General features: G+C 60.6%; 42 protein-coding genes (1 of these 42 running past the window's edge). 23 read left to right on the top strand and 19 right to left on the bottom strand.

What is annotated here, in order from left to right; all coding sequences use genetic code 11:
* The coding region (locus ABD837_RS21720; protein ID WP_345058802.1) for a hypothetical protein at positions 1-343 on the top strand (343 nt) is incomplete at its 5' end.
* 205 nt (positions 344-548) lie between these two features.
* Here the strand turns inward: ABD837_RS21720 and ABD837_RS21725 are convergent.
* The 8 genes from ABD837_RS21725 to ABD837_RS21760 all read right to left on the bottom strand — a co-directional run bounded on the left by ABD837_RS21725 (position 549) and on the right by ABD837_RS21760 (position 8,139).
* The gene (locus ABD837_RS21725) at positions 549-854 is read right to left on the bottom strand and encodes a hypothetical protein (RefSeq protein ID WP_345058805.1); all 306 of its coding nucleotides are present in this window, start codon (positions 852-854) and stop codon (positions 549-551) included.
* Between the two features lie 64 nt (positions 855-918).
* Complete coding sequence (locus ABD837_RS21730) at positions 919-1,749, bottom strand: ATP-binding cassette domain-containing protein (protein ID WP_345058807.1); 831 nt, start codon at positions 1,747-1,749, stop codon at positions 919-921.
* 160 nt (positions 1,750-1,909) lie between these two features.
* Positions 1,910-2,686, bottom strand: coding sequence for an ABC transporter permease (locus tag ABD837_RS21735; protein WP_345058809.1), 777 nt, complete (start codon positions 2,684-2,686; stop codon positions 1,910-1,912).
* A 175-nt stretch (positions 2,687-2,861) separates the two neighbouring features.
* A complete protein-coding gene (locus ABD837_RS21740; RefSeq protein ID WP_345058812.1) occupies positions 2,862-4,640 on the bottom strand; it encodes an OmpA family protein in 1,779 nt (592 codons plus the stop codon).
* Positions 4,641-4,738: 98 nt separating this feature from the next.
* Positions 4,739-4,912 (bottom strand): hypothetical protein, encoded by a 174-nt coding sequence (locus ABD837_RS21745; RefSeq protein WP_345058814.1) that lies wholly within the window; start codon positions 4,910-4,912, stop codon positions 4,739-4,741.
* Entirely contained in the window at positions 4,905-5,897 is a 993-nt protein-coding gene (locus ABD837_RS21750) for a PspA/IM30 family protein (RefSeq protein ID WP_345058815.1), read from the bottom strand. The genes ABD837_RS21745 and ABD837_RS21750 overlap by 8 nt, the downstream gene beginning before the upstream one ends.
* Positions 5,898-5,919: 22 nt before the next feature.
* On the bottom strand, positions 5,920-6,597 hold the full coding sequence (locus tag ABD837_RS21755; protein WP_345058817.1) for a hypothetical protein: 678 nt from the start codon (positions 6,595-6,597) through the stop codon (positions 5,920-5,922).
* Between the two features lie 363 nt (positions 6,598-6,960).
* The gene (locus ABD837_RS21760; protein WP_345058819.1) at positions 6,961-8,139 is read right to left on the bottom strand and encodes a LacI family DNA-binding transcriptional regulator; all 1,179 of its coding nucleotides are present in this window, start codon (positions 8,137-8,139) and stop codon (positions 6,961-6,963) included.
* 323 nt (positions 8,140-8,462) lie between these two features.
* Between ABD837_RS21760 and uxuA the strand changes: the two genes are divergently transcribed.
* The 11 genes from uxuA to ABD837_RS21815 all read left to right on the top strand — a co-directional run bounded on the left by uxuA (position 8,463) and on the right by ABD837_RS21815 (position 29,570).
* Positions 8,463-9,704, top strand: coding sequence for a mannonate dehydratase (gene uxuA / locus ABD837_RS21765; protein WP_345058821.1), 1,242 nt, complete (start codon positions 8,463-8,465; stop codon positions 9,702-9,704).
* A 25-nt stretch (positions 9,705-9,729) separates the two neighbouring features.
* Entirely contained in the window at positions 9,730-11,850 is a 2,121-nt protein-coding gene (locus tag ABD837_RS21770) for an alpha-glucuronidase family glycosyl hydrolase (protein ID WP_345058823.1), read from the top strand.
* Between the two features lie 18 nt (positions 11,851-11,868).
* The gene (locus ABD837_RS21775) at positions 11,869-12,699 is read left to right on the top strand and encodes an SDR family NAD(P)-dependent oxidoreductase (protein WP_345058825.1); all 831 of its coding nucleotides are present in this window, start codon (positions 11,869-11,871) and stop codon (positions 12,697-12,699) included.
* A gap of 146 nt (positions 12,700-12,845) precedes the next feature.
* Positions 12,846-15,998 (top strand): SusC/RagA family TonB-linked outer membrane protein, encoded by a 3,153-nt coding sequence (locus tag ABD837_RS21780; protein ID WP_345058827.1) that lies wholly within the window; start codon positions 12,846-12,848, stop codon positions 15,996-15,998.
* Positions 15,999-16,103: 105 nt separating this feature from the next.
* Positions 16,104-17,849, top strand: a complete 1,746-nt coding sequence (locus tag ABD837_RS21785) for a RagB/SusD family nutrient uptake outer membrane protein (RefSeq protein ID WP_345058829.1) — start codon at positions 16,104-16,106, stop codon at positions 17,847-17,849.
* A 111-nt stretch (positions 17,850-17,960) separates the two neighbouring features.
* Positions 17,961-19,907, top strand: a complete 1,947-nt coding sequence (locus tag ABD837_RS21790) for a sialate O-acetylesterase (RefSeq protein ID WP_345058831.1) — start codon at positions 17,961-17,963, stop codon at positions 19,905-19,907.
* 24 nt (positions 19,908-19,931) lie between these two features.
* On the top strand, positions 19,932-21,443 hold the full coding sequence (locus ABD837_RS21795) for a xylulokinase (RefSeq protein WP_345058833.1): 1,512 nt from the start codon (positions 19,932-19,934) through the stop codon (positions 21,441-21,443).
* The gene (gene xylA, locus ABD837_RS21800) at positions 21,436-22,767 is read left to right on the top strand and encodes a xylose isomerase (protein ID WP_345058835.1); all 1,332 of its coding nucleotides are present in this window, start codon (positions 21,436-21,438) and stop codon (positions 22,765-22,767) included. The genes ABD837_RS21795 and xylA overlap by 8 nt, the downstream gene beginning before the upstream one ends.
* 395 nt (positions 22,768-23,162) lie before the next feature.
* Positions 23,163-24,239 (top strand): endo-1,4-beta-xylanase, encoded by a 1,077-nt coding sequence (locus ABD837_RS21805; RefSeq protein ID WP_345058837.1) that lies wholly within the window; start codon positions 23,163-23,165, stop codon positions 24,237-24,239.
* Positions 24,240-24,375: 136 nt separating this feature from the next.
* Positions 24,376-26,973, top strand: coding sequence for a glycosyl hydrolase 115 family protein (locus tag ABD837_RS21810; protein ID WP_345058839.1), 2,598 nt, complete (start codon positions 24,376-24,378; stop codon positions 26,971-26,973).
* Between the two features lie 83 nt (positions 26,974-27,056).
* Complete coding sequence (locus ABD837_RS21815) at positions 27,057-29,570, top strand: zinc-dependent metalloprotease (protein ID WP_345058841.1); 2,514 nt, start codon at positions 27,057-27,059, stop codon at positions 29,568-29,570.
* A 343-nt stretch (positions 29,571-29,913) separates the two neighbouring features.
* Here the strand turns inward: ABD837_RS21815 and pulA are convergent, their stop codons facing one another.
* Complete coding sequence (pulA, locus tag ABD837_RS21820; RefSeq protein WP_345058843.1) at positions 29,914-31,908, bottom strand: type I pullulanase; 1,995 nt, start codon at positions 31,906-31,908, stop codon at positions 29,914-29,916.
* A gap of 417 nt (positions 31,909-32,325) precedes the next feature.
* Between pulA and ABD837_RS21825 the strand changes: the two genes are divergently transcribed.
* The 3 genes from ABD837_RS21825 to ABD837_RS21835 all read left to right on the top strand — a co-directional run bounded on the left by ABD837_RS21825 (position 32,326) and on the right by ABD837_RS21835 (position 35,264).
* Positions 32,326-33,402, top strand: a complete 1,077-nt coding sequence (locus tag ABD837_RS21825; protein WP_345058845.1) for a sensor histidine kinase — start codon at positions 32,326-32,328, stop codon at positions 33,400-33,402.
* Positions 33,399-34,142, top strand: a complete 744-nt coding sequence (locus ABD837_RS21830) for a LytR/AlgR family response regulator transcription factor (protein ID WP_345058847.1) — start codon at positions 33,399-33,401, stop codon at positions 34,140-34,142. Before ABD837_RS21825 ends, ABD837_RS21830 begins: the two co-directional genes overlap by 4 nt.
* 669 nt (positions 34,143-34,811) lie before the next feature.
* Positions 34,812-35,264 (top strand): hypothetical protein, encoded by a 453-nt coding sequence (locus ABD837_RS21835; protein WP_345058849.1) that lies wholly within the window; start codon positions 34,812-34,814, stop codon positions 35,262-35,264.
* A gap of 76 nt (positions 35,265-35,340) precedes the next feature.
* Here ABD837_RS21835 and ABD837_RS21840 read toward each other — a convergent pair whose 3' ends face one another.
* The 4 genes from ABD837_RS21840 to ABD837_RS21855 all read right to left on the bottom strand — a co-directional run bounded on the left by ABD837_RS21840 (position 35,341) and on the right by ABD837_RS21855 (position 38,033).
* Positions 35,341-35,667 (bottom strand): HesB/IscA family protein, encoded by a 327-nt coding sequence (locus ABD837_RS21840; RefSeq protein ID WP_345058851.1) that lies wholly within the window; start codon positions 35,665-35,667, stop codon positions 35,341-35,343.
* A 123-nt stretch (positions 35,668-35,790) separates the two neighbouring features.
* A complete protein-coding gene (locus ABD837_RS21845; protein WP_345058853.1) occupies positions 35,791-36,183 on the bottom strand; it encodes a hypothetical protein in 393 nt (130 codons plus the stop codon).
* Positions 36,184-36,306: 123 nt separating this feature from the next.
* Positions 36,307-36,717: a Fe-S cluster assembly scaffold IscU gene (gene iscU, locus ABD837_RS21850; RefSeq protein ID WP_168673962.1), complete on the bottom strand. Its 411-nt coding sequence runs from the start codon at positions 36,715-36,717 to the stop codon at positions 36,307-36,309.
* A gap of 101 nt (positions 36,718-36,818) precedes the next feature.
* Positions 36,819-38,033 (bottom strand): IscS subfamily cysteine desulfurase, encoded by a 1,215-nt coding sequence (locus ABD837_RS21855; protein WP_425554375.1) that lies wholly within the window; start codon positions 38,031-38,033, stop codon positions 36,819-36,821.
* 210 nt (positions 38,034-38,243) lie between these two features.
* Here ABD837_RS21855 and mce point away from each other — a divergent pair, with 210 nt between their 5' ends.
* The 3 genes from mce to ABD837_RS21870 all read left to right on the top strand — a co-directional run bounded on the left by mce (position 38,244) and on the right by ABD837_RS21870 (position 40,809).
* On the top strand, positions 38,244-38,648 hold the full coding sequence (gene mce / locus ABD837_RS21860) for a methylmalonyl-CoA epimerase (RefSeq protein ID WP_345058858.1): 405 nt from the start codon (positions 38,244-38,246) through the stop codon (positions 38,646-38,648).
* A 78-nt stretch (positions 38,649-38,726) separates the two neighbouring features.
* The gene (locus ABD837_RS21865; protein ID WP_345058860.1) at positions 38,727-39,299 is read left to right on the top strand and encodes an L-threonylcarbamoyladenylate synthase; all 573 of its coding nucleotides are present in this window, start codon (positions 38,727-38,729) and stop codon (positions 39,297-39,299) included.
* Between the two features lie 70 nt (positions 39,300-39,369).
* Positions 39,370-40,809: a CCA tRNA nucleotidyltransferase gene (locus tag ABD837_RS21870; RefSeq protein WP_345058862.1), complete on the top strand. Its 1,440-nt coding sequence runs from the start codon at positions 39,370-39,372 to the stop codon at positions 40,807-40,809.
* Between the two features lie 93 nt (positions 40,810-40,902).
* Here the strand turns inward: ABD837_RS21870 and ABD837_RS21875 are convergent, their stop codons facing one another.
* Both ABD837_RS21875 and ABD837_RS21880 read right to left on the bottom strand, forming a co-directional pair.
* Positions 40,903-43,566 (bottom strand): PspC domain-containing protein, encoded by a 2,664-nt coding sequence (locus ABD837_RS21875; RefSeq protein ID WP_345058864.1) that lies wholly within the window; start codon positions 43,564-43,566, stop codon positions 40,903-40,905.
* A 61-nt stretch (positions 43,567-43,627) separates the two neighbouring features.
* Positions 43,628-43,975: a PadR family transcriptional regulator gene (locus tag ABD837_RS21880; RefSeq protein ID WP_345058866.1), complete on the bottom strand. Its 348-nt coding sequence runs from the start codon at positions 43,973-43,975 to the stop codon at positions 43,628-43,630.
* Positions 43,976-44,439: 464 nt separating this feature from the next.
* On the opposite strand from ABD837_RS21880, the gene ABD837_RS21885 reads away from it, so the two are divergent.
* Positions 44,440-45,558: a putative type IX sorting system protein PorV2 gene (locus ABD837_RS21885; protein ID WP_345058868.1), complete on the top strand. Its 1,119-nt coding sequence runs from the start codon at positions 44,440-44,442 to the stop codon at positions 45,556-45,558.
* 45 nt (positions 45,559-45,603) lie between these two features.
* On the top strand, positions 45,604-50,814 hold the full coding sequence (porU2, locus tag ABD837_RS21890) for a putative type IX secretion system sortase PorU2 (protein ID WP_345058870.1): 5,211 nt from the start codon (positions 45,604-45,606) through the stop codon (positions 50,812-50,814).
* Positions 50,815-50,888: 74 nt separating this feature from the next.
* Here porU2 and ABD837_RS21895 read toward each other — a convergent pair whose 3' ends face one another.
* The 3 genes from ABD837_RS21895 to ABD837_RS21905 form a co-directional block, all read right to left on the bottom strand.
* Positions 50,889-51,380 (bottom strand): dihydrofolate reductase, encoded by a 492-nt coding sequence (locus ABD837_RS21895; RefSeq protein ID WP_345058872.1) that lies wholly within the window; start codon positions 51,378-51,380, stop codon positions 50,889-50,891.
* A 1-nt stretch (position 51,381) separates the two neighbouring features.
* Positions 51,382-52,314 (bottom strand): methionyl-tRNA formyltransferase, encoded by a 933-nt coding sequence (gene fmt, locus ABD837_RS21900; protein ID WP_345058874.1) that lies wholly within the window; start codon positions 52,312-52,314, stop codon positions 51,382-51,384.
* 92 nt (positions 52,315-52,406) lie between these two features.
* Complete coding sequence (locus ABD837_RS21905; protein ID WP_345058876.1) at positions 52,407-53,657, bottom strand: exo-beta-N-acetylmuramidase NamZ family protein; 1,251 nt, start codon at positions 53,655-53,657, stop codon at positions 52,407-52,409.
* A gap of 108 nt (positions 53,658-53,765) precedes the next feature.
* On the opposite strand from ABD837_RS21905, the gene ABD837_RS21910 reads away from it, so the two are divergent.
* The gene (locus tag ABD837_RS21910; RefSeq protein WP_345058878.1) at positions 53,766-54,989 is read left to right on the top strand and encodes an ABC transporter permease; all 1,224 of its coding nucleotides are present in this window, start codon (positions 53,766-53,768) and stop codon (positions 54,987-54,989) included.
* A 99-nt stretch (positions 54,990-55,088) separates the two neighbouring features.
* On the opposite strand, the gene ABD837_RS21915 is transcribed toward ABD837_RS21910, so the two are convergent.
* Entirely contained in the window at positions 55,089-55,778 is a 690-nt protein-coding gene (locus ABD837_RS21915) for a peptidoglycan DD-metalloendopeptidase family protein (RefSeq protein WP_345058880.1), read from the bottom strand.
* Between the two features lie 211 nt (positions 55,779-55,989).
* On the opposite strand from ABD837_RS21915, the gene ABD837_RS21920 reads away from it, so the two are divergent.
* Both ABD837_RS21920 and ABD837_RS21925 read left to right on the top strand, forming a co-directional pair.
* Entirely contained in the window at positions 55,990-57,093 is a 1,104-nt protein-coding gene (locus ABD837_RS21920; RefSeq protein ID WP_345058882.1) for a 2Fe-2S iron-sulfur cluster-binding protein, read from the top strand.
* A 252-nt stretch (positions 57,094-57,345) separates the two neighbouring features.
* Positions 57,346-57,671, top strand: partial view of a M3 family oligoendopeptidase gene (locus ABD837_RS21925; protein ID WP_345058884.1) — the 5' portion only. Its footprint extends 1,417 nt past the window's final position; only the first 326 of its 1,743 coding nucleotides appear in the window; the start codon lies at positions 57,346-57,348; the stop codon falls past the right edge of the window.

A 57,671-nucleotide genomic window follows, 5' to 3' on the forward strand; every position in this document is an offset into this window, starting at 1 on the left:
TTTATTTGCGCGGACTCAAAGCCATGCACTACACTTTGACCAAACTGGCTGCGTAACATCAGTTATTAGGTCGATTTCGGAAGTGAAAGCGCTTGCACATCATAAATCTCACTTCTCAATTCGCAAGGATAGACTGAATCACAGTCATATTCGAAGCATTGGAATCTCATTTTCAAACAAGCTTGCAATTCCTTGCTGGTCACATATTACATCATTTATGGTGCCTGACGCGCCAATTGTAGCCATTCAGAACATCATCAATCGCAAGAGTAAAAATCTGCAAGGCTATTTGACCGGATGTGATGAAGTGTGGTTGCTAATGCTTGAAACAGGGAGCCCATAATCTTATTATGATGGATTCGAAAAGCTAGAAAACCACACTTTTAGTAGCGGTTTTACTCGAACTTTAATTGGGCGAGTTCCAAATGGGGAGCTGGTCGTACTGCAAACTTATTTGCATTAGGGTACCTAAGTTACTCGGCTATTATCAAGTGGGATAATTGCGATTTGTCTTTAGAGATTTTTATCCATTGCAGATTAGCGCTTAATTATTTTGATACCTCAAATTCGAATTCCTTGTGCCGTTTTCCCTGCTCTATTCGAATACGTGCTAGTTCTTGAGTAGCGGTTGCCCAATAAACTCCAGCATAAAAGTATCGGTACTTGCCAGCCTCAATACTTTCGAAAGGTTGAAAGGATAACAGCTTCTTCAGTTGCATAAACTCTCTTTCATTCATGCCGAGTTTGACGAGTATATCTTCACTATCCAAGGTGATTCTGACTTTACAACCATGGAAGCCATTCTCTCTTAATGCATCGAGAATTTGCACCATCCCTTCGTTTGTTTCTCTCATTGCTGTTTTGATTTGAGCCAGATATTCGGATAAATCTACTGCAGCTAATAGTTTCAGTTGATGCCTAACTCCCCCGGATCTCCTGCTTGATATGCTCCACGAACTGGGCGAATTCGGGTTCAGCTTCGACGTTTTCGTGCCAGGCGAGGCCCATTTCGGCCAGGTTGTATTGGTGCTGGGGGCTGATGGTGGCGCCCGGCACGAGGGCCCCGGCCGCGTCGTGCTCGTAGCCGAGCAGCCAGAGGCGGTCGGCCAGGGCGGTGGTAGTCACGATGTCGTGCGAGACGATGATGACGGTGTTCAGCTCGTCCATGGTGGTGACTTCGACGATGATTTTCTTCACTTCATCAATCATGGCCACGTCGAGGCCGGAGAAGGGCTCATCGAGCAGGATGAGGTGGTCGGAGCAGAGCAGCTGCTGGGCGATGGCTGCCCGCTGGCGCTGCCCGCCCGAGAGCAAGGCCGGGTACTTGCGCCGGTGCGGGGCCAGGCCGAAGCGTTCGAGGTAGGTGTCGACGTGCTGGCGGGCGTCGGCGGGGGCGTGCTTGCGCTGGGCGGCCACCAGCAGGTTGTCGTGCAGGGTGCGGTGGTCGAAGAGGGGGTAGCGCTGCTGCACGAAGCCCACGAGGCCGGGCTCCACGGGCTGCTGGGCGAGGCCAACTTCCACGGTGCCGGTGCTGGGGGCGATGAGGCCCGCCATGATGCGGCACAGCACCGACTTGCCGATGCCCGAGCGGCCGTAGAAGCCCACGACCTGTCCCTGGCTCATGTTGGGCCGCGTCACGTCGAGGACCTGGGCGTTGATGTCGCGCAGGACTTTTTCTCCGTTGAAGGAGATGGAGACGTTGTTGAGGGTGAGGATGGGGTCGCGGTAGGCGTAGGTGTGGGCGGTCATGGGTTTCGTGCGCTCGTCGACCCCACCCCCCGGCCCCCTCCCCGGTGGGGAGGGGGAGCCGAGGCGGCGTAGGTCGGGTTGGGCCTTTTTTTAGTTTCGAATGATTGAAGTTTTCGCCGTGACACCCCCTCCCCACCGGGGAGGGGGCCGGGGGGTGGGGTTAGACCGTCGCGCCCAGCGCCGAGTAGGGGAAAAACACCCGCCGCAGCAGAACAAACACGTAGTCCTGCGCAGCACCGGTAGCCAGAATCACCAGTTGAATAGCCAGCACTCCATCGAGGTGCAGGTAGCGGTTCTGCTTGTAGAGGAGCAGGCCGATACCGCCTTCCGATTGGTAGAGGGTTTCGACGAGCGTAATCATGGTCCAGATGATGGCAAAGTTCTGGCGCACGACTTCGAGCATCTCGTCGAGCTTGCCCAGTACCACGACTTCGTAGAAGCTGCGCCACTCGCTCATGCCCAGGGTGCGGGCGTGGTCCATTTCCTCTTGGGTGGTGGTCAGGATTACGCTCGTCATGCCCGTCACCAGGTACACCGTAGCCCCGAAGATGAGCACTGAGAGCTTGACCTGGTGGCCCGAGTTGAGCATCAGGGCCATGAAGAAGGTCAGGCCCGTGAGGGTGAGGTAGCGCATCTTGCTGGCCGCGTAGGCGATGGGCCGAAAGAAGGGCAGTGCCGTGAGGTAGGATATCACCAGCGCCAGTACCGTGGCCACGGCCAGCGCCTCAATGGCCGTAGTCATGCTGGCCCACAGCTCCTGTATCAGGCCCTGCGTGGTGATGAGGTCGCCGAGCGAGCGGATGACTTCGCCCAGGCTGGGGAAGAGTTGCATGGGGTAAAACAGCCACAATAGTAGCAACAGGGCCACTTGTCCTACTGCCATCGTGGTGAACACGAGGCGGGCCGGCTGGGCGTTGGGGGCGAAAAGGGATTTCATTTTTAAATAGAGAAAATCAGAACGTCATGCTCATCTGGCGTCCGCGTAGTCGAAGCATCTCGCGTGCATTGCTAATTCAATCGTTGCAAAGGGATTGATTACTTCCACACGCGAGATGCTTCGGCTGCGCGGACGCCAGATGAGCATGACGTTCTTTTTCGCTTTCTACTACTGGTTAATTCCCTAGCACTACCTCCACGCGGCGGTTTTTGGCTTTGCCATCCGGCGTTCCGTTGCTGGCGACTGGCTCGGAGGCACCGTGGGCGTACACCTGCACGCGGCCGTCGGGGAAGGCGCTGCGGCTTTTGGCTTCCAGCCAGTGCTGCACGGCCATGGCCCGGTCTTCCGAGAGCTGCTGGTTTTTGCCAGGGTCGCCGGCGTTGTCGGTGTGGCCGTGCACGGCCACTTTCAGGCGGCCAGCCACCACGAGGTCGTTGAAGAGCTGGTTCAGGTCACGCTCGGCAGCGGGGGTGAAGCTGCTCTGGCCCGAGTTGAAGGCGATGTTCCAGGCGCGCTTGCTCACGCTCTGGCGGATTTCCTCACCAGCGGCAAACTGCTGGGTTTCGGCCGGCGCCACGGCTTTGCCTTTGTATTGCTGCTGCAGTTTCTTTAGGGGCGTCAGGTCCAGCATTTCGGTGAGGGGCACGTAACTGGGCAGTTCCTTGGGGTAGAGCTTGCTCTGCACGTCGCCGAAAGTTTTGTACACGGCCGCGTAAATGTTGGTACCGCCTTCGTCGAGGCCAAACAGGCTCAGGTTGTCGCTGAAGTTGAAGGCTTTGCTGCCCCCCAGCTCCACCACGTCGCCGTTACGGTCGGCCTCGCTCACGCCTTTGTAATACTTCAGCCAGTAGGCGCCGGGCTTGTCCTGGTCGCCATACACAGTGGCCGAGATGTCGGCAGCGCGGGTCAGGGCTTCGGGGTGGCTTTTCACCTGGTCGCCGGCTACGGCGAAGGCCGTCATCAGACCCAGCACTTCTTTGGGGTGAGCATCGTACCAGCGCTTGGTGGTCACCATGATGTTGGGCATCTGGTTCGAGTAGTCTTTCGTGCTCACGATGTTGACAAGGCCGCCGCGCTGCTTGGCGATGTTCACGTCGCCGGGCGTCCAGGTGGCCACGGCGTCGGCCACCACGTCGATTTTTACGCCGGTGTTCTTGCCGTTTACCACTTTGGTGCGGGCTTCCGGCTTGCCGAGGATATACTTCTCGGCAGCTACGAGGAAGTCGCTGGCCGACATGAAGTTCACGGCTTCGGGGTCGTAGGTGGTTTCGTCGGGGTTCACCTTCAGGCCGTTGTCGGCGCACCACTTCAGGGCGATGTTCTGGTCGCCGTCGCGCAGGTAGCAAGCCACGGTTTTGCCCAAGGCCAGTTTGGGGTTATCCAGCCATTCTTTCGGGCCCATCAGCTTGTCTTCGCCGAAGGATTTGCCCACCGAGTAGGGAATAACCTGCAGCTGCGTGCCGGCCTTCTTCAGCTCATTCTGCACGGCCGAGAAGCCGGGCAGGCCGTCGCCCATGATGCTCACAATCAGGCCCGGCGTTTCGGGCTTGTTTTGCAGGTCGAGGGCGTTTTTGACTAGGTCAGCCTGCATCTTGCTCACGTCGTCCTGGCGCACAATCTGCATATCCAGGCCGTTGGCTGCTGCCACCGAGCCCATTGTAGAGCGGGGGCCACCGTTGGCCAGCATGCCAGCCATCTGGCTGTTCCAGGCCATCACCTCCCAGGTGATGGGCGTGCCCTTGTCGGCCGGGGCAGTGCCGGGCAGCTGCGCCAGCGGCACCACGATATTGGCCCGATTACCGCCGGTGGCCGTGGGCAGCTCAATCGAGTTCAGCAGCACCGATTGCGTTTCAGCCTTTTTAAAGACGGCCCCGCTGGAAACCAGCTTGTTGATGCCGAAGTACAGGACGGCCACCAGAATGAGGCCGATTAAAAATTTACCGCGAGTGGTCATGGTTTTGGTTGGTTATAGCGCGGTCGTACCCGGAGGGACATTTCGACCGCGCCCGCGCCACGAGGCGCGTGTTGTGTTTAGAATGGAATGGGGGAAGCTTAGCGGCTGGCGCTCTGGTGCGTGTGGGCCAGGAGCGGAGCGGCTGGTTTGCTGGGGGCCCGCTGCCAGGCAACGGGCCGGGCCACGTGAGCCTGTGGAGCCTGGGCCGACGATTCGCGGACTACAAAGTCCACGCTACCGAGGCAGGCGCAGGCCAGCAAAAAGCTAGTCAAGCAGGCTAGAATAGGCATCATCGGAGGCTTTTTTGGTAGTGGAAATACTCTGGGGTTGCTGCGGCTTTTCGTTCAGCACGGCGTTGAAATCGCCTTTCTGATACTTCTCCAGCAGGCGCTGGCCCTTCTCGCTCATCACGCCGTTCTGGATGTCCATCTCTTTCACGAACTCCTGCGAGTAGCGCATGGCCTGCTTAATCTGGCCGAGCTGCTGGGCCATGTCCTGGGCCACGCGGTCGGTGGCCAGATCAAAGAAGTACTTCTTGTCGGGGTCGCCGCGCAGGATGTTCATCGCCGCGCGCATGCCCGAGCTGGTGCGCTTCACCAGGGCGTACTCGTCTTTCAAGAGGCCAACTTTGAACTTGCTGCCGTCAATCTGGCGCAGAGCTGCCTTCAGAATCTGGCGCATCACCACCGTCACGTTGGCTGTCGTCGTGGCCATTGGCTGCAGGCGCTGGTTATAATCCAGAATCTGGGCAGCGCGGGAGGCGTAGCTCTCGGCCATGTCTTTTTCGCCCTGGCGGGTGGCGGCGTCGGCCAGGCCCAGGTACTCCTGCATCTGGGCGGAGTTGGCAGCCAGCTTGCGCTTCACCAGCTCGTGCGCGCCTTCAATGTTGGTGACTTCGGCGTCCATTTTCCGCGCTTCCTTTTCGGTGTTGCGGATGTAGTCTTCCATGATGCCGATGGGGTCGGTGTTCACGAAAATGCCGGCCGCCGTGCGCAGAATGCGCTGCCCGGCATACCACAGCCCGGCGTGAATGCGCTTGTTCGTGGCCAGCAGAAACAGCACGAACAGCACGCCCAGGCCAATGCCCAGCTTCACGGTGTCGAACACCATATCGACCAGGAAGGGCAGAATCACGCCCCAGTAGTACACGGCCGCACCGGCCAGGCCCACCATCAGCACGCGGCCGGCCATTTTCTCCGGCTGTTGCCACTTGGGCAGCTCGGACGAATCAGAATTTAAAGAAGGGAGCGTATTCATAGGAGTAAGGGTTTGGAAATGGTTAGCGGGAAGGGGTTGATGTCAGGAAGGATAGTGTAGCCTGGCGGTGGGCCTGGAGCTCGGCCGCCGCTGCAGCGTGGGCCAGCTCGTAAGAGGCCAGCGCGGCCTGGGTTTTCTGGCGTTCGGCCTGCGCCTGCTGCCGCGTATCGGTCAGTTGCAGGTTTTTGGCGGCGAGCTGCTCGGTGAGGGCGGCTACTTCGCTTTGCAGCTGGCTTTCCTGCTTCTGCAGCTGCGTCAGCGGGCTGGGCGGGCCTGGCGGGTTGGCGCTTTCGCCCAGCTTTTCGCGGTGGCGCTGCTGTACCCGGGCCCGGTCGTCGGTAAGCTTCTGGCTGAGCGTGTCGGCTGAGGCCAGCAGCGTAGGCAGGTCGGTGTTGGTGAGAGCGGCGAAGGCGTTGAAGGCCGTTTGGTAGAGCAGCGGGCCGCTGAGGCCGCTGCCGCCCATGCTGTTCACCATTTTGGTGTAGGTGCCGAAATCCTTGCCGTCGCTGGCCAGCAGGCTGGCGATGTGGTCGCGGTGGCGCTGCTCGGCCTGGGTTGACTGCGGGCCAGCGCTGGCTATAAGCAGCGGAGCAGGAGCCGGCGCAACGAACGGGACCGGCGCGGTCGCTTTGGAGGGCGCGCCGTCTTCTTCAACGAAGAAGCCTTTGGCGGCTTTGGTGAGGTTTTCGAGAATGGCCATGGCAGCAGGTGTTTGGTGACTGCCACTCAATGCCAATACCAGTGCCGATTCAATGATATTTCAATCGAAAATATATTGGTAACTGACAATTAGATGGTTAACGAAAAATCCCCGCTACGCAATTCGCGCAGCGGGGATAAATTTTTTCAAAATGGAAAGGCTATTTTTTCAAATCAATAACAGAAATGGGCTTCCAGCTACCTCTGCGCCTAGAGGGTTTACAAGGTTCTTGTGCGATGTAGAGGGCGGGGTCGTACCCTATAGGGCTTCCCCCCGCCCGTCGTTGAAGGGAGTCGTAGGCTTGGCGCGAACGTCCGGGCGGGGGCGAGCCCCGCCCCTACAATAACCGACTTCGAAACTGCTCTAGATACTCAGCCGAAACAATTCGCCCTGGCCTTTCAGCGAGGACTGCCGGATAATGAGGTCGCCGGCAATGACGAAGGTGCGGGGTTGGAACTGCTCCTTCTGCTCCACCTGTTCCAGAAAAAGGCGGGCGGCCTGCTGGCCGATGCGGTAGGGGTGCAAGTCGACGGTGGTAAGGCCGGGCTCAATCATGGCCGCCATAAACTCATCACCAAAACCCACCACGGCCACATCCTGCGGCACGCGAATGCGGCGCTTTTTCAGGGCCACCAGTAGGTCAAAGGCATTGGTGTAGTTGATGGCGAAAATGGCATCGGGCGGCTGCGGCAGGGCCAGCCAGGCGTCGAGGGCCGCTTCGGCCTCCTCCGTCTGAAACCCAATGTGCACCTCATACTCTGGGCGCAGCGGCAACTCGTAGTGGCGCAGGGCACTCTGGTAGCCAGCCAGGCGGTTGCGGCTGATGAGCAGCGACTCGGGCCCGGCCAGAATAGCTATGCGCCGTGCCCCCTGCTGAATAAGGTGCTCGGTTACCTTGAAAGCGCCATTCCAGTCGTCGAGAATGACTTTGGCGCTGTCCACTTCGTTGCTCACGCGGTCGAAATGCACCACCGGAATGCCCCGGCAGGCCCCCGGCTTCACGTGGTCGAAGTTCTCGGTTTCCCGCGAGTGGCAGATGAGCAGGCCGTCGACTTGGCTGGCCACCAGCGCCTGCACGTTGCTCACCTCCGTGCGGTACGACTCCTTTGACTGGCAAATCATCACCCGGTAGCCCGCCTCAGTGGCTACCGACTGAATACCGCTCACCACCGTCGCAAAAAACGGCCGCTCAATGTCTGGTATCAGCACGCCTACCGTGTGGGTTTCGCGGCTTTTCAGACTTTGGGCTAGCAGGTTGGGCTGGTAGTCGAGCTGGCGCGCGGCATCGAGAATGGCCTGGCGGGTGACGGGGCTGATGTCGGTGTGCCCGTTCAAGGCCCGCGATACGGTGGATGAAGCTACACCCACCGCTTTCGCTACATCGCCGATAGTCGTCTGGGCCCGGCGGCGGGGCTGCGTGGGGCCGGTTTTTTCTTCGGTGAAGTGGTAGTCGCAGGTCTTGCAGAGGTAGCGCTGGCGGCCACGCACAAAGCCGGCTCTCAGGACGGCATCGGGCAGTTTGCACTTCGGGCAGGCAATCATCTGAAATAGGATTTAGTTAATAGGAGCCAGTGGGTTTTGGCTACTATACGGCGCCAAGGTGAGTACTTACTCAAATGTAATAAAGAAAAATATTTTTGGCTAATAGATAGATAAAATTTTCTATCGGCAACGTTTCCGGAAACGTTGCCGATAGTTTTTATTTGATTTTGTTGAATTTGAGCAGATTTTGGGTGTCGCAAGCGTTTGTCTTTCTATCTATCTTCGAAAAGAAGTTAACCAGATAGCTTCCCAGGGTATTTTGAATGAACTGCTGCCGGGGTCGCCGGATGTCGATTTGAAAATTGGACTTTTGTTGATAAACCATGTTGCATACCATGCGTTGGTTCGGGCCGCACGACCCGGTTTCTCTCTCCGATATCCGGCAAGCTGGCTGCACGGGCGTGGTAACCGCTCTGCACCAGCTGCCGGTGGGAGAGGAGTGGCCGGTTGCCGACATTCGGGCCCGCCAGCAACTGGTAGAAGCTGACAATGCTGCCCATACGTCCCTGCACTGGGCCGTGGCGGAAAGCCTGCCGGTGCACGAGTCCATTAAAAAGGGCCTGCCCGCGCGCGATACTTACATAGCCAACTACCAGGCTTCGCTGCGCAACCTGGCGGCCTGCGGCATCCGCACGGTGTGCTACAACTTCATGCCGGTGCTGGATTGGTCGCGCACCAACGTGCGCTACGAAATGCCTGACGGCTCGCGCGCCCTGCGCTTTGTGTGGCAGGACTTCGCGGTGTTCGACCTGTGCATTCTAAAGCGCACCGGCGCGCTGGCCGACTATGAGCCCGCCGTGGCTGAGGCCGCCCGCCAGCAGTTTGCCGCCATAAGCGCGGCCGAAATCGCCGACCTCACCAACACCGTGTTGCTGGGTTTGCCGGGTTCGGAAGAAGCGTTTGAGTTGGCCAGCTTCCAGCAATTGCTTGATGAGTACGCCGACATTGACGCGGCCGCGCTGCGCGCCAACCTGCACTACTTCATTCAGCAGGTAGCTCCGGTGGCGCAGGAAGTGGGGGTAAACCTCTGCATTCACCCCGACGACCCGCCCTATCCGCTGCTGGGCCTGCCCCGGGTGATGAGCACGGCTAATGACGTTGCGGCGCTGTTTGCTGCCTGCGACGTGCCAGCCAACGGCCTCACATTCTGCACGGGCTCGCTGGGCGTGCGGGCTGATAATGACCTGCCGGCCATGGTCCGGCAATTTGGGCCCCGCATCCATTTCATTCACCTACGGGCTACCAAGCGCGAGGAGAACCCACGCAACTTCCACGAAGCCGACCACCTGGCCGGCGACGTGGACATGTACGCCGTGGTGAGCGAGCTGGTGCTGGAAGAGCAACGCCGCGCCGAGCAAGGTGCGCTCGACAGCGCCATTCCCATGCGCCCCGACCACGGCCACCAGATGCTCGACGACCTGAAGAAGGAAACTTACCCCGGCTACTCCGCCATTGGCCGCCTGCGTGGGCTGGCCGAGCTGCGCGGCCTGGAATACGGCATCCGCCGCAGCTTGGCCGCTGCCGGGCCAACAATAGCTGCGCCTGCTGCCCGCATCACCTACTAACTAGCCTCCTCTCCAAATCCCACCCATGTTGCTCCGGACTTTGCTGCTTTTGCTGGTACTCGCCGCTGCCGCGCCCCTTTGCCGGGCCGACGACGGATATCGGCTGTGGCTGAAGTACGACCAGCTGGGCGACTCCCCGCAACGGACGCAGTACCGCGCCGCCGCGCAGTTTATTGCCGCTACAGGCAACGCTGAGGTGCTTAAAACGGCCGCTGCCGAGCTGCAGCGTGGCTTGCAGGGACTGTTGGGCCAGCCGGTGCCGGTGGTAGCCAGTGCGGCGGGTGATACCCGGCGCGGCATTGTACTTGCCATAGTCCCTGCTGCAAAGGTTTTCGGTAGCCCGGCCAGTCTGGAAGGTTACCGCATTTCGACCCAAGGCCGTAACCTGACTGTGATGGGTAGGAGTGGGGCCGGGGTGCTCTATGGCGTGTATGCGCTCCTGCGCCAGCTGCAAACGAGCCAGCCGATTGCCGGCCTCAACCTGAGCAGCAGTCCGCGCATTCAGTACCGTTTGCTCAATCATTGGGATAACCCGAACGGCACCGTGGAGCGCGGCTACGCGGGCTCCAGCATCTGGAAATGGTACGAGCTCCCGCAGCGCCTCGACCCGCGCTACACCGACTACGCCCGCGCCAACGCCTCGATTGGCCTCAATGGCGTGGCCATCAACAACGTGAATGCCAGCGCCCGCTACCTCACACCCGAGTATCTGCAGAAAGTGAAAGCGCTGGCGGGAGTGTTCCGTCCTTATGGAATCAGGGTGTATCTGTCGGTGTTCTGGGCCGCGCCCAAGGTAATTGGCGGCCTGAAAACGGCCGACCCGCTCGACCCGCAGGTGAAGCAGTGGTGGGCAGCCAAAAGTGAGGAGATTTACAACGCTATTCCCGATTTCGGCGGCTTTCTGGTGAAGGCCAACTCGGAGGGGGAGCCCGGCCCGCAGGACTACGGCCGTACCCACGCCGACGGGGCCAACATGCTGGCTGCGGCCCTGGGCACGCACGACGGCATCGTGATGTGGCGCGCCTTCGTGTACAAGGCTGGCAGCTCCGACCGGTTTAAGCAGGCCTACGAAGACTTTAAGCCGCTTGATGGGCAGTTTGCGCCTAAGGTGCTGGTGCAGGTGAAAAACGGACCGATTGATTTTCAGTCCCGCGAGCCCTTCCATCCACTATTTGGGGCCATGCCCAAAACCCCGCTGGTGCTGGAGGTGCAGCTCACGCAGGAGTACCTGGGCTTTGCCTCGCACCTGGTGTATGTGGCTCCCCTCATCAAGGAGTGCCTCGATGCCGACACGCAAACCAAAGGTCCCGGCTCGACGGCGACCAAAGTGGTGGACGGCAGCCTCGACCAGCACCGCATCAGCGGCATCGCGGGCGTGGCCAACATCGGCACCGACCGCAACTGGACCGGCCACCCCGTGGGCCAGGCGAACTGGTACGCCTTCGGCCGCTTGGCCTGGGACTACACCCTAACTTCGGCCGCCATTGCGGCGGAGTGGACGAAAATGACGCTTACCCGTGAGCCCCAGGCCGTGGCGACCATTGTGGATGTGATGGCCAAATCGCGCGACATCTACGTGCGCTACACCACGCCGCTGGGCCTGCACCACATCATGGGCCAGAGCATTCACTACGGCCCCGAGCCCTGGCTGGCCGAGGCCGGCCGCCCCGACTGGACGGCCGTGTACTACCACAAAGCTGACTCGCTGGGCCTGGGTTTCGACCGCACCGCTGCCGGCTCCAACGCGCTGGCGCTGTACGCACCGGGCGTGCAAAAGCAGTGGGGCGATGCCAAAACCTGCCCGCTAAACTACCTGCTCTGGTTCCACCACGTGGGTTGGAAGCAGCCGCTTTCCACCGGCCGCACGCTCTGGAACGAGTTGGTGACGCGCTACTACACCGGCACCGACTCGGTGGCCTGGATGCAGCGGCGCTGGGCCACCGTGAAGCCTCAGGTAGATGCGGCCCTTTTTGCCGACGTGGCGGCCCGCCTGCAAATCCAGCAGCGCGAGGCCCGGTGGTGGCGCGATGCCTGCGTGCTCTACTTCCAGACCTTTTCGAAGCAGCCCATTCCAGCGCCCTTTGTGCCGCCCACCCGCACGCTGGCCGAAGTGAAAAGCCTGGTCGACCTCTATCAACTCAAATAATTCATTTTCTATGCCGCTATGGATAACTACATACACACCAACGGATTGACCAAGCACGCTCCCGGCGTGGTAACCGAGGCGCAGCAGCGCCACGCCGACGTGTTTTCGCTCGATGGCCAGCTGGCGCTCGTGACGGGCGGCGGCACCGGTATTGGGCTCGAAATTGCCCGTTGTATGGCGCAGGCCGGGGCCACGGTGGTTATTACGGGGCGGCGCGAGGCGGTGCTGCGCGAGGCCGCCGAAGAACTTGGCGAGTCGGTAGAATACCTCGTGAACGATGTGACGGACCTGGGCTCAATTGATGGGCTGGTGGCGCAGGTGGAGGCCACGTATGGCCCACTCGATATTCTGGTGAACAACGCTGGCATTAACCTCAAGAAGCCCGCGCTGGAAGTAACCGATGAGGAATTCAGCCGCATTCTGCACACCAACCTGCACTCGGTTTTTGCCCTCACGCGGGCCTGCGCCGCCCGCATGGTGGCCCGCCGTAAGGGTGTTATCCTCATGATTTCGTCGATGGCCGCCTACTACGGCATCGACCGCGTGGTCGCCTACGCGGCCTCCAAATCGGCCGTGGAGGGCATGGTGAAGGTGCTGGCCTCGGAGTTTTCGGCCCACGGCGTGCGGGTGAATGCCATCGCGCCGGGCTTCATTGAAACCGATATGAGCCGCACGGCCATGAACTCGGACCCCGAGCGCCGCGACCGTGCCATGCGCCGCACGCCCATGGGCAGGTTCGGCCAGCCCGCCGACATCGGCCACGCGGCCGTGTTCCTGGCCTCCGAGGCTGCCCGCTACGTCACCGGCGTGTCGCTGCCCGTGGATGGTGGCAACTCTATTGGCTTTTAAATCAACGGTTAATGGTTAATGGTCAACGGTTAATTGCTGGTAGTGCTTCCTTAAAGAAAGGCCGCCTCCACGAATAACGAACTATTAACTATTGACCACTAACAACTAACCACTAAACCAAACCACTTCCAAACCCACTCATTACCATGCGAGTACCTTTATCTGTCATTGCGCCCCTGCCGTTGCGGCCTTGGGCGCCTGTTCTGGGGGCCGTGCTGCTGCTGGTGAGCCTAACGCCGCAGGCGGCGCTGGCTCAGACTGGCCGCACGGTGTCCGGCACCGTCACGTCGGATACCGGCGAAGGCTTGCCGGGTGTCACAATTATTGTAAAAGGCACCACCGTGGGGGCTACCACCAACGTGAACGGCGAGTACTCGCTGGCCGTGCCCGAGGGCGCAAGCACGCTGGTTATCAGTTCGATTGGTTACGAAAAGAAGGAGGTGCCGGTGGGCACCGGTGGCCGCGTGGATGTACGTCTGGCCACCGAGGCCCAGGCCCTGAACGAGGTGCAGGTGGTGGGCTATGGCGTGCAGAAGAAGAGCCAGGTTACGGGCGCCATTTCCTCGGTAAGCGAGGAGCAGCTGCGCGACGTGCCGGTGTCGAACGTGGGCCAGGCCCTGCAGGGCCGCGCGGCGGGCATCACCATTTCGAGCGCCAGCAGCTCGCCGGGCCAGAACCCGGTGATTCGCATCCGCGGCAACCGCTCGTTTGCCGGCAGCAACGACCCGCTGCTGGTGGTAGACAACGTGCCTTATGATGGCAACCTCAACGACCTGAACCCCGACGACCTGCAATCGGTGGAAGTGCTGAAAGACGCTTCCTCGACGGCCATTTATGGGGCACGCGGGGCCAACGGGGTCATTCTCATCACCACGAAGCGCGGCAAGGTGGGTGCGCCCAAGGCTACTTACAGCGGCTATTACGGCATGAAGCAGGCTTACGGCAAGTTCGACTTGCAGAACGGCCAGCAGTATTACGACTTCCGCTACCAGGCCTACAGGGCTAACGGCGCGGTCGACCCCAACACCGTGGCCGGTTTCCTGACGCCCGACGAGCGCGCCAACCTGAACGCCGGCAATACCACCGATTACCAAAGCCTCCTGTTTCGGAAGGGCCACATCCAGAACCACGCGCTGGGCGTGAGCGGCGGCACCGAGCAAACGCAATACTCGGCCTCGCTGGGCTACTACGACGAAACCGGCATTGTGCCCGTGCAGCGCCTGCAGCGCTACTCGCTGCGCGCCACGCTCGACCAGAAAATCGGCAGCCGCGTCAAAATCGGCCTGAACACCCTCAACAGCTACACCAACCAGAACGACCCTTCGCTGAACGTCATCAACGCCATTCTGACGGGCAGCCCGCTGGCTTCGGCCTATGATGCGAACGGGATTCCGGTGCTGTTTCCGAACACCGATACCGCGCTGGGCAACCCGCTCACGTATTACACCACCGATGCGCACCTCGACCAGCGCCGCCGTATCCGCACCTTCAACAGCCTGTACGGGCAGGTGAACATCCTGAAAGGGCTGGACTACCGCTTGAACATTGGCCTCGACGGCCGCTCGGAGAACAACGACTCGTTCTACGCCTCGAGCACGGCGGCGCGGGGCGGCGGGCAGAACGCGGCTTCGCGCTCGCAAAGCCTGGCCTTCAACCTGCTGGCCGAGAATATTCTGACGTACAACCGCAGCTTCGGGAAGCACGATGTGGGCTTCACCGGCTTGTACAGCGCCCAGGAGTACCGCACCGACGGCTTCGGGGCCGGCGCCCAGAACTTCCCGACCAACTACCAGCTCGACAACAACCTCGGTGCGGGCACCCCCACGGCCCCGTTCAGCTACCAGAGCCAGTTCGACATCATTTCTTACATGGCGCGGGTGAACTACTCGTACGACAACCGCTACTCGGCCACCCTCACGGTGCGCGCCGACGGCTCGTCGCGCCTCGCGCCCGGCAACAAGTACAAGTCGTTTCCCTCGGCCGCCGTGGCCTGGAACATTGCCAATGAGCCCTTTGTGCGCGACCAGTCCTGGATAAGCGCCCTGAAGCTGCGCGCCAGCCTGGGCCGCGTGGGCAGCACCGCCGTCAACCCGTACCAGACGCTCGGCTCGCTGCAGTCGGCGCTGGGCAATGGCTACTATAACTTTGGCAGCACCGGCGCCATTGGCGTGGTGCCGGCCACCATTCCGAACCCTAACCTGGGCTGGGAATACACCACCACCAGTAACGTAGGCCTGGATTTCGGCTTCTTTAACAACCGGGTAACAGGCTCGGTGGAAGTGTACCAGCAGCGCACCAGCGACCTGCTGCTGCCCGACGCGCTGCCGACCTCGACGGGCTACAGCTCCTTCACGCGCAACATTGGCCAGACCCAAAACCGCGGCCTCGAAATCAGCCTGACCACGGTGAACGTGCGCTCAGCCAGCAGCTTCGAGTGGAGCACCGACTGGAACTTCACCGTGAACCGCGAGAAGATTCTGGACCTGGGCCTGGGCAACGACGAAGCTGGCAACCCCAAAAGCGACCTGAGCAACCAGCGCTTCATCGGCTCGCCGCTGTATGTGATTTACGACTACAAAAAAGTGGGCATCTGGCAGACGGGTGAGGAATCTGCCGCCGCCAAAGCCGGCAGCAAAGTAGGCCAGATTAAGCTCGACGACCCCAACGGTAACGGCCTCGTGGACCCGGGCGACCGCCAGATTATCGGTTCGCGCCAGCCCAAGTTTGAAGCCGGCATGACCCAACGCATCCGCTTCAAGGGCTTCGATTTGACGGCCGTGGCCCTCACCCGCGTGGGCGCTACCATCGTCGACCCGCTGCTGTTCGGCAACTCCTACTTCACCACTTTCGAAGGCCGCCGCAACCAGGTGAACCTCGATTACTGGACGCCCACCAACCCCACCAATGCTTTCCCCCAGCCCCGCCAGGGCAACGGCGACTTCCCGCCCTACAGCCAGACGCTGGCATACGTGGACGGTACGTTCATCAAGGTGCGTAGCATCGACCTGGGCTACACCATTCCGGCCGCCTGGGCCCAGAAGGCCCTGATGGGCAGCGCCCGCATTTATGTGCAGGTGCAGAACCCGCTCATCTGGTCGCCCAATGGCTTCTACAAGAAGAACAGGGCCATTGACCCCGACGCGTTGTCTTACTCGTCGCGCTTCAACGCCAGCAGCCCCAGCGGCATCGCCTTCGCCGAGGGCGACCTCAACGGCGCGGTGAACACCAACCAGGCCGGCCGCGGCGTGAACTACCCAGTCACACGCGCCGTCATCGTGGGCGTCAACCTGGGCTTTTAATGTTTTAGTTGTCAGGTGCTTGCTGTCAGTTGTTCGGCTTCGCTTTAAGCTGAAACCAACCGCACAAGTGCCTGATAACAAACAACTAACAACGAATAGATAATCATGAAAAAGTCATTTATAACCGTCTCCGCGCTGGCTGTGCTCCTCATGGCCAGCAGCTGCAGCAAAGACCTACTGGACGAAAACCCCCGCTCGATTCTGGTGCCCTCGTTTCTGGGCACGCCCGAGGGCGTGCAGGCCGGCCTGACCGGTGTGTACTCGGGCCTGCGCAACGTGTTTGGCAACGAGGAAGCCGAATACCTGAGCGTACAAGGGACCGACGAGTGGATGCGCGGCTTCGCGGCCACGCAGGGCTACGAAGACTACAACCCCTCGCTGATAAACTCGACGAGCTCGGCGGTGAACAATCAGTGGGCCATCATCTACCGCTACATCAACGATGCCAACGGCGTGATTCAGTATGCGGCCTCGGTGCAGGGGCTTTCGCCCGCCGTGCTCAAGCAAACGGTGGCCGAGGCCAAGCTGCTGCGCGCCAACTACTACTTCTTCCTGGTGCAGCAGTTCGGCGATATTCCGCTGTCGCTCAGGTTCGTGGATGCGCCCACTAAGGACGTGGTGCGGGCCCCCACGGCCGACGTGTACACCGCCATCATCGCCGACCTGACCGACACGATGAACAACATCGCCGACAAGCCCGCGCAGCCCGGCCGCGTGACGCGGGCCACCGCCCTGCACCTGCTCGCAAAAGTGTACCTCACCCGGGCCACTTCGAAGGCCAAGCAGGGCGACGACTACGTCAATGCCCTGAAGTACTCCAGCGAGCTGATTACCAATAAGTCGCGCTACGGCGTAGACCTGGAGGCCGACGCCGCCACAGTGTTTGCCGAGGGCAACGAGAACGGCAAGGAGGTGCTGATGAACGTGCAGTTCAACCAAGACGCGGTGTTTTCGGGCCAGAACGCCTTCGACCCCACCGGCGCCAACCAGACCAACTTCTTCTTCCGGAGCCGTTACGACCTGCTACCCAACATGGTGCGCGACGTGGCCAATGGCCGCCCCTACGGCCGCTTCTGCCCCACGCCCTTTCTGCTCGATTCGTACATTCTGCCCGGCGAAACCGACAAGCAGCTGCGCACCACCGACACGCGCTACAACAAGTGGTTCACCACGGTGTGGCGCGTGAACTCGCCCGGCAACAACGGCGGCACGGCCTTCAACCCCAAGGCCACCGTGGGCGATACCGCCGCCTGGTACCCCGGCCGCGAGCTCTCGGCCGTCGAGCTGGCCCGCATTGCCGCACGGCCGGGTGGGCGGTTCGTGGTGGGCCCGCCCAGCAAGTACACGCCCAACTTCTCGCCCGTGCTCAACAAGTACGACGACATGACGCGCACCGCCGTGAACAACCCGTCGGACCGGCCCCTGATTGTGTACCGCTTGGCCGAAACCTACCTCATCGCCGCCGAGGCCAGCATGTACACCAGCAACCTGGCGCAGGCCGTCATCTACCTCAACGCGGTGCGCGAGCGCGCCGGCGCCCCCGGCAAAAAAGCCCTGATGGACGTGAGCCCCACGCAGGTAACCATCGATTTCATCCTTGACGAGCGCAGCCGCGAGCTGGCCGGCGAGCAAATGCGCTGGTTCGACTTGGCGCGCACCGGCAAGCTCGTGGAGCGCGTGAAGAAGTACGTGCCCGCGTTCGTGGCCTCCAAGCCCTCGCCGATTGGCACCGACAACTACGGTTCCAACGCAGCGGTGAATATCAAGGATTTCCACGTGCTGCGGCCCATTCCGCAGTCGGAAATTGACCGCACCAGCGGCAAGGTGACGCAGAACCCCGGCTACAACTAACCGCCTCTGTATCAACAATAAATAAGCCCCGGTTTCACTTCGAAACCGGGGCTTATTTATGAAGGGGTACTACAATGGGCAATTAAGCTGGTGTTTTCCTTTTTTAATGACATGAAAATCAACACGTTTGCTATTTGGCTGCTCCTGAGCCTGCCCGCCGCCCGCGAGGCCGCCGCCACCGTGCGCCTGCCGCGCCTGGTGAGCGACGGCATGGTGCTGCAACGTGATGTGCCGGTCCGTATCTGGGGCTGGGGCGCGGCAGGGGAGGAGGTTACCGTAGCCTTTCAGGGGAAAACTTATGCCGCCACCACGGGCACCGACGGCCAGTGGCGCGTGACGCTGCCGGCCCAGCCCGCCGGTGGCCCTTATACTCTCGATATCTCGGCCAGCAACCAGATTGCGCTGAAGGATATTCTGGTGGGCGATGTGTGGTTTTGCGCGGGCCAGTCGAACATGGAGCTGCCCATGCGCCGTGTGCGCGACAAGTACCCCACCGAAATTGCCCAGGCCGCCAACCCCCGCATCCGGCAGTTCGATGTGCCCATGCGCTACGACTTCAACGGCCCCAACGCCGACGTGACGGGCGGCCGCTGGGTGGCTGCTACGCCCGAAACCGTGCTCAGCTTCACGGCCGTGGGCTACTTCTTCGCCAAGGAAATCAACGCCAAATACCAGGTGCCCGTTGGCCTGATAAAAGTGGCCGTGGGCGGCTCGCCCGCCGAAGCTTGGCTAAGCGCCGACGCCTTAAAGCAGTTCCCGAAATACATAGCCCAAAGCGCGCCCTACAAAGACAGCGCCTTGGTAGCCAACACCAAGCAGCGCGAAGGTGCGGCCAGCGCTGCCTGGTTCCAACAGCTGCATCGCGCCGACTTGGGCGAAGCGCCTAGCCAGATGAAATGGTCGGCTCCCGACTACGATGCCAGCCATTGGCCCACCATGCAGGTGCCCGGCGAGTGGGCCAGCCAAACCCCGCTCGGCCCGGTGAACGGTGTGCTCTGGTTCCGCAAGGAAGTGCAGGTGCCTGCTGCGATGGCTGGCCAGCCCGGCCGCCTGGAGCTCGGCACGCTGGTCGATGCCGACTCTACCTACCTCAACGGGCAACTGGTGGGCAGCACCGGCTACCGCTACCCGCCGCGCAAGTACGACTTCGGCCCTGGACTACTGAAGGCCGGCAAAAACGTCATCACCGTGCGCCTCATCAGCACCGGCGGCCCGGGCGGGTTTACCCTGGATAAGAAATTCCAGCTCGCGGCTGGTGGCCAGACGCTGGATCTGCGCGGGCCCTGGCAATACCAGCTGGGCGCCACGATGCCGCCCGCGCCCGGCTCCACCACGTTCCAGTACCAGCCCGGCGGGCTTTATAATGGCTTGGTGGCGCCGGTGCTGCCCTACGCCATTCGCGGCGTGCTGTGGTACCAGGGCGAAAGCAACACGGGCCGGCCCGAAGATTATTACGCCCTGACGTCGACGCTGGTGCAGGACTGGCGTACGCATTTCCAGCACGCCAACCTGCCGTTTCTCTACGTGCAGCTGGCCAATATCAACGCCGCCAAAAAGGCGCCCGGCGAGAGCAACCAGGCGCGGGTGCGCGACGCCCAGCGCCGCCTGCTGGCCCTGCCCCGCACCGGCATGGCCGTGATTACCGACGTGGGCGAGTGGAACGACATCCACCCGCTCGACAAGCAGACCGTGGGCCACCGCCTGGCCCTGGCCGCCGAAAAAGTAGCCTACGGCGACGCCAAAGTAGTTTCGCCTGGCCCACTGTATCAAACCATGAAAACCGCGGGCAACAAGGTCACGCTGAGTTTCGCCAGCGTCGGCAGTGGCTTGGTGGTGAAAGGTGGGGGGGCGCTGATGGGTTTCGCCATGGCCGGAACCGACAAGAAGTTCGTGTGGGCGCAGGCCAAAATCGAAGGCAGTAAAGTGGTGGTGTGGAGCGACCAGGTGCCCAAGCCTGCTGTGGTGCGCTACGCCTGGGCCGACAACCCCGAAGGTGCCAACCTCTACAACAAGGAAGGGCTGCCGGCCTCCACTTTTACCACTGAATCCGTTAAATAAGTGTGCTTGCTAGCTCATTTCCATATGAAATACCTCATTGGCTACGACATTGGTAGCTCTTCCATTAAGGCTTCGCTGCTCGACATTGCGACCGGCCAGGCCGTGGCCTCGGCTACCTCGCCCCGGCAGGAGATGGAAATCAGCGTGCCCCGGGCGGGTTGGGCCGAGCAGGACCCCACGCGCTGGTGGCAGGAAGTGGTGAACGCCACCGCCGAGCTGCGGGCCACGCCGGGCTTCGACCCCGGGCTGGTGGCCGGCATCGGCATCACCTACCAGATGCACGGGCTGGTGCTGGTGGGCCACGACGGCGCGGTGCTGCGCCCGGCCATCATCTGGTGCGACAGCCGGGCCGTGGAGATAGGCAACCAGGCGTTTGCTGATTTGGGCGAAGCGCATTGCCTGGAGAATTTCCTGAATTCGCCCGGCAACTTCACGGCCTCGAAGCTGAAGTGGGTGCGGGAAAATGAGCCCGAGGTTTACGCCCGGATACACAAGATTCAGCTGCCCGGCGACTACATCGCCTACAAGTTGAGCGGCGAGCTGCAAACCACGGTTTCGGGCTTGTCGGAAGGTGTGTTCTGGAATTTCCGGCAGCAGGCCGTGGCGCAGGAGCTGCTCGACTACTACGGCATCAGCGCCGACTTGCTGCCCGAGGTGGTGGAAACCTTCGCGGTGCAGGGGCGCCTGCACGCTGCGGCGGCGGCCGAGCTGGGCCTCACGGCCGGCACACCCATCAGCTACCGGGCCGGCGACCAGCCCAACAACGCCTTCTCCCTCAACGTACTGGAGCCCGGCGAAATCGCGGCCACCGGCGGTACCTCGGGCGTGGTGTACGGCGTAACCGACGCGGCCGCCTCCGACCCGGCCTCGCGGGTGAACGCCTTCGTGCACGTGAACAGCACCGCCGCCCAGCCCCGCAACGGCGTGCTGATGTGCATGAACGGCACCGGCATTCTGAACAGCTGGCTGCGCAAAATGGTGGGTGAATTGCCCTATGACGAGATGAACCAGCTGGCCGCTACCGCGCCCATCGGGGCCGAGGGCCTGCAGTTCCTGCCCTTTGGCAACGGGGCCGAGCGCATCCTCGAAAACCGCGCGACCGACGCCGTGCTGCTCGGCCTCAACTTCAACATCCACACCCGCGCCCACCTGCTGCGCGCCGGCCAGGAAGGCATTGTGTTCGCCCTGATTTACGGCATGGACATCATGCGGCAGATGGGCGTGCCGATGCACACCGTGCGCGCCGGCAACGCCAACATGTTCCTTAGCCCCGTATTCCGGGAGGCGTTTGTGAACACCGGCAACGTGACGCTGGAGCTTTACAACACCGATGCGGCCCAAGGGGCGGCCCGCGGCGCGGGCGTCGGGGCCGGCGTGTACGCCACGCCCGCCGACGCCTTCGGCAACCTCGAGTGCATCCTCACCCTGAAACCCGACCCTGAGCTACAGGCCCAATACCAAGCCGCCTACGGCCGCTGGCACGCGGCCCTCACCCAACAGATGCTTAACCCTCATATCACTCCCGCTTATGTCTAGCAACACGCTCTTGAAGACTGAATTTTTTACGGGCATTAACACGATTCGCTACGAAGGTCGCGAGTCGGATAACCCGTTGGCTTTTAAATGGTACGATGAAAAACGCATTGTGGCCGGCAAGACTATGAAGGAGTACCTGCGCTTCGCCACGGCCTACTGGCACACGTTTGTGGGCACCGGCGGCGACCCGTTCGGGCCCGGCACCAAGACCTTTGCCTGGGACTCGCACCACGAAATTGTGGGCCGCGCCAAGGACAAAGCCGATGCGGCGTTTGAGTTCTTCACCAAGCTTGGTACGCCCTACTACTGCTTCCACGACATCGACCTGGTGGACGAAGGCGCGTCGCTAGCCGAGTACGAGCGCAACCTCGCTACCGTGGTCGACTACGTGAAGCAGCACCAGCAGGAAAGCGGCGTGAAGTTGCTGTGGGGCACGGCCAACGTGTTTTCGAACCCGCGCTACATGAACGGCGCGAGCACCAACCCCGATTTCCAGGTGGTGGCCCACGCCGCCACGCAGGTGAAAAACGCCATTGATGCGACCATCGCGCTGGGCGGCGAGAACTACGTGTTCTGGGGCGGCCGCGAGGGCTACATGACCCTGCTGAATACCGACATGAAGCGCGAGCAGGCCCACATGGCCCGCTTCCTGACCATGGCCCGCGACTACGCCCGCCAGCAGGGCTTCACCGGCAAGTTCTTCATTGAGCCCAAGCCAGCCGAGCCCACCAAGCACCAGTACGACTTCGACGCCGCCACCGTCATCGGCTTCCTGAAAGAGCACGGCCTGGAGCAGGATTTTCAGCTGAACCTGGAAGTGAACCACGCCACGCTAGCCGGCCACACCTTCCAGCACGAGCTACAAGTGGCCGCCGACGCCGGTATGCTCGGCAGCATGGACGCCAACCGCGGCGACTACCAGAACGGCTGGGACACCGACCAGTTCCCCAACAACCTCAACGAGCTGACGGAGAGCATGCTCATCATCCTCGAAGCTGGTGGCATTACCCAGGGCGGCATCAACTTCGACGCGAAAACCCGCCGCAACTCGACCGATTTGGAGGACATCTTCATCGCCCACATCGCCGGCATGGACACCTTCGCCCGCGCCCTTGTCACGGCCGATGCCATCCTCGAAAAGTCATCTTACCGCAAGTTCCGCACCGAGCGCTACGCCTCGTTCGATTCGGGTGAAGGCAAGGCCTTTGCCGCCGGTCAACTCACGCTGGAAGACCTGCGCACCATCGCCCACAAATCGGGCGAGCCCACACCGAAAAGCGGCAAGCAGGAGTGGCTGGAGTCTATCATCAACCAGTACATCTAAGCAGGATTCTGGAGTCGTTGGATGTAGGGGCGGGGCTTGCCCCCGCCCGGGCGGTCGCCCCGTTGCAACGATTCCGACCAAACGAAGGACAGAGAAGCTAACGACGGGCGGGGGCAAGCCCCGCCCCTACATCCAGTCTCCAAAAAACAAAAACGGAACCGGCCGGCCGCCCAATGGTGGGACAGAAACGCGGCTGGCCGGGGAAGTTTTTTAACAAGAATACCAACGGCACTGGTGCCGGCCGGGTACTGCAACGCCCGCCCGGAATTGAAGCGCTTCGGGTGGGTGGCGGGCAAGAATGGTGAGCGGGCCCGCCGCCTGCGTCGGGCCAGTGGCCCGGCGGCCGGGGCGCTTCACCACCGGCTTATTATTTCCCGCCAATCATCGAACCAATTATGAAACTTCGGCTACCAATTGCCGCGCTCCTGTTGGCGTGCGCGCCCCTGGCGGGCAGTCAGTTTGCCCCGACCGAAAAGGGGCTCAAGGACTATTACCAGCAGTATTTCCCTGTTGGCGTGGCCGTGGGCCCGTCGGCATTAAAGAGTCCGGAAGCGGCGCTGATTCTTCAGCAGTTCAACAGCATCACGCCGGAGAATGCCATGAAAATGGGCCCCATTCACCCCGACTCAACCCGCTATTTCTGGACGGATGCCGATGCCATCGTGAATTTCGCGCAGGCCCACAAGCTGCGGGTGCGCGGCCACAACCTCTGCTGGCACGAGCAGACGCCGAAGTGGCTGTTCAAGAAGCCAAACGGCAGCACCGTGAGCAAAGCCGTGCTGTTGAAGCGCCTGCACGACCATATTGATACCGTGGTGAAGCGCTACAAAGGCAAAATCTACGCCTGGGACGTGGTGAACGAAGCCGTGGCCGACAACCCGCGGGAGTTTCTGCGCAACTCGGAGTGGCTGAAAATCTGCGGGGAGGATTTTATTGCTGAAGCCTTCCGCTACGCCCACGCGGCCGACCCCAAGGCGGTGCTGTTCTACAACGACTACAACACCGAGCGGCCCGAGAAAATGGAGCGCGTTTATAAGCTACTCAAGAAGCTGAAAGACGCGAAGGTGCCCATTCACGGCGTGGGCCTGCAGGCGCACTGGTCGCTGCAGGAACCTGCGGAAAAGGACCTGCGGGCCACGATTGAGCGGTTTGCCTCACTGGGCCTGCAGGTGCAGATTACCGAGCTTGACATCTCGGTGTACCCCTGGGAGAAGGAGAAGCGGGCCCGCCGGGTCGATGAGGCGGACGCCTACACGCCTGAGATGCAGCAGCGGCAGGCCGAACAGTACCGCATGGTCTTCAAGGTCTTCCGCGACTATCCCAAGGTCATTACCGGGGTCACGTTCTGGAATATTTCCGACAAATACACCTGGCTGGACACCTACCCCGTGGCCGGCCGCAAGAACTACCCGCTGCTGTTCGACCAGCAGCTGAAGCCAAAAAAGGCGTTTTACGAGGTAGTGAAGTTTTAAAATCAGAACGATTGTAGAGACGCGACCCTTCGCGTCTCCGGGACCGCGCCATTTGAAATCGTTCGCCGATAATTGTCAACCGAAGGTCAGCAAAGCTAACGCCGAGACGCGAAGGGTCGCGTCTCTACATCTCGCCATGAAGCCAATAAAAATCAGGTTTTTTCTCCGGGTACTGTTGTCGCTGGTAGCAGCGCTGACGTGGTCGGCTGCCCAGGCTCAACCCGGCAAAGCCAAGCTGGTAGCCAGCAAAAAGCCCTCGAATGATTTTCCGCTCGCTGCCAGCGGCAAAACCGCGCCCATCTACGCCAGCGCCAGCGACTGGCCGGGCGTGCTGCGCGCGGCCAAAGACCTACAGGCCGATGTGCAGCGCGTCACCAAAACCACCCCGCGCTTCAGCACCGAAAAGCCTGCGGGCTCAGCCGTCGTCCTCATCGGCACGCTGGGCAAAAGCCCGCTGATTGATGCGCTGGTGCAGCAAAAGAAGCTGGATGTGTCGGCCGTGGCGGGCCGGTGGGAAACCTTCGCACGGCAGGTAGTGGAAAACCCCATGCCGGGCGTGGCCCGCGCGCTCGTGATTGCCGGCAGCGACAAGCGCGGCACCATTTACGGCATCTATGACCTCTCGCAGCAGATTGGGGTTTCGCCCTGGTACTGGTGGGCCGACGTGCCGGTGCGGCCGCAAACCACGCTGCTGATTCCGGCCGGCCGGTATACGCTGGGCGAGCCGGTGGTGAAGTACCGCGGCATTTTTCTGAACGACGAAGCACCGGCGCTGACGGACTGGGCCAAGGAGAAGTTCGGCGGCATCAACTCGAAAATGTATGCTCATGTGTTCGAGTTGATTTTGCGGCTGAAAGGCAACTACCTGTGGCCCGCCATGTGGGGCAATGCCTTCAACGACGATGACAAGCTGAGCCCGGCGCTGGCCGACGAGTATGGCATCGTGATGGGTACTTCGCACCACGAACCCATGCTGCGCGCCCAGCAGGAGTGGAAACGCTACGGCCACGGCCCCTGGAACTACCAGACCAACGACACGACCCTGCGCCGGTTCTGGCGGCAGGGCATCCGCAACATGGGCACCCACGAAAGCATCGTGACCATGGCCATGCGCGGCGACGGCGACGAGCCCATGAGCGAGGGCAGCAACATCGCGCTCCTCGAGAAAATAGTGGCCGACCAGCGGAAAATCCTGGCCGAAGAAACCCACCGGCCCGCCGCGCAAACGCCGCAGCTCTGGGCACTCTACAAGGAAGTGCAGGACTATTACGACAAAGGCATGCGCGTGCCCGACGACATGACCTTGCTGCTCTGCGACGACAACTGGGGCAACCTGCGCAAGCTGCCCAAAGTGGGGGAGAAGACGCGTGCCGGCGGCTACGGCATCTACTATCACTTCGACTACGTGGGCGGCCCGCGCAGCTACCGCTGGCTGAATACCAACCCGCTGCCGCGCGTGTGGGAGCAGATGCACCTGGCGCACGAGCACGGCGTGAATCAGATTTGGATTGTGAACGTGGGCGACCTGAAGCCCATGGAATTGCCGATTTCGTTCTTCCTCGACTACGCCTGGAACCCCGACAAAATCAAGGCCAACCAAGTGGCCGCCTACACGCAGCGCTGGGCCAGCCAGCAGTTCGGGCCAAAATACGCGACTGATATTGCCGACATTCTGGCCAAGTACGCTAAGTACAACGCCCGCCGCAAGCCCGAATTAATCGACGCCAACACCTACAGCCTGGCCACCGGCGAATGGGCCACGGTAGTGGCCGAATACAACCAGTTGCTCACCCGCGCCGAGGCCATCAATCAGAACCTGCCTGCTGGCGACCGCGACGCCTTTTACGAGCTGGTGTTGCACCCGGTGCAGGCCTGCGCCAACCTCAACGAACTGCACTACACCGTGGCCCTGAACCGGGAGGCCGCCAAAACCAACCAGCCCAACACCAACGCGCTGGCCGAAAAAGCCAAGACGCTATTTGCCAAAGATGCGGAAATTAAAAACCGCTACCACGCCCTGGCCGGCGGCAAATGGAACCACATGATGGACCAGATGCACATCGGCTACACCGCGTGGCACGACGAACCCAAAGACCTGATGCCCGAAGTGGTGATCCTGGCCGCTGGAGGGGCGCCCAAAGCCGCAGCTGTCCCGACGCAGCCCGGCAACCGCGCTTTCGTTTCGATTGAAGCGGAGCAGTACACCCAGGCCATCAACGCCGGCCCAATCATCTGGCAACGTCTGCCGGACCTGGGCCGCACGCTGGGGGCCGTGAGCACATTCCCGACCACGGTCGGGCCTACGGCCGCACCGGGCGGCAGCAGCCCGCATCTGGAGTACCGCCTCACGCTAGCCCGGCCCGGCCCCGTCACGGTGCAAGCCTACCTCGCGCCGACTCTGGACTTCACCAATACCACCGGCCTGCGCTACGCCGTTTCAATTGATGATGAAGCCCCGCAAATCATCAACCTGCACACTGGCCTGAAGCCCGGCGAAAGCAACTTGGTTTGGGAGCAGGCCGTGGCCAATAACATCATCCTCAAAACCTCGCAGCACCGCGTGGCCGCGGCCGGCGCCCACGTCCTCAAATTTTGGCGCGTCGACCCCGGCGTGGTGCTCGAAAAGCTGGTGGTGAGTCAGGGCGAACTGCCTGCCAGCTACCTCGGGCCACCTGCGAGTGCGCGCACTGGCGCAGTACCTGCAGGCGCAGAGGGAAACGTAGGCAGCCGCTAGCGCCGCTTAACAAGAAACATGCTTTTGTACGGAGAATTGATGTAACCTTGTTCCACTCAATTCTCACGCACAGCCCACAAAGCATGAAGATTTATACGCTTCTATTGGTCGGATTAGTCGCTTCACAGCCTGTATGCTTCGGCCAGCCGGGCCAGCTGCCCGCCAAAGCCTCTGCCGCTGGCCAGCCGGCGCCTACGCTGGCGGCCTTGACCAAGGGGCTCCAGAAATTCGATGGCTACTTCCCGTTTTATTATGACTCGAAAACGGGAAAAATTCTGCTGGAAGTAAGCCGGCTGAACGAGGAGTTTCTCTACTTTGGGTCGCTCTCCAGCGGCGTGGGCAATGGTATTGAGCGGGGCCAGAGCACGTCGGCGATTGCCAAGTTTGTGCGCGTGGGTGGCAAGGTGCTGCTAATCGAGCCCAACCTCGACTACCGCGCCACATCGGGCAACGCCGACGAGCAGCGGGCCGTCGACAACGCCTTTGCTAAGTCGGTGATTTGGGGCTTTGTGCCAGTGGCCACGGAAGGCGCCAAAGTCCTGCTCGACCTGACCCCGTTTCTGGTGCGCGACAGCCAGAAAATCAGCGAGCGGCTGAGTAGCGGCGGGTTTTCCGGCCCCGGCGCCAGCTTGCTGAGCCCCAGCGCGGGCGCCCGCCCATCGGTCAGCTTCAAGTTCGACGAGTCGCGCTCAGCCGTATACTTGGAAAACACCCGCAATTTCCCTAAAAACACGGAATTTGAGGCCATGATAACCTTCACGGGCGGGGCCAGCGGTGAGGACGGCCCGTCGTTGTCGCCGGACCCGAACGCGGTGACGATGCAGATGCACCAGGCATTTATTGAGCTGCCCGACAACAAGTTTCGCCCTCGCCGATTCGACTCCCGCTCGGGCTTTTTCCCATTCAGCTACGTCGATTTTTCGGCCCCCATCAATCAGCCGCTGGCGCAGCGGTTCACGGTTCGCCATCGGCTCGAAAGGAAAGACCCCACGGCCGCCAGCAGCGAGGCCGTGAAACCCATCATCTATTACGTGGACCGCGGCGCTCCCGCGGCCATCAAAAAAGCCCTGATTGAAGGTGGCGCGTGGTGGAACCAGGCATTTGAAGCGGCCGGCTTCACCAATGCCTTTCAGGTGAAAGAGCTGCCGGAGGGGGCCGACCCCATGGACATTCGCTACAACGTGGTGAATTGGATTAACCGGTCGGGCTCGCCCCGGGCATTTTCCTACGGCAACGCCTACGTCGACCCGCGCACGGGCGAAATCATCAAGGGCGTGGTTTCATTAGGGGCCGACCGGCACCGGCAGGACTATCTTATTGCCGAGGGCCTGCTGCAGCCCTACGAGGACGGCAAGCCCGTTTCGGACCAGATGGAGCAGCTGGCGCTGGCGCGCATCCGGCAATTGTCGGCCCACGAAATCGGCCACACGCTGGGCTTGTACCACAACTTGACCGCCAGCACCAAAGAGCGGGCGTCGGTGATGGACTACCCGTTTCCGCGGTTCAGCTTGCAGCCCGACGGCCGCGTCGACTTGTCGGATGCCTACGCTACGGGCATTGGCACCTGGGACAAGCGCACCATTTTGTGGGGCTACGCCGATTTTGTAACAGGCACCGACGAAGCCAGCGCGCTCGACAACATCATGAAGGAAACCCTCCAGCAAGGCTTCCGCTTCATTCCCGACATCGGCGGCTACGTACACCCGGTGGCCAACCAGTGGGACGAAGGTGCCGACCCCGTGGCTCAGCTCACCAAGCTGATGACCGTGCGACGGCACGTACTCGATGGCTTTTCGGAGAAAGCCATTCGGCAGGGGGCGCCTATGGCCACTTTAGAGGAAGTGCTGGTGCCCATCTACCTGCTGCAGCGCTACCAGATTGAGGCGGTGGCCAAGTCAATCGGTGGCCAGTATTTCACCCACGCCGTGAAAAACGACGGCCAGATGCCCACCCAAATGGTGGAACCGGCCGTGCAGCAACAGGCCCTCGATGCGCTATTGGCCACTATCAGCCCGGCTGCATTGCAACTGCCCGAGGGCCTGATTGCCAAGATTCCGCCGCGGCCCGCGGGCTTCCCTGGTTCCGTGGAAACCTTCGCCGGCTATACCGGCCCCACGTTTGACCCCCTGGCCGCGGCCGAAGCCGCCGCCGGCCCCACCATCGCCTCCCTGCTGAATGCCGAGCGCGCCGCCCGCCTGATTGAGTACCAGGCCCGCGACAGCAAACAGCCCGGTTTCACGACGGTAGTCGACCAGTTGCTGGCCTGCACCTGGCGTGCCCGCCCCGAAACGGGTTATGCCGCCGCTTTGCAAACGGTGGTGAACAACCTCACCCTGAAATACCTGCTGCAGCTGGCGGCTGATAACAGGGCGGCGGCCAGCGTGCGCGGCCAAGCCTTGGCAGCAGTTGAGGACTTGCAAAAGTGGATGCAGGCGCAGGCTAAAAAGGCGCAGCCCGCCCAAAGAGCGAACCTGCTATTCGGCTTGTCGCAGATTAACCGCTTCAACGCCGACCCCGGTAAATTCACGCCTCCGCCGGCCGTAAGCATGCCGCCTGGTGCGCCCATTGGCATGGGAGCTCTCGACTTTCTGGACTAACCGGCGTGACTGGCATGCCGGCTTCTAAGTACTCGTTCAAAAGTAAACGAGCAAAAGCACGTCATGCAGAGCGCAGCGAAGCATCTCGCGTGCCGCAGTAAATCATTCGTTTAATGATGCGAGCGAGATGCTTCGCTGCGCTCTGCATGACGGTTAATTGTGCTTGAGTACTTAAGGGTGTGAAGAACTCGTTCTATCCTCCTGGAACGTCATCCTTCATCGAGAATGGTCATGCTGAGCTTGTCGAAGCATCTCTGCCACGTAAGTAATCCATGACGATTGCAACGAAACGGCAGAGATGCTTCGACAAGCTCAGCAAGACCGTTCTGAGGCTTCGGGACAGCTACTTTATCGGTATCAGAATTAGCGCCGAGTTGCCGGGCAGCTGCACGCCGCTGGTTACTTCCAGCACATCAAGGCCTTCCTCGTTAATCTGGTCGCCGCGCAGCACTACTTTGTAGGTGTCGCGCGGCAGCGTGAGGCTGTCGGCCGTGCGCTTGCCGTTGAAAATGACGATAATATCCTGCCAGGCATCGCCGCCGGCGTGGTCTTTCAGGCGGTAGGCGATAATGCCGGGCTTGGCGGGCAGAAACTCCAGGTGCTGCTGCACCAGCTCGGCCGTGGACAGGCGGAAGGCCGGATGATTGCGGCGAAAACGCAGCAGCTTACGGTAGAACTCGTACACGGCCACGTACTTCGCCTTACGGCCCCAGTCAAGCTGGTTCACGCTGTCGGGCTGGTTGTAGGAGTTTGAGGAGCCGCCCTTGGTGCGCAGAAACTCGTCGCCAACCGGCAAAAACGGTACGCCCTGCGAGGTGAATACGATGGTGTTGCTCAGCACATCCATCTTAATGAGTTGGGCCTCGGTGGCGGTGGGGTTCGATACGGTGAGCTTGTCCCAGAGCACCCGGTCGTCGTGGCAGGCCACGTAGTTGATGGCTTGGCTGGGCGTGTTGGCCCAGGGCGCTTTCGAATAATTGACTTTCGCGTAATCGAGCTGCGGATGTTTCGTGGCGCCCACAATGCCGAACTTCACGCTCTCCTCCAGGTCGGGCTGGCCGCTGGCGAAACCGGGCTCTGTCTGGTGCGCGTAGTGTCCTTTTACGCCGTCGCGCAGCTCGTCGCCAAACGCGGCGATGCGGTCGATTTTTAGGATGTTGGCCTTTACGGCGCGCTCGGCTTCGAGCAGGGGCGAAGGGCCGGCCGTCCAACCCTCGCCATACACAAAAATGCTGTGGTCCTGCAGGTCGAGGGCCACCCGCACGGCGCGCATGGTTTCCAGGTCGAGCACACCCATCAAATCGAAGCGGAAGCCATCGGCGTGGTATTCGCGGGCCCAGTACGCCACCGATTCCACGATGAGCTTGCGCACCATGGGCCGCTCCGATGCTATTTCGTTGCCGCAGGCGGTGGCGTTGCTCAGCTTGCCGTCGGCGTTGTGGCGGAAGTAGTAGCCCGGCACCAGCTGCTCGAAGTTGCTGCGGCCGGCGTCGGCCACGTGGTTGTACACCACGTCGAGCACCACGCGCAGGCCCGCGCCGTGCAGGTTCTCCACCAGCTGCTTGAACTCGCGGATGCGGGCTGCCGGGTTGGCTGCGTCGGTTGAGTAAGAGCCTTCGGGCACCGAGTAGTTCAACGGGTCGTAGCCCCAGTTGTAGCGGTTGGCGCGGGCGGGCGCGGTTTCGTCGATGCTGGCGAAGTCGTTGGTGGGCAGCAGGTGTACGTGCGTCAGGCCCAGCTCCACGAGGTGGTCGAGTCCGGTACTCACATTGTCGGGCCCGTGCGTGCTGGTTTGGGCGGCCCCCAGAAACTTGCCCTTGTGCCGCACGCCCGACTGCGGGTGCATGGTGAGGTCGCGCACGTGCACTTCGCCAATCACGATGTCGGTGGTCTGTTTCAGGGCGGGGCGCAGGTCGGCGTCCCAGCCCGGTGGCTGCGCAATGGCCGGGTTGAATACGGCCCCGCGCAGGCCGTTTATACCCACCGCGTGGGCATAGGGGTCGGCCACTTCGGCCATTTTCTTGCCCCCAATAGTTGCTTGCACCGTGTAGAAACCGGCAATGCCAGCGGGCAGCGTGTAGGTCCAGGTGCCTTCCTGGGCTTTGGCCATGGCATAGTCGACCACGGCTGTGCCGCCGGTGCCGGCCGCGTACAGCTTCAGGTGCAGGGCCTCGGCGGTGGGGGCCCACACGCGCAGGGTGGCCTGGGTGCCACGCCAGGTCAGGCCCAGGTCGGGGCCGTGGTACACAGGGTAGCTGCCGAAATCGGGCAGAGGCAAAGCGGCCGGAGCCATAACAGGCGATAGCAACACGAGCAGCAGCGGTAGCAGACGAATCATAATTACAAAGGTCGGAACGAAAGGTAAACGAACGAGCGGACTTGTTAACGAAGTGCACCGCAGCAACCTGAGGTTAGCTCACTGAATTTGTTCTCCTGAGGCAGAAAGCCCTGAAATGTAGTGCTGTAATGCCTTGGTAATGGAATCTGGTTCCGCTGGTGGTAGCCCGAAGGAGTATCAAGCAAGAAAAACGATGTAATCAGGGAATTATCACATCTCCGGATTGATGGCAAGGTGGGGCACGCTCACCGGGGTTGTCCTGCACTGTGCTTGCTCCGACAAGCATTTGTGCAACGATGCGCCCGCTTCCAACCGATAGAACCCGGCCTGCCGTCGATACAATGTCCCGCGCGGTCGGTTTCAGCAGCCGTTGCACGCGCGCCCGGACTATGTTTGTTTTGAAATCCACACTCGTTCATGCCAGACCTTACGCCCCGTCGCTACCTCACCCCGCTGATTCATGTGTTGGTGTGGGGCTTATTCGGGCTGACTTTCCTGTTATTCCAGCCGCTCACCGGGCGGCTCACCATGCCTAACCAGTTCTGGCTGAAGCAGGGGTTGATGTTCGTGGTGTGGGTGGCCACGTTCTACCTCACCGCCAGGGTCACCGTGCCTCGCCTGCTGTTTCAGGGGCGCACCGGCTGGTTTGTGCTGGCTCTGGTAATAACTACGGTAGCTGTACTGTTTTTTAGCAAGTTTCTGGAGTCGGTGCTCGACCTACCCACGCTGATGGACAAGGCCTTTATGGCGGCCGCCGGTCGGCCCCGGCTGCCCCGCACCGGCCTGCGCATCGATACCATGGGCCTGCTCACCACCATGTTTGTCCTGGGCATCAGCACCAGCATTACGGTGGTGCAGAAGTGGCAGCACGATGCCCAGATACGCCAGACCCTCGAGCAGCAACGCGTTAGCTCCGAGCTTTCCGTCCTCAAGGCCCAGATTAACCCGCATTTCTTCTTCAACACCCTCAACAACATCTACGCCCTCACGCTGCTCGACGGCGAGCAGGCGCGCGAAGCCATCCACCGCCTCTCGCGCATGATGCGCTACGTGCTCTACGACACCGCCGGCGGCCTCACCCTGCTCAGCCAGGAAATTGCATTTGTGCAGGACTACATCACCCTCATGCAGCTGCGCCTCGACGAACGGGTGACCGTGACGTTCGAAAAGCCCGAGCCTATTCACGACGTGCCGGTGGCCCCCATGTTGCTGCTGCCCTTCCTCGAAAACGCCTTCAAGCACGGCGTGGCGGCCACCCAGAGCAGCAGCATTTTCGTGGCCCTGCGCCAGCCTTCGGCCAAGGTGCTGGAACTGGAAGTGCGCAACTCGCTGCTGCCGTCGCCCTCAACCGACCTGGCCGGCAGCAACGGCATCGGGCTGGCCAACACCCGCCGCCGCCTCGATTTACTATATCCCGGCCGGTTTACCCTGGTGGTCGAGCCCAACACCTCGGCCCAAGAATTCCGCGTCCACCTCACCCTGCACATCGTATGAGCACCCTGCCGCCCCTCCGCACCATTGCCGTCGATGATGAGCCCCTAGCCCTGGGCTTGGTAGGCTCCTTTGTTCAGAAAACGCCATTTCTGGAGCTGGTTGGCAAATTCGGTAGTGCCGTGGAGGCCCTAAAATACCTGCACGAACACCCGGGTTCGGTCGATTTGGCCTTCCTCGATATTCAAATGCAGGAGCTCAACGGCCTGGAGCTGGCCCGCGTGCTCGGCCCAACCGGCCCGCGCGTCATCTTCACCACCGCCTTCCCGCAGTACGCCCTCGACGGCTACCGTGTCGATGCCCTCGACTACCTCGTCAAGCCTTTCAACTACGAAGAGTTTCTGCGCGCTGCCGGCAAGGCCCGCGCCTACGCCGAGCTGGTGGCGGCCCCTGCCACTGCACCCGCTGCTGCGGCCGACGACGAAGAATACCTCTTCCTGAAAGCCGAATACCAGCTGGTGCGCGTGGCCCTGAGCGACGTTCTCTACGTCGAAGGCCTGAAGGACTACGTGAAAGTGCACCTCAAAAGCACGCCCCGCGCCTTGCTTTCCCTCATGAGTCTCAAGGCCATGGAGGAGAAACTACCGGCCCGCCGCTTTATGCGCATCCACCGCTCGTTCATCGTGGCACTCGATAAAATCGAAGCCGTGCGCCGCCTCACCGTGCAAATTGGGGCCGTCACCATCCCCGTCGGCGACCAGTACAAAGAAGCCTTCCTGCAGTTTCTTAGCCGCTGGAGCTGAGGTAATTGCCAACTACAGCGGCATCCTACGCATTCGGCCCATGCCTTTGTGAAACGTCGGTAGCGCACAACCGCACTGGCCTGCTTTACCTGCGGCGCGACCTGGCCACCTGTGCCCGGGCCGTGCACAATACCTTCACCAACCACGCCGCTACTCAGGCCCGGGTAGCAGCGGCCCGCCTCGATTGTTAGCGCTATGCGCACCAGGGCCAATGTGCCCTCACCGAAGACGTGATTTGTGCCGTGTGCGCCGAAGCCATTCCAGTGGCCCGCAACCGTCGGCCGGCTATGGCGCTGGGTGCCGCTTTTGCGCAGTAGTCGGCAGCAGGCATAATCCTGGGTTCAGTCGATATACTTCAGGGTTTGGTAGAGCCGGCAATAAGTAGGGGTGGTGCCTTAATTATCTTTCCAATAAGCAGCGTTTCAGACCGCCCCGCGCAGGAAAAGCTGCTGTCGCAGCAACTACCCCGCACCATCGGATTGCGGCTCCCAATTATTTATTCTGTGGCCTTTGCAACGGGATGTTACAATTTTAAGTCCTGTCATTCCTGCGCGATACGGCCACCCTTCCAGTGGTTTTGCAGCCACTGGCCTCCGTTTCGCAACGGAATGACAGGCACTACTTTTTTATGCCTGCCCCTTGTGGGCAGTGCTTCCAGACCCTTCGGCAATGGCTTCTCTGCGCGCTCTGCAACTGCCCCTTACTCCGGAACCCAATTTCCTGCAGCTGCGCTATCGGTCCGACCTGCGCACCCTGGCCGCCCGTTGGCAGCGCCCCGTTAGCCCCGCCGAATTTCGCCAGGGCTACACTGCGATGTTGGCTGCTGCCGAAGAAGCGGAATGCTGGTGCTGGCTGGTCGACCTGCGCAGTCGCACCGCGCCCGGCCCCGCCGAGATAAGCTGGCTGGTCAGCGAGTTTCTGCCGCGCCTGCCCGCTCAATTGGGTAGCAGCGTTTACCTGGGCATGCTGTTGCCGCCGCACTTTCCCACGCCGGTCGACTTGCCGTATTCCATCGCAGCACCCAGTGCCGATGGCGTCGGGCTTGTCGTGCGCGATTTCAGCGATGAGGGAGAGCTGATGCAGTGGCTTTCGCACTGCCAGCGCAACCGCATCTATTCCTGACGCTCCGCCATTTGCTCACAAAAAAGTCCCCGCGCAACCTGCACGGGGACTTTTACTTTATTCGAATTGCCGGTTTTTACACCGAGAAGCTCTCGCCGCAGCCGCACTCACGCGAGGCATTGGGGTTGTTGAACTGGAAACCTTTGCCGTTGAGGCCGTCGGAGAAGTCCAATTCGGTGCCGGCCAGATAGAGAAAGCTTTTCATGTCAACTACCACGCGTACTCCCTTGTCCTCAAATTCCTGGTCCATGGGGCGCACTTCGTTGTCGAAATCCAGCTTGTAGCTCAGGCCCGAGCAGCCACCACCCGCCACCGAGGCGCGCAGACGATAGGTTTCATCAAGATTTGCATCCTGAATCAGGCGTGCTACTTTCTCTTTAGCTTTATCTGATACGGTAATCATGGCGGTAGGAGCGGGGTCGCTTGGGCTTTGAAGCAAGCCGAATAGGCCCGCAATTTAGACAGATTATAAACAAGCAGGCGAATTTCTTTGTTCGCTCGCCTGCCAAATAATTCATTTCGACGCTTACGAGCTCGGATTCAGCACCACGCTGAACACGGTAATCGTATTCAAATCGCGGCCGAAATAGAGTTTGTCCAGCGCTTCATATACGTTATGAGCTCGGAAATAAGACGTTTGCAACTCCCGGTCGCCGCGGGCGCGCCATTGCAGTGTGTAGGAGCTTTCGTTGTCGCGGTAGCTGCGTACGTAGGCCAGCATCTTTTCCAAACACTCCACTTTATCGCGGCCCGATTCGTAGCGAAACAGGAAGCTTTGCTGGTGGCGCGGGTTCACCGTAATCAGGTCGAGCCGGGTCAACCCTTCCAACTCCCGAAACTCGAATTGCAGTTGCGCGGGCTCCAGGCCTAGGTACTGCCGAATCTCGCGCTCAAGCCGGGCAATGTCAAATTCGTCCATTCGGTAAACGGGTTAAAAAACGTCATCCTGAGCGCAGCGAAGGACCTTATCGTCAACGAACGAAAACCGTTCTGACATGATAAGGTCCTTCGCTGCGCTCAGGATGACAAACGTGAGGCTAAACTAGTGGTGCGACAGCTCCAGTGCGGGCAGGCCGTTCTTCACGCGGTAGTCCGAGATGGCCGACTTGATGGCATCCTCCGCCAATACCGAGCAGTGAATTTTCACGGGCGGCAGGGCCAGTTCTTCCACAATCTCCATGTTGTCGATGGCCAAGGCCTCGTCGATAGATTTGCCCTTCAGCCACTCCGTTGCGAGCGACGACGAGGCAATGGCCGAGCCGCAGCCGAACGTCTTGAATTTGGCGTCGGTGATGGTGTTAGTGGCTTCGTCCACCTCAATCTGCAGGCGCATCACGTCGCCACACTCAGGGGCACCCACGAGGCCGGTGCCCACGTTCTTTTTGCTTTTGTCCAGCGTGCCCACGTTGCGGGGGTTGCTGTAGTGGTCAATTACCTTATCGGAGTAAGCCATGTCGCTTCGCTTTAATTATGAATTAAGAATGAGGAATGAAGAATTATTAAATGAGTGTCTGAAGTCAATTCTTCATTCCTCATTCTTAATTCCTCATTTTACTAATGTTCAGCCCACTCGATTTTGCTCAAATCGATGCCTTCCTGGAACATCTCCCATAGGGGCGACATTTCGCGGAGCTTGGTTACGGCCTCTTTTACGTGGCCGATGGCGTAGTCGATTTGCTCGTCGGTGGTGAAGCGGCTCAGGCCGAAGCGCAGGCTACTGTGAGCCAAGTCGTCGCTCAGGCCCAGGGCCTTGAGCACGTAGCTGGGCTCCAGCGAGGCTGAGGTGCAAGCCGAGCCCGACGATACGGCTAGGTCCTTCACGCCCATCATCAGGCCTTCGCCTTCCACGTACTTGAAGCTGATGTTGGTAACGTGCGGCAGGCGGTGCTCCACCGAGCCGTTCACGTAGGTTTCCTCCATCGTCATCAATTCTTTTTCGAGACGGTCGCGCATCACGCTCAGGCGAGCGGTGTCAGCGTCCATTTCGAGGCGGGCCAGCTCGCAGGCTTTGCCCAAACCCACGATGCCGGGTACGTTGAGGGTGCCCGAGCGCATGCCGCGCTCGTGGCCGCCACCGTCCATCTGGGCTGTCACTTTCACCCGGGGGTTCTTGCGACGTACGTACAGGGCACCAACGCCCTTCGGACCGTACATTTTGTGGGCCGTGAAGGCCATGATGTCGATGCCATCGGCCAGCACGTCGACCGGGATCTTACCCACGGCCTGAGTGCCGTCCGTCATGAACAGGGCGCCGTGGCTGTGGGCAATTTTGGCGATTTCGCGGATGGGATTGATGGTGCCCGTCTCGTTGTTACCGTACATGATGGTCACGAGAATGGTCTCGGGCGTCATGGCGGCTTCGAGGTCGGTGAGGCTGATAAGGCCCTTTTCATCGACGGGCAGGTAGGTTACCTTGCCGCCGAGCTTCTCAATGTGCTTGCAGGTATCGAGCACTGCTTTGTGCTCGGTGGTGCAGGTGATGACGTGATTGCCTTTCTGGCTATACATCTCGAACACCCCTTTGATACCCAGGTTGTCCGACTCGGTAGCGCCCGAAGTGAAGATGATTTCCTTCGAGTCGCAGTTGATGAGCTTCGAAATCTGCTCGCGGGCGTAGTCAACGCCTTCTTCAGCAGCCCAACCGAAGGGGTGGTTGCGGGAAGCCGCGTTGCCGAATACATCGGTCAGGTAGGGCATCATGGCCTCCAGCACGCGCGGGTCGAGCGGCGTGGTGGCGTTGTTGTCGAGGTAAATGGGGAGCTTCAGCATTGCGCGCAGCAGTATGACAAAAAGTATAAACCAGTGAATGACTGGCTGGCCCTTAGAACACAGTTCGGGGGCAATCAGTTTTCTTTGGTCCTACAAAAGTAGACACAATCTAAATAAGGAAATGCGCCGACTTCCGGCAACGCTGCAAAATGAGCGGTGAATCCTGCTTTTTGGGCTGGCTCGCGGCTTTCGTCCTGATAATTCGCTCCTATGATTACCAACCTCGAACACCTCGGCCTGGCCGTCAACGACCTTGAAGCCGCCACCGCGCTCTACACCACATTGCTCGGCGCGGCACCATATAAAAAGGAGCATGTGGCCAGCGAGTCCGTGGATACCGTTTTCTTTCAGGTCGGCGGCTCGAAGATTGAGTTGCTGGCTGGCACGTCGCCGGATAGCGCCATCACGAAATTCCTGGCCAAAAAGCCGGAGGGCATTCACCACGTAGCTTTTGAAGTCGACGACATCCGGGCCGAGATGGCGCGGCTGAAAGGGGAGGGCTTCGTGCTCTTACATGAGGAACCCAAACGCGGGGCCGATAACAAGCTGGTGTGCTTCGTGCACCCGAAAAGCGCGGCCGGCGTATTGGTGGAACTCTGCCAAACCATCAAGTAGTGCGGCCTTTTAGTACGCGCAGGACTTAGCTACCATTTACACTGTTTCACTCGCGGACTGAAAGTCCGCGCTACTACTATGAACCGTTTCCAACAAGAAGTAGAAGCTGCTGTTGATGCCCTGCTGCTTCAGCAAGTTATTCTGTACCCGACCGATACCGTGTGGGGCCTGGGTTGCGATGCCGAAGCGCCGCCCGCCGTGCAGCAACTCTACAAGCTGAAGGGGCGCGAGGCTGGCAAACCCAGCATCGTGCTGGTTGCCGATTTGGCCATGATGAAGCGCTACGCCGCCGAAGTGCCAGCGGAACTGGAGGCCATGCTGGCCGCCGATACGCGCCCCACTACCTATATCCTGCCCGCCGGCCGGGCCGTGGCCAAGGAGTTGGTGGCACCCGATGGCACCGTGGGCCTGCGCGTGGCAAAGGACGAGTTTTGCTTTAAAGTGGTGCGTCGGCTGGGCCACGGCCTTGTATCGACTTCGGCCAACAAAGCCGGCGAGGCCACACCAGCGGTTTATTCCGAGGTTGATGCGGCTATTATGCGCGGCGCTGACCACGTGGTGAACTGGCGGCAGGACGACGATACCCGAACGGCGCCATCGCGGGTAGTGCGGCTGGGTGCGGGTGGGAAATTGGAAGTGGTACGGGAGTAAGTAGTGCTCCATTCGCAATGACAGGCGGCACGGGTAGCACGTTCTGACGCCAGCGCCGAACTTTGCGCCCATGAATACGCCCCGCCTGCCCGAATTGCCCATTTTCCAAACCATCGCCGAAGCGGCAGCCGAACTGGGCCAGCCGGCGTACGTTATCGGCGGCTACGTGCGCGATTTGGCGCTGGGGCGTGAAAGCAAGGATATCGATGTGGTGACGGTAGGCGATGGCATTGCGCTGGCGCAGGCCGTGGGCAACAAGCTGCCAGGTCGGGGCCGCGTGCAGGTGTTCAAGAACTTCGGCACTGCCATGTTGCCGACCAAGGAGGCCGGTGATATTGAATTTGTAGGAGCCCGTAAGGAGAGCTACCGCTCCGAAAGCCGCAAGCCGGAGGTGCAGGCCGGCACGCTGGAGGAGGACCTGGCCCGTCGTGACTTCACCATCAACGCTCTAGGCTTGAGCTTGAACCCCGAAAACTTCGGGGAGCTAGTAGACCGCTACGAGGGCATGAAGGACCTGGCTGGCAAAACCATCCGCACACCGCTGGGGCCGGACGTGACGTTCTCCGACGACCCGTTGCGCATGATGCGTGCCGTGCGCTTTGCCTCGCAGCTGAACTTTGATATCGAGCCCGATACGTTCGACGCCATTATCCGGAATAAGGACCGGATTAAAATTGTGTCGCAGGAGCGCATCACCGTCGAGCTGAATAAGATTATTGAGTCGCCCACGCCGAGCTACGGGTTCAAATTACTGTTTCAGACGGGGCTGCTGCAGCTCATCTTCCCGAAGATGGCGCTGCTGCACGGCGTGGAAAAAGTGGGCCAGCATGCCCACAAGGACAATTTCTACCACACGCTGCAGGTGCTGGATAACGTGGCCGCTGCCGGGGGCGACTTGTGGCTGCGCTGGGCCGCCGTGCTGCACGACATCGCCAAGCCGGCCACCAAGCGCTACTTCCCCAAAGTGGGCTGGACGTTCCATGGCCACGAGGACAAGGGCGCACGCTGGGTGCCGGGCATCTTCACGGACCTGAAATTGCCGCTGGGCGAGGAGATGCGCATGGTGCAGAAACTGGTGAAGCTACACCTGCGCCCCATCGCGCTGGTGAAGGAAACCGTGACCGACTCGGCCGTGCGCCGCCTGCTGTTCGAGGCCGGCGATGACATTGACCGGCTGATGCTGCTGTGCCGGGCCGACATCACGAGCAAAGACCACACCCGCAAGGAGCGGTACCTGCGCAACTTCACGGAGGTAGAGGAAAAGCTGAAGGAAGTGGAGGAAAAGGACCACCTGCGCAGCTTCCGCCCGGTTATCACCGGCGAAATCATCATGGAAACCTTTGGGCTGAAGCCGTCGCGGGCCGTGGGCGAGCTGAAGGAGGCCGTGATGGAAGCCATTCTCGACGGTATTATCAAAAACGAAATGGAGCCAGCCCTGGCCTTCCTGTTGCAGCAGGGGGCGGCCAAAGGACTGGCTCCGGAAGGAGGCTTCGTTCACTCACCAAACTAAGCCTGGCTTCTTTTTTTCTTTTTCGGGGGATAGATGCTTCTATACGATGAAGGTTGCCCGCGAAGTTGCTTTTCGAAACAGAATTTCGGCGAACTACAAACGTTTGATGCTGGACGGCCCCGTGGCATCGACTTTCACGCTGGCGGGCTGCCCGCTGTAAGCTATTTCGCTGGCACCCACGGCATCACCCTTCAGGCTTTCGGTTACGTTGAGGCGGGCTTTGCACATGCCGGCAATGGTGACTTTGCTGTCGCGGGTTTTGAGGTTGGCGGCGGCAAACTCGCAGGCCCCGGCAGCGTCGAGGTCGAGCTGGTCGGCCTGGCCGGAGGCAGTGGTGCGGCAGGCCCCGGCCTGTTCCAGGCGCAGGGTGCCGTAGCTCCCATTCAGGCGCAGGTGGCTGGCGCCGGCCTGCTCGATGCGGAGGTTGTCCTTGCGGTCGAAGCCCCCGAGGTCGCCTTGTACGGCCCCGGCCAGCGAGAGGTACTCAATGGCCGGCATCTCGATGCGAACGAGGATTTTGCGGTTTCCGCGGCCCCAGTCGCCGCCGAAGAATTTGGTGTTGCGGGGCTTCACAATCAGCTCGTTGCCGTTGCGCTCCACGCGCAGGTCGTTGAGGGCCTGCTCTTCACCGCCAGCTTCCACTTTGAAGCTGCTGCCCTGGCGGACCACTACCCGGTAGTTGCCGGCCACCGTCACGTGGGTGAAGCCGGTTTCCTCGAAGGTGCGGCGGCCGCTGCCGTAGCTGTTCAGGTCGGTGTCGAAGCTGGGGGCGCCGCCGTAGTTAAGGGTCGTCCCGACGTGGTTGCCGCTGTCGTCATCGTTGTCATCGTTGTCATCGGCGCTGTCGTCATCATCCTCGCTGTCGATGTTGATGTTCACGTTTGAGTCGTCATCGTTGTCGTCCTCATCGCGGCCCAGCTGCTCGGGAGTGCAGTCAATGCATTCCAGCTTGTTGCCGCGCAGGCGATAGCGGTGCTGCTCAGGGTCCTGGGGGCGGCGGTTGCCCACAAAGTCGTCTTCATCAAGTAGGTCGTAAGCAAAGCTTCGACTGATGCGAAAGGTGCGGTCGCGGGGCAGGCGCAGGGTGAGGGCCAGTTCCTGCTTGCGGTAGGCCGAATTGGGCAGGAAGGAGAAATGGTCGTCGAAAACCAGCGAGGAGTCGCCACTGGGGCGCACTGTGTAGTCGATGGTGGTGAGGGCCGTGCGGCGGGCTACTTCTTCGCTGGGCCCATTGGCGCCCAAGGTGCGCAGTACTTCCACCGCTTTGCCGCTGTCGGAGGCAGCCAAACGCAGGTCGACGTGCTGCTCCCACTGGCGGTCAACGCGGCGGGCATCGAACATGAGTACCGGCGTGGTTAGCTTGGGAAACTGCTCCAGCTGCTCTACCTGGGTTTTGTACTGAAACTGGCGGCTTTGCTGGGCTATACCGGCAACAACCCCAACAATGCTCAGCAGCCACAAGCCCAGCAGCGACAGGCCCACGGTGCGGGTGAGGAAGGTGTAGCGGAACAGCAGGTTTAAGCCACCCAGCAACAGCCACAGGGCCGGAATACCAGCAGCCAGAGCGCCGGACAGAATTACCCAGCTGGGTACGCCGTGCAGCAGCACATGGGCCGGAGCATCGCCCATCACAATGTTCTGCGAAGCAGGCAGCAGGCCAATGCCCGCACCCAGCGCAATGGCCACTCCCAGCAGCAAGCTAAAGCCCACCAGGGTAAGCAGCACACCCGCTACCACCCGAACGGCCGAGCCCACAAAATCAACGGCCGGGCGCAGGTTGCGGGCGGCATCTTCCACGAAGGCGCCCACGGGGCGGTTGGTGGTGGCGGGGCCGTCGGCCACATCGTAGTTGCGGGCGCTGCTGTCGAAGCTTTCCAGCGTCATCGCGTCGCCGCGCATACGGAGCTTGTCCGAGACCGTTTTGGCCTCGGGCAATACTATCCAGAGAATAATGTAGAGCAGGAAGGTGAAGCCCCCGGCGAACAGGCCGGCCAGCAAAATCACCCGCACCAACGTCACATCGATGCTGAAGTAAGCGGCCAGACCTGCGCCCACGCCGGCTACTTTGCCCGTGCCGGTATCGCGAAACAAGCGGCGGCCAGCCAGCGGGCCTGTGCTCAGCAAGGCTTCGGGATGAGCTGGCGCATCGTAGCGCTTGGGCAGCAAAATCCAGAGCACGATGTAGGCCAGTACTATCCAGCCGCCGAATTCGACGCGCATGTTGTGGTGCGACCAAATGTTGATGGCGGGTGAAAAGATGGTGCCGAACACAAAAGCCAGGCGTATCCACAGCGGGTTGACCATGAAATACTGGGCAATGCCAGCGGCTACCCCAGAAACCTTGCGGTTGGCCATGTCGCGGTATAAGCGCTTGGTTTCGCCGGGAGCGGCAGTTGCGGCGGCAGTAGCAGTAGTGTAAGCGTTGGCCCCGGGGCGGGCGTAGCTGGCCGAGGCAGCGGCTTCTTCGGCCGTTACTTCGTCGTCCTCGTCGGCTTCAGGAGCGAAGTCGCTCACCCGGCCCATTTTAGCCATCATGGCATTCACGTCATCGAGGGTGATGACCTGCTGCATGGGCGAAAGGCGGGCCGAGAACAGCTCGGCAATGCGGCCTTCGATGTCGGACACAATGTCGGCGTGGCCGCGGTAGTTGGCGAAGTGGGCCTTCACCTCGGCCAAGTAGCGACTAAGGACGTCGAAGCCATCTTCCTCAATGTGGAAGATGAGGCCCTGTAAATTGATGCTGATGTTCTTTTTCATGTGAAAGAGGGCCGAACGGGCCGATTGAATGCTGGTGAGTGAAGCAGAAAAAGAGGCAGAATTAGCGACTGTCGCCGGGCGGCCGGCTGTGGCGGATGATGCCGACCGAGGCGGCCATTTCCTCCCAGGTGTCGCGCAGTTCCTCCAGGAACTTGCGGCCATCGTCGGTGAGGGTGTAGTATTTGCGGGGCGGGCCGCTGGTGCTTTCTTTCCAGACGTAGTCCAGCAGGGCGGCATTCTTGAGGCGGGTGAGCAGTGGGTAGAGGGTGCCCTCCACCACAATCATGCGGGCCGAAGTCAGTTCCTCCAACATGTCGGAGGCGTAGGCTTCGCCGCGGGCGATGATTTCCAGGATGCAGAACTCAAGGATTCCCTTGCGCATCTGAACCTGGGTGTTCTCGAGTTTCATGGGCGAGTAGGTTGACTAGTGGGTGACGAACAGTACAAATGTATGGTAGGTACTTTGTAACGCAAGGTACTGGCTATTGAAATGAGCCTCTTTGTCGAAAATATTTCTTTATCCGTTGATAATGAGGAAGAAAATTTTCATGCTGTCTGGCGGCAACCACCAATTTCAGCGGATTGAACCGATTTGCGCGCTTACTGAAAAGGGCCAGCATCACCCCGTTCAGCTGACAAAGAGGCGTTGCACAAAGGAGATGGCTCGAAGCCAGAACCGGTTCGGGGGTGCAGTTACCGGCATGGCAAGGGTCTCGGACGAGAGCCTTAGTGCCGGCCACGCAGGCAGCAGTGCGCAAAAGTTCGTGCGGCTAAGCTGGGCGCTAAGCGAGCTGGCCCGAAATTGGCGGGGCCGCACGCACTAACTTGAAGTAACTTGCGTTCCGACCGCGCCAACCCGTGTTCGCCTTCTCTATGTCCCAACTCTCCTCTGCCGCCCGTGGGCTGCTGATTGCCGGTGCTTGTGGCGCCATGGCCCTGCCGGCCGCCGCCCAATCGTCCAAAACCCCCAAATACAGCAACGAATTTCTCAACCTCGGTGTGGGCGCGCGCGCGCTGGGCATGGGTAAAGTGCAGGTGAGCCTGGCCACCGATGCCACCGCTGGCTATTGGAACCCCGCTGGCCTAGTGAACCAGACCCACAAATACGACGGTGTGCTGATGCACTCGGAACTGTTTTCGGGCATTGTGAAAAACGACTACGCGGCCTTCTCCATGCCGCTCGACGAGAAAAGCGCCATTGGAGCGAGCCTGCTGCGCCTGGGCGTCGATAACATTGCCGACACGCGCGCCCTGGTAAACGAGTACGGCTACGTCGACTACAGCAAGATTGAATATTTCTCGGTGGCCGACTACGCGCTGCTGCTCTCGTATTCGCGTAAGCTGGGCATTGAAGGCCTGAGCGTGGGTGGCAACGGCAAGTTCATCTACCGCAACATCGGCAAGTTTGCCCAGGGCTACGGTTTTGGCGTGGATGCCGGCGTGCAGTACAACTGCAAGGGCTGGAACCTGGGCCTGATGGCCCGCGACATCACCACCACCTTCAACGCCTGGACCATCAACGGCGACGAATATGTGAAGGGGGTGCTGAATAGCGACCAGGCTAACCTGAAAGATGAGGTGCCAAAAAACAGCACCGAAATCACGCTGCCGCGCTTTGTGCTGGGAGTAGGCCGGCGTTTCGAGTTGCCCAAGCAGTTCTCGGCCTTAGTGGCCGCCGACTTCGAAGCTACCACCGACGGCCAGCGCGGCACCCCCATCTCGACCAAGGGCGTGAGCATAAACCCCAGCGCCGGCGTAGAAATCGGCTACCGCAACTTGGTGTTTTTGCGCGGCGGGGCTGGCAACTACCAGCAAATCAGCAGCGTTGTAGACCTAAGCAAGCAATGGAAAGGCCAGTACAGCCTCGGGGCGGGCGTAGCCGTAAGCGGCCTGCGCGTGGACCTGGCCCTCTCACGCCTGGCCGTAGAAAAACTTGGCAGCACTTCCCAAACCAACTCGCTGATTGTTTCGCTGGGCTACGGCTTTAAATAAGCCGGCCTACATCAATTTCAATATAATCAGGATTTTAGAGACGATATGAACAATATTACCAATTATGCTTTTTTTCGCCGCTGCTGGTTGCTGCTGGTTTCGTGCCTACTGGCTGGTAGTGTGGCGCAGGCCCAGTCGGGGCCAGTGGGCAACGAATGGATTGTGCCGGGCCAACGCTACTTCAAGGTGAAGGTGCTGAAGGATGGTATTTATAAACTCGATTATCAATACTTAACCAAAGCCGGCATCACGGGCGTGGCCCCGAGCCAGTTGCAGGTGTGGCGGCGCGGCCGCGAGGTGGCCGTGTACGGCGGTGGCAACCAGGCTACGCTCGATGCTACTACTTATGTTGAATTCTACGGGCAGCGCAACGATGGCCGGCTCGACGGCGAGCTGTATAAGACTCCTGCTGAGCAGGCACACCAGTACTACAACTTTTACACCGACACTTCGGCTTACTTCATCACCTGGAGTTCTAGCCGTGGCGGCCGGCGCATGCAACAGCCTGTGGCTGCCCCAGGCACCGCGCACCCGCACCGCATCTTTAACGTTCTGAGCCTACGTACCGAGGTGTATTATGATATATCAATATCCAGATTCAATTTTTTGCCGTGGGTAGAAGCGAATGAAGGCTACTTTTCCGGTGATATCAACCTGACCGCCGATTCGCTGGTGCGCAATGTGGCCAGTACCGGGCCAGTTCCCCGGGTAGAAGTGCTGGTGATGGGGGGAACCATGTTCCCTCATCGCACGCAGGTATCGGTGCGGACCCCGGCCGGAACGTTGCGCCAGTTGGGCATTATCAATTTTACGGGCGTACGTCGGGCCAAGCAGTCCTTTCCCATCCTGCGTTCTGATATTGGTCCCAACGGCGCGGTCACGATTCAAGTGCGCCCGGTAGACCTGAACGACCCGACCGATAAGATTCAAATTGCTTATTCCCGGGTAATTGTGCCCCAGGTTAACCGTTGGTATCCTAATCGTAATAATTTTTTCCAAAACGACTCCCTGCTGGCTGGCCCTGCTACCTACGAGTTAGATTCGATTCCGGCAACTGTAGCGGGCTTTGATGTGCATGACCCCTTTAACGTGCAGCGTGTGCCGGGCACGGCGTTAAGTACAGGCTTCCAGCGTAGGCAATACGTGTTTGCGGGAGCTACCTCAGCGGCTACGCACAACTTGCTGCTCGCCGACGAAGCACGCCTGGCGGTGCCCCTGTTGCCCGCTCGGGAAGTGAAATTTCGGACGATTAATCCGGCTACCCCCACCTTCATCATTATTACCCACCCTAAGTTGATGCGCCCCGACGCAGCATCTGGCATCGTGAATGCTGCTAAGGACTACGCCATTTATCGAAAATCGGCAGCGGGTGGCAATTACGATACCCTAATGGTAACTGCCCCCCAGCTCTACGACCAGTTCACTTATGGCGACCGGTCGTGGCTGGCTCTGCGGCATTTCAGCCGCTGGATGGCTGCCGCTACTCCTGCGACCACTACTCCCCGCTATTTGCTGCTGCTGGGCAAGGGCTTGGTGCCTAGCGAGCGGCCTGCTGCGGCAAATGTCGGCGTTACGCTGGGTAGCGTTGTTTATACGAGTACAACTACCCGAGCCCTGGGCGAGGTTGGCCTTGATTTGGTGCCCACCAACGGGCGGGCTGAATCGGATAATATGTTGACGGCGGACTTTGCCAACGACGACTTCGTGGCAAAGCTGCACGTGGGCCGCTTGACCGCAACCACCCCTCGGCAGATAAAAATCTATCTGGATAAGGTGCGCACGCACGATGCCCTGGGCCCCGAGAGTTGGCGCAAGAACATGTTGCACCTGGTGGGTGGAGAGGACGCCGTGGAGAGTGCTGGCTTTAAAGCGGTGCTGGATAGAATCGGCGACCGGGTAAGGCGGCCTTTCCTGGGCGGCCGGGTGGTGCAAACGGAGGTGAGAACTACGACGCTGGTTAGCTCGGTCGATATTTCGCCCTACCTGAACCCGGGGTTGTCCATGATTACCTATTTTGGGCACGGCTCGAATAACACTTTTAAGCTCGATTTTGGCAAACCCTCCACCGCCCCTAGCTATAATAACCCGGGCCGTTACCCGGTCTTGTTTCTGAACGGCTGCGCTGGCAACTTCACGGGGGTATCCACACTCACCGTGGTAGAAGATTACTTGTTCGCGGAGAACAAAGGAGCCATCGGCTCGCTCGGCGAGTCGGGCTTCGGTTTTCCATTACCACTTGAGATAACCGCCGATACGCTTACCAAGCTATTGTTCAACGACAAAAACTGGTATGGCAAGCCAATTACAGTTGTGCATGACGAAATGGTACGCCGGCTTCAGCACCAGCCCCTTTTCCGCAACGACATCGGCATCGAACAGATGCTGTGCACCACCTGGCAGGGCGACCCCACCATTGCTCTCTTCTCGCCACCACTGCCCGACTTCGTGGCCAGTGCAGCCACACTCTCTATCAAGCCCTCAGCCGGCCAAGGACCTGTTAAGGCGGCATCGTCTTCTTTTATCCTCAATGTAGGCGTAAGCAACCCGGGAAAAGTCACCTACGACTCGCTTGAAATCCGAGTGACGCGCACCCTTGGGGCGGTGTCGAAAACCTATCCGTTCACGGTGCGGCAGGCCTGGCGGCCGGACACTACCTACGCGCTGACTATCCCAAACGAGTTTTTGGGCCAGGGCGGCTCCAGCACCTTTAAGGTAGAGCTTGACTACAACAAGAAGATTGCCGAGTCGAACGAAAACAACAACACTGCCCAAATCGATTTCACCTTCCTGACTGGTGGTCTTTCGGTGCTGAACCCCACCGAATTTGCCATTGCCTCCACGGCTACGCCCCGTTTGACGGTGCAGTCGAACAACCCGGCCGAGACCTCGCGGGTGTACGAGTTTGAGCTGGATACCGACCCTAACTTCGCCTCGGCCCCGCCCCTAAAAAAGACGACTACCGTAACGGCCGGCGTGCTGGCCGAGTGGCTGCCCACGCTGCCGACTACTGTGGCCAGCCGCGATAGCGTGGTGTGGTTTTGGCGTGCCCGGTTTCAGACGCCCGCCGCCGGCGAGGACGGCAACTGGGTAACCTCGTCGTTCCGGGTGATACCCAACAGCCCTTCGGGTTGGTCGCAGAGCCACGCGGCTCAGTTCAGGCGCGATGCCCTGACGGGCGTAGAAGTGACGGGCCCTCCCACGAGCTGGGCCTTTACGCCCGTGCGGGTGCCGCTGGTGTTGCGCACCGTAGGAGGCGGAGCTCCGCGCACAGCCCCGCAGTTTGCTGGCTTGCTGGGTGGCGGTATCTACCTGCAATCGGCGGGAGTGCCAACGGTGAGCAATTGCGGCGTGCAGTCGCCGAACCTTTTGATTGCAGTGTACGATGCCGCATCGTTGCGCCCGCTGGTGATGCCAGCTGCTTACCAGCGCTGTGGGCAGAATGGCAACTATTCTTACTTTTTCTCAACAAGTGCTACTACCTCCGTCGACACCCTAGACAACCTCAACTACAGCGCCACGCGCCAGCAGCAGCTTGATGCTTTCCTGACGGCTATTCCGAACAATGCCTACGTGGCCGTGATTTCGACCAACCGCCTGCGCTACTCACTGTTGCCGGCTGCGCTGAAAAACCGGTTGAAGACCCTGCTAGGCTCGCAACTGATTACTTCCCTGGCCGACGGCGAACCCCTGGCCCTGGTGGGCCAGAAGCTAACGGCTGCTTCCGGCCGCCTGCTACACGAAAAAGGCCCCGACCGCACATTGGCGACGCTAGCCTATAACCAGCGCATTGAGCTTGCCGATACCTTGCTGCGTCCTGGTACATCCGGGCGCATTGTCTCGACGCAAATTGGGCCTTCTCAGCAGTGGAACAACCTTTATGCCTCCATTGTAAAGCCCAATGCCAGCAGCCAGTACACGTTAAAAGTGGTGGGCATAACGGCCACTGGAACCGAAGCCACAGTGCTGGCGAATGTGCCGGTAGTGGCCACTGGTAATTTGATAAACCACTCACAGCCGCTAGCCGGCATCGTTTCCGCTGCCACCTATCCGTACCTGCGCCTGGAATTGACGCTGTCGGACACGGCCCATATGGCCCCGCAATTGCGGCAGTGGCTGGTTACTTCGCGCGGCCTGCCCGAGGGCGTGGTGCAGCGCGATGCCGTACCCGCCAGCACGTATGCCGCCGCCACGTTGCTACAGCAAGCTACCAGCGGCAAAGGTATTGTTAGCTTCCCGGTGAAGTTTAAGAACGTATCGACTGAAACGTTCAATGGGCCGCTAAATACCCGGGTGCAGGTGCGCGACCTCAGTAACAACAGCATCCGGTTTACGGCTCCGCTCATCAGCTCGCCTGCCCCATTGCCGGGCGAAACGGCAACCATCAGCGCCAGTGTCGACATGAAAGGCCTATTTGGCCGCTTTGCCATTGAAGTAGTAGTGAACCCGCGCCTCCAAAACCCTGGACTGCAGCCCGAGCAGAACTACGCGAACAACGAATTGATTTTGCCAGAGTTCACTATTATCAACAACAACGTACCGCCCACACTCGATGTAGCGGTCGACGGTCGCCACATCCTTAACGGCGAACTGGTGTCATCGATGCCAGTTATTGTTGTGCAGCTAAACGACGAAGACCCGCTGGTGTATGTACGCGACCGCAATGCATTTACCCTCACGCTGCAACGGCCCGGCCAGAGCAACCCGGTACTTGTGCCCCTCACCGGAGCCGATATCAGCTTCACGGTCGACTCGACCAGCGGTAGCCGCGCCCGCCTCACTTTCGAGCCCGGTAAAAACGGGCCGCTGCCCGACGGCAAATACACGTTGCGCGTGCAGGGCCGTGACCCTAATAATGCTGCTGCTGCTGCCCAGGAAGTTCAGCTCATGTTTGAAGTGGTGAACGCCGCCACCATCACCAACGTGTACCCGTACCCTAACCCGGTCATTAGTAAAGCCCGCTTTGTGTTCACGGTAACCGGTCAGGAGCTGCCGCGCAACATGAAAATTCAGATTATGAGCCTCACGGGCCGCGTAGTGCGCGAGATTTTCATGAGTGAGCTCGGCCCGTTGCATATCGGCAACAACATTACCGACTATGCCTGGGACGGTACCGACAGCTACGGCGACCGCCTGGCCAATGGCACCTACCTCTACCGGGTGGCCTACGACGATAGCAACGTCTCCTTTTCACGCCGCGAGACGGCCGGCGACAAAGCCTTCAAAAACGATTGGGGCAAGCTGGTGCTCATGCGCTAGTACCACCATGAGCCCACAAAAAAGGCCGCCCAATTGGGCGGCCTTTTTTGTGGGCTCATGGCTGCGGACTGCATCTAGCGCCGCTGCAACGTCACGAAGCTGTAGGCGTAGGCATGCTGAGCGTCGGCTTCGTGGCGTTCGCGCGTTAACTCGCGCCATTCGGTGGGCGATAGCTCCGGAAAGGAAGCATCGCCTTCGAAGGTGTGGTGGATTTCGGTGAGGTACACGACGTCAACAGCTGGTAGGGCCTCGCGGTATATTTCGCCCCCGCCGATGATGCAGACGGTATCGGCATCCAGCTCGCGCGCCCGGGCCAGCGCCGCTAGTACCGAGGCGGAGGCTTCGCAGCCCGGGGCAGCCCACTCGTGCTGCCGCGTCACAACCACATTGGGCCGGCCGGGCAGCGCTTTGCCGATGCTGTCGAACGTTTTGCGGCCCATCACCACCGGGTGGCCCAGGGTGAGTTGCTTGAAATGCCGCAGGTCGGCGGGCATACGGCCCCAGGGCAACTGCCCATTCTGGCCAATGATGCCGTTTTCGGCAACGGCGACTACTAATGCGACCATCCTAAAAATTGGGTTTAAAGCCTCGTAATAATTCTTCCACGCCCATGCGCTTCTTGCCTTCGAGCTGTACATCGAGCAAGTCGAGCCAGCCATCGGCAGCAGCCACGCGGAGGTAGCGCCGGCCATCCGACGTCCACGTGCCTGGTACAGCAAATTCGGTTTCGTCTTCAAAAGGCAGCACCTGAGCCCGGTATATTTTGACGATACGGCCATCGGGCAATGCGGCGAAGGCGGTAGGAATGGGCGAGAGGCCGCGTACCCAGTTCATCAACTCGGTGGCCGAACGGCTGAAATCAAGCCGGCCAGTTTCTTTGCTCAGCTTGGGGGCGGGGCGCAGGTCGGTGCGCTGCTCCTGCGGGGTGCTGGGAGCGGTGCCAGCGGCAATGGCTTGCACCGAGCGCAGAGCCAGGGCCGCACCTACACCCTTCAACTTATTGTAAACGCTGCCGAAGTCGTCCTCCGGCTCTATGGCAATTCGGTCCTGAAAAATCAGGTCGCCGGTATCAATCTCGTGCCGAAGGAAGAAGGACGTGACGCCCGTTTCGGTGTCGCCGTGCATCAGTGCCCAGTTGATGGGAGCCGCGCCCCGGTACTGCGGCAGCAGCGACCCATGGATGTTGATGGAGCCTAGCCGGGGCATATTCCAAACGGCCTCGGGCAGCATACGGAAAGCCACCACCACTTGCAAATCGGCCGCGTAGCTTCTGAGTGCGGCCTGAAATTCCGGCGACTTCAGATTGGCGGGCTGGAGCACGGGCAGGCCGTGGGCCTCAGCCGCCACTTTCACGGCAGAAGCCTGCAACTGGCGGCCGCGGCCAGCCGGGCGGTCGGGAGCTGTGATGACAGCCACCACCTCCCCGCCGGGCCACGCCACAAGGCTTTCTAGGGTGGGCACGGCAAAATCGGGCGTGCCCATAAAGACGATTCTAAGCATTCAGGTTGTTGTCAGGTGTTGGTTCTCAGTTGTCAGGATAGTTCGGTTGTCGCGGCCGCATAAACTGACCGCCCACAACGAACAGCTGACAACTATTTCTCTGGATACAGCAGGTACTTTTTGCGCAACGCCCGGAACTTTTGCAGCCCGGGCTCCCAACTGGCGCGGATGGCAGCTTCGCTCTTACCGGCAATAATCTGCTGCCGCAGGGCATCGGTGCCCGACAGTTCTTCGAAGTACTTGCCGAAGAAATGCTCCTTATCGGTGCTCTGCTGGTAGAAGTCGAGCAGGTATTTTAATACGAGGCCGCCATGGTCGCGGGTGGGCACGGTCGTAAGGTCGAGGCCGTAGCAGCGCTGGCCTTTCATGGGTGGTGTGGGCGAGCCGGCATTGGGCGCAGGCGTGAACGAGAACGGCCGCGTGGCCGGCTGGCTGGGGCTGCCAATTACATCGAAGGGCGTGTTCGTGCCGCGTCCCACGCTCACGTTGGTTCCCTCAAACAGGCAGATGCTGGGGTAAAGGGCCACGGCGTGGTCGGTGGGCAGGTTGGGGGAGGGGCGCACGGGCAAGTGGTAGGCCGTAGCGTGGGTGTAGCCTTGCTGCATGGGCACTACGGCGAGGCGGCACTGCCGGCCGCCGGCCAGCCATTTTTCCTGGTTCATCAGTTGGGCCAGCTCGCCCACCGTGAGGCCGTGCGCGATTGGCAGCGGGTCGAGGCCTACGAAGCTTTTGTGGGCAGGCTCCAGGATGGGGCCATCCACGAGGTCGCCGTTGGGGTTGGGGCGGTCGAGCACCAGAACGGGTTTGTTTTGCTCGGCGGCCGCCTCCATCACGTAGTGCAGCGTGCTGATAAAGGTGTAAAAGCGCGCGCCCACGTCCTGAATATCAAACACCAGCACGTCTACATCGGCCAGCATTTCCGGGGTGGGCTTTTTGGTTTTGCCATACACCGAGCGCACGGGCACCCCGCTACGGGCATCGCGCCCATCGGTGATGGTGGCCCCGTCGGCCGCCTCGCCCCGGAAGCCGTGCTCGGGAGCGAAAATGGCCGTCACGTTCACGCCGCGGGCCCGCAGGGTATCTACCAGGTAGCTGCTGCCCACGCGCGAAGTCTGGTTGATAACCAGGCCTACCCGCTTACCTTGCAGCTGCGGCAGGTAGTCGGCCAGCCGTTCGGCGCCTACCACCACGCGGGCAATGGCTGGTGGTGCTGGTTGCGTGGGCGCAGCGGCCGGCGCGGGCACGGCAACCGGGCCGGAGGTGCCAGCGACCGGCTGGGAGGTGCCGCAGGCGGGCAGGGCCAGCAGCAGGGCCAGCATCATTTTAGCCGAGAAATCTATCATATCAGTGCATTAAACGGAAATAAACCGGCTGTTAACGACCGCCGTACTGACAGCCCGGGCGCAAAATGCGGCTGGTCCCGGTTCAAAACGTAGCTTTACGTTCGAACAATGAACGTCGCCCGCTACATCTCGCAGAAAATCGACGGCGGAGCCGATTCCGGCTCCTTCACTTCGTCGGTCACAAAAATAGCCATCATCAGCATTGCCATGGGCTTGGCAGTGATGATTGTGTCCTTTGCCATCCTGCAAGGGTTTCGCAACGAGATACAAAACAAAATTTTCTCGTTTGGCGCCCACCTGCAAATCTCGCGCTACGACACCAACAATTCGTTGGAAGTAGCCCCCATTGCCGGCCCGAAACTGGTGCAGCAGCTGCACGACTTCTCGGAAGTGCAGTCGACGCAGGCCTTCGCTGTGAAAACGGCCATCATCAAAACGCCCGACGAGGTGATGGGCGTGGTGCTGAAGGGCATTGCCGAAACCGATGGCCCGTCGCCCATGCGCCAGAACCTGGTGGCCGGCAAGTTTCTAAGTTTCCCCGATTCGGCGGCCAGCGACGATGTACTGATTTCGCGCAAAGTGGCCGACAAGCTGCGGCTGAACGTGGGCGACAAAACGCTGTTCTACTTCATCCAGAATCCTGCTCGTATCCGCCAGTTCCGGGTGAGCGGGGTGTACTCGACCGGCCTCGATGAGTTTGATGAGGTGTACGTCATCGGCGACATCCGCCAGATTCGGGAGCTGAACTCACCGGCCTGGCCCGATTCGCTGGTGGGCGGTATGGAAGTAGTGCTCAAGGATTTTAATGCCCTGGATGCTACTGCCGACCGGTTCTATGAGCGACTGCCATACGATTTAAAAATTGATAAAATTACCGACCAGTATGCGCAGTTGTTCGACTGGCTGCAGCTACTGAACCGCAACGTGGTGATTTTCCTGATTCTCATCATTTTCGTGGCCACTTTCAACATGGTCGCCACCATCTTCATCATGATTCTGGAGCGTACCAACATGATTGGGATTCTGAAAGCGCTGGGAGCCACCGATAATCAGATTAGGCGCATGTTCTTCTTCCGGGGGCTGTCGCTCACGGTGCGCGGCATGCTCATCGGCAATGCCATTGCGGTGGGCTTTTGCGCCATTCAATACTACTTCCACGTCATTCCGCTCGACCCCGAGAACTATTACATGGACCGCGTGCCTATTTCGTGGGACCCGAGAATGCTGCTCATTCTCAACGGTGCCACATTCGCGGCCTCGCTGTTAGCCGTGCTCATTCCAACTTATCTGATTTCGCGGATTAAGCCAGTGGTGGCCATCAAGTTCGACTAGCAACCTGTAGCGTAGCACGCAGACTTTGCTGCGTGGTCCCGTGCCTTGCCGGAATACTCTCAGCCTGCACAAAAACCGCCACGCAGCAAATGCTGCGTGCTACAGCTTAGCACATTGTAGCACCAAATTCGGGTCGGGGCACAACTCCGCCCATAGCTCACGCTCGCTTGGCCGGGCCACGCCCGGAAAGTCGCCCACACGGCCCTGCATGTCGGCCATGAGCTGAAAGTGCAGGTGCGCCGGCCAGTCGCCGTTCTCAGGGAAAGGACCCACGGTGGCGAAGGCCTCGCCTTTTTGCAGCTGCTGGCCCACGCGCAGCGTCCGCCACTCGGCGCGGCCGAGGTGGCCGTAGAGGCTGTAGAACATGGTGCCTTCGAGCGCATGCTGGAGGATGACGGTGGGGCCGTAGTCGCCGAAATTGTCGTTGTCGGCCAGGCTATGCACCACGGCGGGCAGCGGCGCGAGCACGGGCGTGCCGGCCGGCACCCACACATCCACGCCCAGATGCAGCGAGCGGGCTTCTTCGGCGGCCCCGGGCCCGAAATGCGCGCTGCGGCGGTAAATCACCCGGTTTTCGAGGTAGCCGCCGATGCCGGCGGTGGCATTGACCGCCGTGAGTAGGCTGTTCACCAATTCGTTGAAGGCGGCCGTGTCGCGCAGGTCGGCGTTTACGACAACGGGATTGGTGGCGGAGAAATCGAGGCGGGTAACCGTGGCGGCGTTTAGGTCGAGGGGCAGCACGGGGCCAAAGTCGGCCTGGTGGCGGAGCAGGAGGGAGGGGAGAGACAAGAGAGAGAAGTTAGCAGCGAAAAGGAATGCGCGTGGCGGCAAACCACGGGCGTGGTAGCGCTGTTGGGAGCGGCGGGCGGCAAGTTACCTTTGCGGGCGAAGTTGGCCCGGCGCTTGCCCGGCTGGCCGTTCATCTTTTTGTCAATTTGCCCGCGCCGGAAGGCAGCACCCGCCCAAATCCGTACGCCCCGTTAGTCCCACCTTACCCCGCATGAGTTACCAGACCCTGACCGTAGTTGCGCTGACCCAGGAAACCGCCGATACCGTTACCATTCACCTCGAGCGGCCCGACCGCCAGCCCATTGCCAGCCGGCCGGGCCAGTTCCTCACCCTAATTCTGCCCTGCGGGCCCGGCGGCAAAAAGGAGCGCCGCGCCTACTCGCTCAGCAGCACCCCCGCCGATGCCCCGCGCCTGTCCGTGACGGTGAAGCGCGTGCCGGGCGGCCTGGTAAGCAACTACCTGCTCGATACCGTGCAGATGGGCCAGCAAATTGAGGTGATGGAGCCGCTGGGCAATTTCACGCTCGCGCCCAGCCCCAAGGCGGCGCGCTCGTTGGTGCTCATCGGGGCCGGTTCGGGCATCACGCCGCTCATGTCGATGCTGAAGGCCGTGCTGGCCGGCGAGCCCAACAGCCACGTGCTGCTGATTTACGGCAACCGCAACGAAGAGTCGGTGATTTTCCAGCAGCAGCTCGCGGCCCTCGAGGCCAGCGCGAGTGGCCGCCTGCAGGTGGAGCACGTGTATAGCCAGCCGCTGCAGCCCATGGCCCCGCACCGCCACACCGGCCGCCTGAACCGCACCATGCTGCTGCGCATTCTGGAGCAGCGCCACCAGTTTCCGGCCGAGCAAGCCGACTACTTTCTCTGCGGCCCCGAGGGCCTGATGGCCGAAGCCCGCGCCGCCCTCGACCTGCTGAAGGTGCCCGAGGCCCGCGTACGCCGCGAAAGCTTCCTGGCTGCCGCCGACACCGCCGAAGCGGCTGCTGGCCAGCCTAATGGCCACGGCGATGTATCGGCTAATGCTGCTGATGAGGTGAAAACCACCCGCACCGTCACCATTCAGTACGAAGGCAGCGAGTACCTGATTGAAGTGCCCAAGGGCAAAACCATCCTCGAAGTTGCCCTCGACCAGGACATTGACCTGCCGTATTCGTGCCAGGCGGGTTTGTGCACGGCCTGCCGCGGCAAGTGCCTCAGCGGCCAGGTGCATCTGGATGAGCGCGAAGGCCTGTCCGATTCAGAAATGAAGCAGGGCTACATCCTCACCTGCGTGGGCCACCCCATGACGGATGACGTGGTGATTGAGATTGGCTAGCAGGATAGCCGAACCACCTAGCTGAAGGGTATCAACAGAACGTCTTGCTGGACTTGACAAAGCATCAGTACCGGGTAAGTAATCAATGGCGATTGCGACTCAGCAGTGAAGATGCTTCGACAAGTCCAGCAAGACGTTCTGTTTTTATTCACACAAATACCGGCAGTCCTGCTAAATTTATTGTCTCCTTAATTGGGTTCCCTCGTAAATGACTGCCCACACTACCGGTCGCGCTTAGCGTACTATTGTATCATGATGAATCTCGCTGAACCTACCGCCGAGTCGGCTACCGATACCAGCCGCCCGCAACGTCACTACCTGCCCGAGGATTTTGTGGTAACCGATTGGACCGCCATCGAACCGTTTTTTCAGGAACTACAGGCCCGCCCGGTGCAGACGGCCACCGAGTTGGAGCGCTGGCTGCTCGACCGTTCCGAACTGGAATCGGTGCTGAGCGAGGACCTGGCCTGGCGCTACATCCGCATGACCTGCGATACGCAGGACGCTACCCGCGCCGAGTCCTTCCAATACTTCGTGAACGAAGTGGAGCCGCAGGTGGCACCCTACGACCACGCCCT

This window comes from Hymenobacter glaciei (assembly GCF_039539585.1).
Taxonomy (GTDB): Bacteria; Bacteroidota; Bacteroidia; order Cytophagales; family Hymenobacteraceae; genus Hymenobacter; species Hymenobacter glaciei.

What these genes read in the sequence shown, in the direction of transcription:
- ABD837_RS21855 (WP_425554375.1), bottom strand. Translation starts at nt 38,033, where the DNA reads ATGCTGAAGCTCCCCATTTACCTCGACAACAACGCCACCACGCCGCTC.
- ABD837_RS21905 (WP_345058876.1), bottom strand. Translation starts at nt 53,657, where the DNA reads ATGATAGATTTCTCGGCTAAAATGATGCTGGCCCTGCTGCTGGCCCTG.
- ABD837_RS21920 (WP_345058882.1), top strand. Translation starts at nt 55,990, where the DNA reads ATGAGTTACCAGACCCTGACCGTAGTTGCGCTGACCCAGGAAACCGCC.
- ABD837_RS21790 (WP_345058831.1), top strand. Translation starts at nt 17,961, where the DNA reads ATGAAAATCAACACGTTTGCTATTTGGCTGCTCCTGAGCCTGCCCGCC.
- ABD837_RS21725 (WP_345058805.1), bottom strand. Translation starts at nt 854, where the DNA reads ATGAGAGAAACAAACGAAGGGATGGTGCAAATTCTCGATGCATTAAGA.
- ABD837_RS21870 (WP_345058862.1), top strand. Translation starts at nt 39,370, where the DNA reads ATGAATACGCCCCGCCTGCCCGAATTGCCCATTTTCCAAACCATCGCC.
- ABD837_RS21775 (WP_345058825.1), top strand. Translation starts at nt 11,869, where the DNA reads ATGGATAACTACATACACACCAACGGATTGACCAAGCACGCTCCCGGC.
- ABD837_RS21835 (WP_345058849.1), top strand. Translation starts at nt 34,812, where the DNA reads ATGGCTTCTCTGCGCGCTCTGCAACTGCCCCTTACTCCGGAACCCAAT.
- iscU (WP_168673962.1), bottom strand. Translation starts at nt 36,717, where the DNA reads ATGGCTTACTCCGATAAGGTAATTGACCACTACAGCAACCCCCGCAAC.
- ABD837_RS21740 (WP_345058812.1), bottom strand. Translation starts at nt 4,640, where the DNA reads ATGACCACTCGCGGTAAATTTTTAATCGGCCTCATTCTGGTGGCCGTC.
- porU2 (WP_345058870.1), top strand. Translation starts at nt 45,604, where the DNA reads ATGAACAATATTACCAATTATGCTTTTTTTCGCCGCTGCTGGTTGCTG.
- ABD837_RS21815 (WP_345058841.1), top strand. Translation starts at nt 27,057, where the DNA reads ATGAAGATTTATACGCTTCTATTGGTCGGATTAGTCGCTTCACAGCCT.
- ABD837_RS21770 (WP_345058823.1), top strand. Translation starts at nt 9,730, where the DNA reads ATGTTGCTCCGGACTTTGCTGCTTTTGCTGGTACTCGCCGCTGCCGCG.
- ABD837_RS21875 (WP_345058864.1), bottom strand. Translation starts at nt 43,566, where the DNA reads ATGAAAAAGAACATCAGCATCAATTTACAGGGCCTCATCTTCCACATT.
- ABD837_RS21810 (WP_345058839.1), top strand. Translation starts at nt 24,376, where the DNA reads ATGAAGCCAATAAAAATCAGGTTTTTTCTCCGGGTACTGTTGTCGCTG.
- fmt (WP_345058874.1), bottom strand. Translation starts at nt 52,314, where the DNA reads ATGCTTAGAATCGTCTTTATGGGCACGCCCGATTTTGCCGTGCCCACC.
- mce (WP_345058858.1), top strand. Translation starts at nt 38,244, where the DNA reads ATGATTACCAACCTCGAACACCTCGGCCTGGCCGTCAACGACCTTGAA.
- ABD837_RS21730 (WP_345058807.1), bottom strand. Translation starts at nt 1,749, where the DNA reads ATGACCGCCCACACCTACGCCTACCGCGACCCCATCCTCACCCTCAAC.
- ABD837_RS21845 (WP_345058853.1), bottom strand. Translation starts at nt 36,183, where the DNA reads ATGGACGAATTTGACATTGCCCGGCTTGAGCGCGAGATTCGGCAGTAC.
- ABD837_RS21880 (WP_345058866.1), bottom strand. Translation starts at nt 43,975, where the DNA reads ATGAAACTCGAGAACACCCAGGTTCAGATGCGCAAGGGAATCCTTGAG.
- ABD837_RS21910 (WP_345058878.1), top strand. Translation starts at nt 53,766, where the DNA reads ATGAACGTCGCCCGCTACATCTCGCAGAAAATCGACGGCGGAGCCGAT.
- ABD837_RS21805 (WP_345058837.1), top strand. Translation starts at nt 23,163, where the DNA reads ATGAAACTTCGGCTACCAATTGCCGCGCTCCTGTTGGCGTGCGCGCCC.
- pulA (WP_345058843.1), bottom strand. Translation starts at nt 31,908, where the DNA reads ATGATTCGTCTGCTACCGCTGCTGCTCGTGTTGCTATCGCCTGTTATG.
- ABD837_RS21895 (WP_345058872.1), bottom strand. Translation starts at nt 51,380, where the DNA reads ATGGTCGCATTAGTAGTCGCCGTTGCCGAAAACGGCATCATTGGCCAG.
- ABD837_RS21735 (WP_345058809.1), bottom strand. Translation starts at nt 2,686, where the DNA reads ATGAAATCCCTTTTCGCCCCCAACGCCCAGCCGGCCCGCCTCGTGTTC.
- ABD837_RS21755 (WP_345058817.1), bottom strand. Translation starts at nt 6,597, where the DNA reads ATGGCCATTCTCGAAAACCTCACCAAAGCCGCCAAAGGCTTCTTCGTT.
- ABD837_RS21885 (WP_345058868.1), top strand. Translation starts at nt 44,440, where the DNA reads ATGTCCCAACTCTCCTCTGCCGCCCGTGGGCTGCTGATTGCCGGTGCT.
- ABD837_RS21840 (WP_345058851.1), bottom strand. Translation starts at nt 35,667, where the DNA reads ATGATTACCGTATCAGATAAAGCTAAAGAGAAAGTAGCACGCCTGATT.
- uxuA (WP_345058821.1), top strand. Translation starts at nt 8,463, where the DNA reads ATGTTGCATACCATGCGTTGGTTCGGGCCGCACGACCCGGTTTCTCTC.
- xylA (WP_345058835.1), top strand. Translation starts at nt 21,436, where the DNA reads ATGTCTAGCAACACGCTCTTGAAGACTGAATTTTTTACGGGCATTAAC.
- ABD837_RS21830 (WP_345058847.1), top strand. Translation starts at nt 33,399, where the DNA reads ATGAGCACCCTGCCGCCCCTCCGCACCATTGCCGTCGATGATGAGCCC.
- ABD837_RS21750 (WP_345058815.1), bottom strand. Translation starts at nt 5,897, where the DNA reads ATGAATACGCTCCCTTCTTTAAATTCTGATTCGTCCGAGCTGCCCAAG.
- ABD837_RS21760 (WP_345058819.1), bottom strand. Translation starts at nt 8,139, where the DNA reads ATGATTGCCTGCCCGAAGTGCAAACTGCCCGATGCCGTCCTGAGAGCC.
- ABD837_RS21795 (WP_345058833.1), top strand. Translation starts at nt 19,932, where the DNA reads ATGAAATACCTCATTGGCTACGACATTGGTAGCTCTTCCATTAAGGCT.
- ABD837_RS21780 (WP_345058827.1), top strand. Translation starts at nt 12,846, where the DNA reads ATGCGAGTACCTTTATCTGTCATTGCGCCCCTGCCGTTGCGGCCTTGG.
- ABD837_RS21865 (WP_345058860.1), top strand. Translation starts at nt 38,727, where the DNA reads ATGAACCGTTTCCAACAAGAAGTAGAAGCTGCTGTTGATGCCCTGCTG.
- ABD837_RS21825 (WP_345058845.1), top strand. Translation starts at nt 32,326, where the DNA reads ATGCCAGACCTTACGCCCCGTCGCTACCTCACCCCGCTGATTCATGTG.
- ABD837_RS21785 (WP_345058829.1), top strand. Translation starts at nt 16,104, where the DNA reads ATGAAAAAGTCATTTATAACCGTCTCCGCGCTGGCTGTGCTCCTCATG.